This window comes from Pseudomonas sp. FSL R10-0056, assembly GCF_009600105.1.
GTDB classification, from domain to species: domain Bacteria; phylum Pseudomonadota; class Gammaproteobacteria; order Pseudomonadales; family Pseudomonadaceae; genus Aquipseudomonas; species Aquipseudomonas bubulae.
In genome coordinates this window covers 1-53240 of the sequence record NZ_WIWL01000180.1, presented here as the reverse complement: position 1 = coordinate 53240, position 53240 = coordinate 1, and the positions used below count along the sequence as shown (strand labels likewise).

Sequence of the window (53240 nt, the reverse complement as noted above, 5' to 3'; positions counted from 1 at the left end):
GGCCTGACGCAGGGCGTTGCGCAGCTCGGCCATGCGCTCCTGCGTCTCGGCGCCACTTTCGGCCAGGGGCGCGTAGCGTTTGACCTGTGCGGCGGCGTACTGCTCGTTGGCGCTTTCACCTTCCAGCTGCGCCTGCACCTGGGCAATGGACGCGCCGTGCTGCTCAAGCTCGGCTTCGCCCCGGGCAATATCGGCCTCGGCTGCGCGAATGGCCGCTTCGGATTTTTCCCGCGCCGCCTGATAAGTCCGCACATCGAGGCGCACCAGCGGCTGGCCGACGCTGACGGTCTGGTTGTCGCTGACATACACCTCGCTCACCGTACCTGCGATCTTGGCGGCTACGCTCAGGCTGTCGGCCTGCAGGTAGGCGTCGTTGGTGCTTTCGATAAAACGCCCCACATTCCACCAGTGTGCACCCCATATGGCAGCACCCAGCAGCGCGCCCAGGCCGAGAGCCCCCAGCGCCAGGGTTTTACCAGGCTGGCGTTTGGGCCTGATCTTGATCGATGGGTCTAGGGCCTGATGTGCGGTCATGGTGCTCTCAATTGTTATCGGTTGTAACAATTATTACGATCGGTAAAATTATGTCAATCGATATAAATTCAGGCACACTCCCGTCTTCATCGATCAAGGAGAAGCCCATGACCACGATTCACCGGCGCCGACCTGCCAGCGAAGGCGGCTATACGTGTGGGGATGAAACCAGTGCGCGGATTATCGAAGCGGCCCTCAACCTGTTTGGCGAGCGTGGCTACGAGGGCGCTTCGACCCGCGATATCGCCGAATTGGCGGGGGTTAATGCACCGGCGCTCAATTACTACTTCAAGAACAAGGAAGGGGTGTATAGCGCCTGCACCGAGTACATGGTGGAGCGGATCTGGGATTACCTGGCGCCGACCATCGAAGCGGCCCAAGCGCTGCTGGGCACGCGGCCGGACACCGAACAGCTGATCGACACCTTCTGCGCCATCCAGAGCAAGATTGCCGAATTCATGCTGGTGTCCAACCGGACCAACAGCTGGCGCAAGTTCTATGCGCGGGAGCAGGCGGGGCTGGGCCCCAGCGCCGGTGAAGAAATGATCAGCCAGCGTATAGGCCAGCGCATTATCGGCGTGACCAGCGGAATCATTTCGCGGCTGATGGGCCCGGATGCCAGTGATGAAGAATGCATCCTGCGCTCCATGACCCTGACCGGGCAGTTACTGCCGTTTCACCTGACCCGCACCAGCTCGCTGAAGTCACTGGGCTGGGACACACTGACGGCCGAGCGTTACGCCATGCTGATGGGCATTGTGCGCGAGCAGACCGTGACCCTGTTGCGCGGGTTGGTGCGCTAAGACCTGCGACTGTGGGAGCGAGCCTGCTCGCGAACGCCCTTCGCGAGCAGGCTCGCTCCCACTGGGCCGGCTACGGGTTTTCATTTATCCCCGGCCCTTCCAAGGCACCAGTTTGCGCTCCAGCCAGCGCATGCCCAGATCGAACAGCAGGGCCAGCGCTCCGATCACCAGAATGCCCATGATCACCACATCAGTGGCCATGAACTTGGACGCCGTCAGCACCATAAAGCCCAGCCCGGCCGTGGCCGCGACCATTTCGGCGGCCACCAGGGTGGTCCAGCCAAAGCCGATGGCGATGCGCATGCCGGTCAGAATTTCCGGCAGGGCTGCCGGCATGATCACCTGCCTGAGCACTTGCCCGCGGCTGGCGCCCATCGAATAGGCCGCGTGGATCTGCTCAATGGCCACCGACTTGACCCCGGCCCGGGCACTGAGTGCCAGCGGGGCAAACATCGCCAGGTAGATCAGAAGGATTTTTGAGCCTTCACCGATACCCATCCAGATCACCACCAACGGCAGATAGGCCAGCGGCGGCAGCGGGCGGTAAAACTCCACCAGCGGGTCGAACACGCCTCGGGCCACCCGATTGACGCCCATCAAAATACCCACCGGGATTGCCGTCAGCACCGCCAGCGCAAACGCGCCAAACACCCGCAGGGCACTCCAGCCGATATGTGTCCACAAGCTGGCATCGGCAAATCCGTCGCGGCTGACATCCACGATCTGCGTCCATACCGCCTGGGGCGAGGGCAAAAACAGCGGCTTGATCCAACCGCCATTGGTGGCGAAAAACCACAAGGCGAACACGACACAAATCGTGCCCAGGCTCAGCCCCATACTGGAGCCGTTGCCCGGTGCGCCATATTGCTCGCCCGGCTTTGCCGGCGCGGCGCGGCGCAGTTCATGGAGGGTGCGCAGCACGGCATTGCGTTGTTTTTCGTCCAAAAGGCTCATTACGCTGCCTCCTCGTCACCGTGGATGATGCTCAGGATCTGCTCGCGCAGGGCGATGAAATCGGGACTGGATTTTACGGCGCGAGCGTCGCGGCACTTCAGAAAGCGCTGGCCGAAATCCACCGAAAACTCGTGGGTGATACGCCCCGGGCGTGGCGACATGATGATCAGTCGGGTGGCCATAAACAGCGCTTCTTCAACGTCATGGGTGATAAAAAACATCATCTTTTGCGTGCGCTGCCAGATCTCCAGGATCAGTTCCTGCAAGCGTTCGCGGGTCAGGGCGTCCAGTGCGCCGAGGGGCTCGTCGAGCAGCAGCATCTTCGGGTCATTGGTCAGTGCGCGGGCAATCCCGACACGTTGCTGCATGCCGCCCGACAGCTGATAAGTGGCGTGATCGCGAAACTCCGCCAACCCGGTCAACTGCAAAAAATGCAGGGCACGTTCTTCGCGTTCGACCTTGGGGATACCGCGCAACTTGAGACCGAAGGCCACGTTGTCGATCACATTCAGCCACGGCAGCAGCGCATGTTTCTGGAACACCACACCGCGTTCTGCGCCGGGGCCGGTGACCTGGTCACGCAGCTCGGCGCCGTCGATGCGCTCGGGCACCTGGCCGTGATAGTCGCCCAGGGTAATTACCCCGCTGCTGGGCTGGATAAACCCGGCCATCAGGTTGAGCAGTGTGGTCTTGCCGCACCCTGAAGCACCCAGGGCGACGACAAAATCACCGGCGGCAATGTCCAGATTGACCCCGGACAGAGCCCTTACCGGCTGACCCTTTTGCTGCCCGGGGTAGAGCACCGACACATCATGAATTTTTAGGCTGAGGGGCATGGCGTGTTCCTCGTCAATTAACTTGATGCCCTGTGGGAGCGGGTTATTGGGCGTTTTGCACAAACGTCGGGTTGATCGCCGCGCTGTAGTCAGGCAGCAAGGCCGGGATTTTCTTTTGAGCTTTCAAGAACTCGGCGGTGGCGGCCAGTGCCTTGGCAGCGCCACCGCCCAGCCACGTCGGGCCGGCCTGTTCGCTGGCCAGCGGGAACTGGTACAGCGCCAGCACCGGTGGTACTTCTTCAGGTTTGGCCCCGGACTGCTTGGCCACGTTGATGACCTGCGACGAGTCGGCGGTCCAAGATTTTGGCGCCTTGACGTAACCCGCGGTGCTGTCTTGCAGCACCTGGGTGAACGCCTGCATGCCGGGGGCGTTGGCGGCAGCGAATTGTTTATCTACCACCAGGCCGTCGAAGGTGGCCTTGCCCCAGTCGGTCAGTTGGCCCGAAGTCAACAGCACATGGCCGCTTTGCTTGAGACGGCCCAGGGCCGGATCCCAGATAAACGCCGCGTCGATATCACCGCGCTCCCAGGCTGCGGGGATATCCGAAGGTTGCAGGTTGATAACCTTGACCTTGCCGGTCAGGCCGAACTGCTCAAGGGCAAACAACGCGTGAAAGTGGGTGGTGGAGACAAAGGGTACGGCGAGGGTTTTGCTGGCCAGGTCCTGTGGCGCGACGATACCGCTGCCATTGCGTACCACCAGCGCCTCGGCATCGGCAATGTTGTCCAGAATCCAGAACAATTGCGCATCCACACCGCGGCTCACGGCGGCGGCAATCGGGCTGCTGCCGGCGACCCCGATCTGCACATCGCCCGAGGCCATGGCCATCATCACGTCGCCGCCGCTGTCGAAGTTGCGCCACTGGATATCCCAGCCGGTGGCTTGCTCGAACTGCTTTTGCGCGATGGCGTCTTTCCAGGGCGCAAACATGCTTTGCACGCCGATGGTCACGGTCTGAGCGTGGGCAGTGGCTACCAGGCTCAGAGCGGTAAGGGGCAACAAGACGGTGCGACGGATCCATTTGTTCAGGGGCTTGAGCATGGTGAGACTCCGGGCTGGGGGATGTCTGTGTTTTTGTCAGCCCGATCTTAGGCGCTGGCTCGGCGCTTGCTTTAGATCCAGTTGCTGCAAGCTGTGGTGCCAGAGGTCGTTGCAGGCCTTGTGTGGCAAGGGTTGTAGCGCATTGGGTGCGCCATGACGGGGCGCCGGGCCAGGAGCTTGAACCATGTTGGAGCGTTATTTTCGACCCTTCGAAGCTGGCCGGGGCTTACAGGAGCAACTGCGCGAGAGCTTGCTCAGCGCGATTCTGGACGGTGCCATGCCGCCCGGTGAGCCGATGCCGTCATCGCGCAAGCTATGTGAGCTGCTCAACGTGTCGCGTAATACTGTGGTGCTGGTGTATGAGCAGTTGGTGCAGGATGGTTATCTGATCCCATCGGACCGGCGCGGTTTCTTTATCAACGAGAAGTACCTGCGCCAGCAGCTCAATGTCAGCCTCAAACCCGCCACGCAAAAAATCTTCGAGCGCCCCGACCATGCACCGGACTGGGAGGCGCGCCTGCAAAGCAGTTCGTCGCAGTTGCGGGCCATTGTCAAGCCGCGCAACTGGCGTGAGTATCGCTACCCGTTCGTCTATGGTCAGGTCGAGGCGGATGAGCAAACCGCTGCCCGCTGGCGCGACTGTTCGCGCATCGCCAGCACCGGCGCACATATGCGCAGTTGGGTCGATGATCAAGTGATGCTCGACGATCCGTTGTTGGTCGAACAGATCGTCCAGCGTGTGTTGCCCAAACGCGGGATCAGCGTGTCGACGCAGGAAGTGATGATCACCATCGGCACGCAGAATTCGCTGTATATGCTCGCCCGGCTGCTGGGCCGCCCGGGGCTGGTGATGGGGCTGGAGGATCCGGGCTATGTGGACGCGCGCAATATTTTCAGCCTGAGTGGCTGCGCGTTGAAACCGCTGCGCATTGATCGCCAGGGGCTGGTGGTCAATGAGCAACTGGCCGACTGCGAGATGGTGTTTTGCACGCCCAGCCATCAGTCGCCCACTGGCGTGACCATGCCGCTGTACCGACGCCTGGAGCTGATGGCCAGTGCCCGTGAAAATGACTTGTTGATCATTGAGGACGATTACGAAAACGAACAGAATTTTTTGGGCAGCAACCATCCGGCTTTGAAGAGTTTTGATGACAGCGGACGGGTGATCTATCTGGGCAGCTTGACCAAAAGCCTGCTGCCGGGGGTACGGTTGGGATTTATTGCCGCGGATGCCGAGCTGATCCATGAACTGCGGGCGCTGCGCCGTTACATCTACCGGCATCCGCCGTCGAACAACCAGCGTACGTTGGCGCTGTTTTTATCGATGGGCCATTACGATGCCCATGCCCGGCGGTTGCGCGATCGGCTGGCGCGCAAGTGGCGGGTGATCAGCCGGGCCATGGCCGAGCATTTGCCGCAACTCAATGCCAGCGGCATGGCGGGGGGCTCGTCGCTGTGGGTCAGTTGCCCGCCGGATGTGGATGCCTGGGTGTTGCAGCGGCTGGTGGCCAGGCGTGGTGTGTTGATTGAGCCGGGGGATATTCATTATTTGAGCGAGCCGCGCCCGCTCAACTGCTTTCGGCTGGGCTTCGGGGCGATTGCCGAAGATCTGATCGAGCCGGGGATTGCGGCGCTGGGTGAAGCGTGGCGCGAGCTGAAAGCCCCTCACCCCAGCCCTCTCCCAGAGGGAGAGGGCTAGGGTGAGGGACTTGCTTTAGCCTTACAAAATCTCCCGCCCCAACGTCTCTCTCAACACTTCAAACATCGCATCCAAATCCGCCCGCCCAGTCACCAGCGCCGGGGCAAAGATGATCGCATCCCCGGTCGTTTTAACATGCAGCCCGGCGTCATACAGCGCCCTCTGCACCCGCGCACCTTTGGCTCCCGGCGCATCCCCCGGCGTCAGCTGTATTCCGCTGAGCAACCCATAACCGCGCAAGTCGCTGACTTGTGGCAGGCCTTGCAACCCGCTCAGGCACTCCAGAAAATACGGCGCCAGTTGCGCGCCCTTGGCAAACAAATCCTCATCCCGGTAAATATCCAGCGAAGCTAGCGCTGCCGCACAGGCCACCGGGTGCCCGGAGTAGGTATAACCGTGGAACAGTTCCGGGCCGCCACCTTTGCTGGCATTGATCACTGTGTCGTAAACCGCCTCGTCCACCGCCACGGCACCCATCGGGATTGCGCCATTGGTCAGGGCCTTGGCCAGGGTGATGAGGTCCGGCTTCACCTCAAAGCTCTGTGCTGCAAACGCCTGGCCGGTGCGGCCAAAACCTGTGATGACTTCATCGAACACCAGCAAAATCCCATGTTTGTCACAGATGTCGCGCAGGCGCTTGAGGTAGCCCACAGGCGGCACATACACGCCGATGGAACCGGCAATCGGCTCCACAAAGCAGGCAGCAATGCTGTCGCCGCCATGCATGGCGATGATCCGCTCCAGGTCGCTGGCCAAGTCGGCGCCCTGCTGCGGTTCGCCCAACTGAAAGCGCTGGTCCTCTTGCCAGGTGTGACGCATATGGCTGACGTGGGGCAGGCCGCCGGTGGCGAAGGCCTGGCGGTTGCGCATCATCCCCGACAGGGCCACGCCGCCAAAGTTGACGCCGTGATAAGCCCACTCGCGGGACACAAACCGGGTGCGCTGGGCTTCGCCGCGGGCACGGTGATAGGCCAGGGCAATTTTCATCGCGCTGTCCACCGACTCGGAGCCGGAGTTGGTGAAAAACAGTTTGTTCAGGCCAGCAGGCAACAAGTCGCTCAAGCGTTCCGCCAGCTCGAAAGACAACGGCGAAGCCCGTTGAAAGTGCGGGGTGAAATCCAGGTTCAGCAATTGCTTGCACACCGCCTCGGCGATCTCGGTACGGCCATGGCCGGCAGCGCTGCAAAACAACCCGGAGCTGCCATCGAGCAGTTCGCGGCCCTCGGCATTCCAGTAACGAACGCCCTCGGCGCGGACGAACAACTGCGGTGCGCGGTGAAACTCACGGTTGTCGGTAAAAGGCATCCATTGGTGGTTCAGATTCGTCGCCATGCATGTCACTCCTGAGGGTCGGTCCGGTGCGGCCAGTTGCTCGCAGACTAGTCACGGCCGGGGGCAATCCTTAGATCCAGATGGGGTTTTCGATAGGGCCAGTTCTGGCCCCATCGAAAGCCCCGACTGGATCTAAGCCCCGGGGCGCGCGGCTGACTACAGTGGCGCCATTGAGCACCCTGGAGCAGCGTATGAACCCTGAAGCAAGTTGGGCCCTGAGTGCGCTGTGCGTACTGGTGGCGGCTGTGGTGCGCGGGCTCACGGGGTTTGGTTTTGCGGCCATTGCCGTGGTCGGGCTGGCGATGCTCGGGTCGCTGCAACAGGCGGTGCCGCTGGTGCTGTTTTTGGAAGTGGGGTCCAGCGTGATGCTGTTGCGCAGTGCCTGGCGCGAGGCGCATTACCCGCTGCTCAAACGCCTGCTGCTGGCGGCCGCGTGTGGAGTGCCGTGCGGTATCTGGTTGCTGACGGGTATCGACAGCGGTGGGCTGACAGTGGGGGTCTACCTGTTGGTGGGGCTACTGGCGATTCTGGGTCTGGCGCGTATTCGCCTGCCGATGGGCGAGGGTCGCGCCGGTGCCTGGCTGGTGGGGGGCAGCAGCGGGGCGTTGATCGCCGCATTCAGTATTGGCGGGCCGCTGGTAGTGGCGTGGCTCAGCCACTGCGGGTTGCGGGCCCGGGCGTTGCGAGCGACGCTGATCATGTTCTTTTTTGCCGTCGATCTTGCGGCGCTGGCCGGGCTGGCGGTGGCTTTGGCCATCCCCCCCGGCACAGGCCGGCAGGCATTGCTGATGCTGCCTGCGCTGCTGCTGGGGCTGTGGCTGGGGCAACAATTGTTCGCGCGTATCCAGGCCGAACAGGCCGCCCGTTTTACCCAATGGCTATTGCTGGTGCTGGCAGGCGTTGGTCTGCTGGGCCGGTCGTGGTCCTGATCGATCCCAAGGAGCTGTCTATGATGCCGACTGTTTTTATTACCGGTGCCACGTCCGGTTTTGGCGAAGCCTGTGCCCGTCGTTTTGCTGCCGCAGGCTGGTCGCTGGTGCTTACCGGTCGCCGGGCCGAGCGCCTGCATGCACTGGCTGACGAGCTGTGTGCGCAAGCCAGAATCTTGCCGCTGGTGGTGGACGTGCGTGACCGTGTCGCGATGGAGCAGGCCATTGAACATCTGCCTGCGGAATTCAGCAGGTTACGCGGGCTGATCAATAATGCCGGGCTGGCCTTGGGCACCGCGCCAGCCCCCGAGTGCTCGCTGGATGACTGGGAGACCATGGTCGACACCAATATCAAGGGCCTGCTGTACAGCACGCGCTTGCTGCTGCCACGGTTGATCGCTCACGGTGCCGGGGCAGGCATCGTCAATCTGGGGTCTATTGCCGGTAACTGGCCGTACCCTGGCAGTCATGTGTATGGCGCGAGCAAAGCCTTTGTGCGGCAGTTCTCATTGAACCTGCGCTGTGACCTGCAGGGTACCGGCGTGCGCGTCACCAACCTTGAACCTGGCCTGTGCGAGAGCGAGTTTTCGCTGGTGCGCTTTGCCGGGGACAAGGCCAAATATGATTCGGTCTACGCCGGCGCCCAGGCGATTCAGCCAGCGGACATAGCCGAAACGATTTTCTGGATTCTCAACCAGCCGGCGCACATCAATATCAACAGCCTTGAGTTGATGCCTGTGAGCCAGTCGTGGAACAACTTTGCGATTGAGCGGGCTTGAGCCCGGCTTTCCAGGGCGTGAACTCGACGCGATAAAACGCGCTGCTCATGCCCTGGGTGTTGGGCACAAAGCCCGGCATGGCGCTCAAGTCCAGTTGCTTGCAGCGCTGAACCAGTCCTGCAAGTAACCCATCGTCATGCCTGAACTCAGAAGGGCGCATGGCGTGCGGATCAAGGCTGGCGGCACATTCGCGCACCTGGCCGGTGCTGTCAGTCATCATCATCAGCGTGGCGACACCAATGCTGTCGATGGGCATCGGCGCGAGCAGTTGCTTGAACAAAAAGTCGTTTTGCGCCTTGTCCTGCAAGGCCGCATCGCGCCGTGCCCGGGTCTCGGGGGAAAGCCCAACCAATGGATACACCAGAATTGGCGCCACGACCCTTGCCGTCTTGCTCTTGGGGTCGATCAGTGACGAGGGCAGCTCGGGGAACACCGCTGTCCAGCAGATAGACCGCAGGTCCAGGGCCAGCTTGCGATTGTAGGGGTAAACCCTGGCATCCACTTTCTTGTTGGGTTGAGTGCCGCAGCCAATGATGCGGTTCTTGTCATCGAGGGTCAGCATCAGATTGAAACTGCCATCGCGCCCTTGGGTATTAGCCAGGTCGCCCTCACGGGCGAGCACACTGCTGATCAGTTTTTCATACACACCGCGTTGTACCGCCTGCTCCTTTTCCTGGGCTTGGGTGAGCTTGGGCGGGCTATCGGGGTCAATGGTCGCTGACTGGCAACCTGCAAGCAGCACCGCTGTCAGGGCGAGGGGGAAAGAGGGTTTGAACATGACGATCCTTGTGCGAGAGGCTAGCCGGTGGAGTCCTTGCCGTTTTTTAAACGGCGGGCAGTTTATCGCATTCAAGGTGTTTATTGCAGTTGGGTTGTATTCGCGTTAGCGCAGGGGCTGCGCTTTACCACACAGCGCAACAGCCCCCTACTTTACCCTTGCGGATGCCAGCCCAACTGACTTGAAACCTGCTGCGAGGCTTCCATCAGTTGTTTGACGTAGTCCTGTTTCAGTTCCTCACGAAAGCGAAAGCACGGGAAGGATACGCTCATGCCGCCAATCACATGGCCGAAACGGTCGCGGATGGGGGCTGATAAACAACGCATGTTGTCTTCAAATTCTTCATGGTCTTCGCCATAACCCTGCTGGCGTACCACAGCCAGTTCCTGCAGGTATTCGTCGATGCTGGTGAGGGTGTTGGCGGTACGCCGCTCGAAGCTCTCTTCGCGCAAATGTGCCAGCAACTCATCCTCTTTCAGCCAGGCCATCAGCACCTTTCCGATGCCGGTGCAGTACAGCGGCGCCCGACGGCCGATACGCGAATACATGCGCAGGTTGTATTTGGAGTCGATCTTGTGCACGTAGACGATGCTGCCTTCGTCGAGGATGCCCAGGTGCACGGTTTCCCCGGTCAGTTCGTTGATCCGGCGCATCCCCGGCTCGGCTTCGCGCACGATATCCAGATGGGGCAGGGCCTGGGCACCCAGTTCGAACAACCGCACGCTCAGGCGGTAGCGGTCTTCAGCATCCTGAACCACATAACCACGGGCCTTGAGCGACTGCAAAAAGCGATAGACCGTGCTTTTTGACATATCCAGTTTTTGCGCGATTTCGGACACGCCACTCTCTTCCGGGTGCTCGGCCAGCGCTTCAAGCACGGCCATGGTGCGGCCGACTGCAGAGACCAGTTCATTGTTCTGGGTGGTGCTGTTGTCCATGAAGGCTCCAACGCAAATGAAAAAAACAAGGATATACCGTAGGGAAACGAAACGCTGTTTCATTTTTCTTGACGGTGCGGGGATTTTGATTAAACTCGCCCTCAAGTGATGAAATGAAACGCCGTTCCGAAAATAATAATCAGCTCGATGCAAGGACACGACCCGTGCCTGTATCGACGCCAAGCGACCCATAAAAACAAGGCGCGAAGTGATGACGGTAACCCTCGGGCATTGCCCACAGGCCGATTTGCCCCACCCCCGACGAGTCGCTCTGGTGGGCGAGTGCATGATTGAGATGCGCGGTCTGCCAGGAGCGCTTTTCAGCCAGACCTTTGGCGGCGATACGCTCAATGCAGCGGTCTATCTGTCACGTCTGGGGGCTGGCAACGGTATTGTTGCCGACTATGTAACCGCCATCGGCGCAGACGCTTTCAGCGTTGCCATGCGCCAGCTCTGGCGTGATGAGGGTGTCGGCGATCAGCATGTGCGAGTGATCAAGGACGCGCTGCCCGGTTTGTATTTCATCCAGACCGATGACCAGGGTGAGCGCCGCTTTGCCTACTGGCGCGGAGAAGCCGCCGCCCGACGGGTTTTCGACGGACCAGAAGCCGATGACGTACTGCGCGCCCTGGCCGACTACGACTATGTGTACCTGAGCGGCATCAGCCTGGCGATCCTCACCGCCGGCGGCCGCGAGCGCCTGATGCAGGCCCTGGGCCAAGCGCGCCAGAGCGGCACGCGCATTGTCTTTGACAACAACTACCGCCCACACCTGTGGCCAGATGCGTCTTCTGCACGCAAGGCGTACAGCGACATGCTGCGCCTGACCGATCTGGCGCTGATCACCTGGGAAGACGATGCTGCGTTGTTCGGCTATGCCGATCCCGAAGCCCTGTTTGGCGCCTATGCCCGGTTTGGTGTGGGCGAAGTGGCTCTCAAGCGTGGCCCGGCTTCGTGCCTTATCCAGTGCCCGATCGGGCGTTTCGAGGTGCCCGCCGAACAGGTGCGGCAGATCGTCGATACCACGGCGGCAGGTGACTCTTTCAGTGCTGCGTACCTTGCCTGCCGCTTGCAAGGCGGTGAGCCGCAACAGGCTGCGCGCTGGGGGCACACGCTGGCCGCAGAAGTGGTGCAGCATCCCGGCGCGCTGATTCCCGCAGCGGCCATGCCAAGCCTGAACATGCCTGTATTTTCTTCTGTCGCCGAGGCCTGAACCGATGAAAATTGTTGAAGCACGCGTGATTGTCACCTGTCCGGGTCGCAACCTGATCACCCTGAAAATCGTCACTGACGAGGGGGTCTACGGCATTGGCGATGCGACTTTGAACGGCCGCGAAATGGCGGTTGTCGCCTACCTCGAAGAACACGTGCTGCCCGCGTTGATCGGACGTGATGCGCGACGTATCGAAGACATCTGGCAGTACCTTTACCGCGGTGCCTACTGGCGTCGTGGCCCTGTGACCATGACCGCCATTGCCGCCGTTGACGTGGCACTGTGGGACATCAAGGCCAAGGCAGCCAACATGCCCCTGTACCAGCTGCTCGGCGGCAAAAGCCGCGAGCGGGTAATGGTGTACGGGCATGCCACGGGCAAGGACATCGAAGGCTGCCTGGCCGAAGTGGCCCGTCATGTGGAACTGGGCTACAAGGCGGTACGTGTGCAATGCGGCATTCCGGGCATTGCCACCACCTATGGCGTGGCCAAGCGCAGTGGCGAACGCTATGAACCGGCCGACAGCGACCTGCCAGCAGAGCATGTCTGGGACACCGCCAAGTACCTCAATCATGTACCCAAGCTGTTTGCCGCCGTGCGCGAGCGCTTTGGCGATGACCTGCACATCCTGCATGACGTTCACCACCGCCTGACACCGATCGAAGCGGGGCGCCTGGGCAAGGCTGTGGAGCCTTTCAACCTGTTCTGGCTGGAAGACTGCACCCCGGCAGAAAACCAGGAGGCATTTCGACTTATCCGCCAGCACACCACAACCCCGCTGGCGGTGGGTGAAGTGTTCAACTCTATTCACGACTGCCGCGAGCTGATTCAGGAACAACTGATCGACTATATCCGCGCCACCCTGGTTCACGCGGGCGGTATTACCCATGTACGGCGGATCGCCGACTTTGCCGCGTTGTACCAGGTGCGCACCGGCTTTCATGGCGCCACCGACCTGTCGCCGGTGACCATGGGCGCGGCGCTGCATTTCGATACCTGGGTGCCCAACTTCGGCATTCAGGAGCACATGCCCCACGACCCGCTGACTGATGACGTCTTCCCCCATGCCTATCGCTTTGAGGACGGCCATTTCACCCCGGGTGAAACCCCGGGCCATGGCGTCGACATCAACGAAGAACTGGCTGCCAGGTACCCCTACAAGCGCGCCAGCCTGCCGGTCAACCGCCTGGAAGATGGCACGCTCTGGCACTGGTAATACCGCTTAAAGCTGATTGCTCGACTGTTTAATAACTATAAAAAACGGGGCGTCATGTCCTGGCAGGAGTTACCCGATGAAAGCGTTTCAAGTAAGAGCTCCCTTTGAATTCGGCCTGGCCCAGGTCGATGTCCCGCAACTGTCTCGCAGTGAAGTCAGGGTCGACGTCGCCTATGCCGGAATCTGCGGTTCGGACCTGCACATCATTCACGGGCAAAACGCCTTTGTGCGCTTCCCTCGGATTACCGGCCATGAGTTTTCCGGAGTGGTCAGCGAAGTGGGTGCAGACGTTGCGCAGATCAAGGTCGGCGACCGTGTGTGCATCGACCCGGTGATCAGCTGCGGTACCTGCTACCCGTGCCGCATCAATCGGCCCAATGTGTGCACCCAACTGCAAGTGATCGGTGTGCACCGTGACGGTGGTTTCAGTGAGCAAGTCTGCGTGCCTGCGAGCAATGTTTATCGCCTGCCGGACACTATGTCGCTGAGCCATGCCGCGCTGGTGGAACCGTACTCCATTGCCCTTAACGTGCTGGATCGCATGCAGCCGCACCCCGGCGACAGCCTGCTGATCTACGGCGCCGGGGTGATCGGCCTGACCCTGGTGCAAATGGCCCGGGCATTGGGGCTGACCGACATTACCGTGACTGACGTGATTGACGAGCGCCTGCAAACCGCCCGCGCCCTGGGCGCCAGCCGCACCCTCAACGGCAAGGAGGTGGATGTCGAGGCGACGATGCGCGAGTTGACCCATGGCGAAGGCGTGCCACTGATTGTCGATGCTGCCTGCATCCCGGCGCTGATGCCGCAAATGGTGCGTATTGCCTCACCGGCCGGCCGTATCGGCCTGCTGGGTTTCAGCACCACGCCCACCGATCTGGTGCAGCTGGAAATGATCAAGAAAGAACTGACCCTGGTGGGATCGCGGCTCAACAACCGCAAGTTCGCGCGGGTGATTGAACTGATTGCCAGCGGCAAGTTGCAGGTTCAGGAAATGATCAGCCACCGCATCCAGTTCGATGAAATGCCGGAAGCGATTGCCCTGATCGAAAACCACCCCGAGCAGACCCGCAAGGTGCTGGTGCAACTCAACAGCGCCCTGTAGCCGTTCAGAAGCGCAGCCGCGCTGCGCTTCCGGCGGCTACAGGTCAGGCGTTACGGCTTTCGGCGTCAAGGATTCAACCGATACACGTGCCCCCAGCGGGCACCCTCACCGAATACAAAAACAAGCGGGAGGTTCCAATGTTTGGTCAAGGTCGTACCTTAGTCATCATCATGCTGTTCCTGGCAGGCGTTATTAACTACCTGGATCGCTCGGCATTGTCTGTGGCCGCCCCCTTCATCCAGAAAGACTACGGTCTGACCACGGGTGAGATGGGCATGATTTTCAGCAGTTTTTTCGTCGGCTATGCGGCATTCAACTTTATCGGCGGCTGGGCTGCTGACCGCTACGGGGCGAAAACCACACTGCTGCTGGCCATGGTGCTGTGGTCGTTGTTCAGCGGTGTGACGGTATTGACCGTCGGCTTTATGTCGCTGGTGTTTATCCGCATCCTGTTCGGCATGGGTGAAGGCCCGTTGAGCGTGACCACCAGCAAGATGGTCAACAACTGGTACACCCCCAAGCAACGGGCACGGGCGCTGGGTTCCTCCATGTCCGGCACCCCGTTGGGTGGGGCTATTTCCGGACCGGTAGTGGGCTTTATCGCCATCAGCTACGGCTGGAAGGTGTCGTTCATCATCATCATGCTGATTGGCCTGGTGTGGGCGGCGGTCTGGTACAAATTCGTCAAGGACAAGCCCACCGGCAAGGTTGCCGAAGAGATTGCGCAAGGCGAAGGCCAGAGCGAGATGGCGGCGCAGCCGGTGCACCCGCTGCGTTACTACCTCAAGCAGCCGACCGTGCTGTTCACCTCGCTGGCGTTCTTTTCGTACAACTACACACTGTTCTTCTTTCTGACCTGGTTCCCCAGCTACCTGACGATGGCCCACGGCCTCAACGTTAAAGAGATGAGTATCGCCACGGTCATTCCATGGTTGCTGGGCTTCCTCGGTTTGGCACTGGGCGGTTTCATTTCCGACTTCGTGTTCAAGAAAACCGGGCGGATGATGTTTTCACGCAAAGTGGTACTGGTGACCTGTCTGCTGGCCTGTGCCGTGTGCATCGGCCTTGCCGGGCTCGTCACCACCCTGTACCCGGCCGTGATTCTGGTGGCCCTGGCGGTGTTCTTTCTGTACCTCACCGGTGCCATTTACTGGGCAATCATCCAGGACACGGTACCTGCTGCCCGCGTCGGCGGAGTCAGTGGCTTCATGCATTTTCTGGCCAACACCTCGGGCATTATCGGTCCGACCCTGACCGGCTTCCTGGTGCAGTTCACCGGTTCGTTCACCAGCGCCTTCCTGTTGGCCGGTGTGCTGACCATCATCGGTGCAGTATGTGTAGCGCGCTATGTCAAACCACTGCCGGTGATCGATGAAGCCGTACCACCAGCAGGCAGCGTCTTGCCGGCTGCCGCCCTGAGCCATCCTTGAGGAGCCTGTCGATGCCTGTGATTCAACCAGTACCCGCAGTGGCCGCAGCAGCTGAAATCGGGATCGTGCATCTGGGCCTGGGGGCGTTTCATCGTGCTCACCAGGCGGTCTATCTGCAACGCCATCACAACCGTCACGGTGAGGGTCCGTGGGGCTTGTGCAGCGCCAACCTGCGTTCCAACCGGACCCTGGTAGAGCAGTTGCGCGAGCAGCAATGCCGTTACTCGGTGGCCGAGTATCGTGACCGCGAGCAGGTGACGTTGCGCGAGATCACGGTATTGCGTGAGGCCCTGTACGCCGGTGATGGCGGCGCGGAACTGGAGCAGCTGTTGCAGCGCATGGCCGATCCGCAGACACGGATTGTGACCCTGACGGTTACCGAAAAAGGTTATTGCCTGAGCCCGGCCACTGGCCAGTTACGCCTGCAAGACCCGGGTGTTATCCACGATCTTGCCCACCCGCAAGCACCACGTACGGCACCGGGGATTGTGCTGGAGGCCCTGCGCCGCCGGTTCCAGGCGGGTATCCCGGCCTTTACCGTACTGTGCTGCGACAACATGCCGGACAACGGCCAGCGCACCCGTCAGGCGGTCATGGGGTTGGCGGTTAAAGGCAGTGAGCTGGCGCTTTGGATCGGGCAGCACGTGGCATTCCCCGGTTGTATGGTCGACCGCATTGTTCCGGCCATGGATGCGCAAGCGTTCAGCGACCTGCAGCAGCTTGGCTGCCAGGACCCCGCGGCAGTGGTGTGTGAAAGCTTCAGCCAGTGGGTGATCGAGGATCACTTCCCCCAGGGGCGCCCGGACTGGGAGCTGGACGGCGTGCAGATGGTCGCGGATGTACGGCCGTTCGAGACCATGAAGCTGCGCATGCTCAACGGCAGCCATTCGCTGCTGGCCTATATCGGTTTGCTGGCGGGCCACGAGACGGTATTCGAGGCCATCAGCGATCCTGATTTGCTGTTGTTTATCCAGCGCTATATGGCCCAAGAGGCCGCACCGACGCTGGATATGCCGGCGCAGATCGACGTAACGAGTTATGGCCGTGACCTGTGCGCGCGGTTTGCCAATGACAGCCTGCAACACCGGTTGCGCCAGATCGCCATGGATGGTTCGCAAAAACTGCCGCAGCGCTGGCTCCAGGGTGCACAGGCACTGCTTGAAGCGGGGCGCGACGTTGACTGTATCGCGCTGGGGGTTGCAGCCTGGATTCACTACTGCACCCGGCCTTTGCCGGGCCGTGAAGCCCATGTGGTCGATGACCCGCTAAGCGCCACGTTTGCCGATCTGGCGGGCAGCCTTGACGGGGCACAGCGCGTCGATGCCTTTCTCGATCTGGAGCAGGTATTCCCGCTCGCGCTGTCGGCGCGGCCGGCCTTTCGCGATGCGGTGCAGCGCGCTTACAGCGCCATTGAGCAGGCCGGTATGACGGCTCAGCTAAAAACTTTTGCAGCACATAACTAACAAGAAGGGAGATAGACATGGAACAGACTTGGCGCTGGTTTGGCCCCCAGGATCCGATTTCACTGGCAGATGTGCGCCAGACCGGAGCCACCGGGATTGTCACTGCCTTGCACGACATCCCCAATGGCCAGGTATGGCCGGTGGCAGCGATTGCGGCACGCAAGCAGATGATCGAAGACGCTGGCCTGACCTGGTCGGTGGTGGAAAGCATCCCGGTGCACGAAGACATCAAGCGCGGCTGTGGTCGCCGTGACGAGTACATCGCCAACTATCAGCAAAGCGTGCGCAATCTGGCGAGTTGCGGCATCGATATCGTCTGCTACAACTTTATGCCGGTGCTGGACTGGACCCGCACCGACCTGGCCTGGGAGATGGATGACGGTGGCTGGGCCCTGCGTTTTGACCAGACCGCCTTTGCCGCATTTGACCTGTTTATCCTCCAGCGCCCGGAGGCGCAGGCCGAGTACAGTGCCGAGGATATCGCGCAAGCCAGGGCCTACTTTGAAAAGCTGACCCCTGAGCAGAATACCAGCCTGGTCAACACGCTGATTGCCGGTCTGCCTGGCGCAGAAGAGCACTACAGCCTGGAAGATTTCCGCGCCTTGCTGCGCACCTACGCCGAGATCGACGAGGCGAAGTTGCGTGAGCACCTGGGGCATTTCTTGCGTGAAGTGATTCCGGTCGCAGAGGAAGTGGGTGTGCGCATGGCCATCCACCCGGACGATCCGCCGCGGGCGTTGCTGGGCCTGCCGCGTATCCTGTCGACTGCCGCAGATGCGCAATGGTTGCTGGATGCCGCGCCAAGCCCGGCCAATGGCCTGACTTTTTGCACCGGGTCTTATGGCGTGCGTGAAGACAATGATCTGGTGGCGATGGCCAAACAGTTTGCGCCCTTCATCTACTTCACCCACCTGCGCTCGACCCGCCGCGAGGCCGATCCGCGCAGCTTCCACGAAGCCCATCACCTGGGAGGTGATGTGGACATGGTCGGGGTGATCGGTGCGCTGGTGGCCGAGGATCTGCGCCGTGAACGTGAGGGCGGCCCGCGCTTGCCGCTGCGCCCGGATCACGGTCATCAGTTGCTCGATGACCAGCACCGCAAGAGCAACCCGGGTTATTCGCTGATCGGTCGCCTCAAGGGCCTGGCCGAGATTCGCGGGGTGGAAATGGCGATGCGCCAGCAACTGGCGTGACACCGTTTGCCTTGCACAGCTGACCTGTAGCCACTGCCGCTGGCTGCGCGCCCCATCGCAGCCTGTGGCAGCGGCGACAGGGTTGAATCAATAGGCAAACATCTTGCGGTGCTTTTGCACAAAGTCTTCCCAGCGCACCGGCTGGCGCCCGGTGATCTGGCTGAAGTTGTCGAAGGTTTCTTCAACCCCGGGAATTTGCCCGGCGGCCATGCGCGTGAAGTTGTCCTGTACGCAGGTCATATAAGCCATTTCTGCACCTGCCGCGCGCATGTTCTGCACAAATACGTCCGGTGACTGTGCGTCATAACGAAATGGCTGGCCCAGCAGGCGGGTCATGATCGCGGCGATATCGCCATAGGACTGTACGTCGTAGCCCAGTCGATAGGTCTGACCTGCATGCTTTTGCGGGTGCAACAAAGCTTGTGCGGCCACCCGGGCCACATCTTCGCCGTCAACCCAGCTGAACCGCGTATCACCGGTGTACTGCTCGATCACTCCGTTGATGACTGCGCGGGTGCCATCGTAGCTGAGCAGGTTTTGCATAAAGCACTCGGGACGCAAATGGGTAAACGAGAAACCGGACCACTCGATATAACGTTCTACAAACTGGTGCCAGGCCCAGTGGCCGATGGTGGTGTCGTCCCGCCCGCAGGCGCCCAGATGCACCAAATGCTGCACGCCGGATTTTTTCGCCTGGTCGATGAATGCCTTGCTCTGGCGCAGCATGTCCACGGTGTAGCCGGTGACCAGCAGGGCGCGGTCGATACCCTCCAGCGCCGGGGCCAGGGTGTGTTCCTGGTCGAAATCCATGATCACGGTGCGAATGCCCTGTGCAGTAAATGGCTGGGCCTTGGCGTGGGAGCGCACGGCCGCGACCAGGGTAATGGTCTTGTCAGCCAGCAGGTTGCGCAGGGTGTCGCCGCCGATCTGGCCGGTGGCGCCGGTGATTAAAACGGTGGGTTTGTGCGAAGTCATAAATACGCCTGATGCTTGAGTAAGTTCGTGGTGTAAAAGCTTACTGGGGAATTGCTGGCGTATTTAGGATGCCTTTTATCTAATAAGATGAACTGAATTCACTAATGAGGGGCGTGCATGTTTGCTTCCGAGCGCCTGAAAGGTATCGATGTATTTGTCTGTGTCGCCGACTCGGGCAGCTTCAGGGCTGCTGCCGAGCGTTTGAACCTGACGGCCTCGGCGATCAGCAAGGGCATCGCCCGGCTGGAAGGCAGGCTTGGGGTGCGCTTGTTCCAGCGCACCACGCGGCGCTTGGCATTGACCGATGGCGGAGCGGCTTTTTACCGGACCTGTACCGGGGTTCTGGCCGAACTGGAGGAGGCCGAGCTGGCCATGCAGGCCGACAATGCCGAGCCGCAGGGCAGGATCCGCATTGACTTGCCGGCGGCCTTCGGGCGTTTGCAGGCGTTGCCGGTGATTTTGCAGTTTGTGCAAAAACACGCACTGCTGCTGCCGCATATTTCGTTCTCCGACCGCTTTATCGACCCGGTCGAAGAGGGCGTGGATATTGTCGTGCGGGTCGGTGGGGCGGATATCTGGCCAGCGGCGCTGGAGCATCGCTTTCTGGGGCGCGAGCGACATGTGTTCTGTGCTGCGCCGGCTTATCTGAACATTCACGGCACGCCTGTGACCGACCGCGATCTGGCGCATCACCAGTGTGTGGCCTATGGGCGGGCCGACGGCACGGTCAGCCCCTGGAACTTCGCAGGCAGCCGCCCCGGAGAGATAGAGCGCCGGGTGATGCCCGCCAGGTACATCGTAGGAGATGGTGAAGGGCAAGTGATGACGGTGCTGGCGGGATGCGGCATCGCCCAACTGCCTACCTGGCTGATCAAGCAGCATCTGGCTGATGGTTCACTGGTGCAGGTGCTGCCGCATCTGGCGAGCGAGGGGCTGGCGATCAACCTGGTGTGGCCAAAAAGCCGCAAGGCCCTGCCCAAGGTCAGTGCTTTGCTTGATGCCCTGACCGTCGGGCTGATGCCGTTGGCGGATTAATTGGCGGGTTGCACTCGTCCTGTGGGAGCGGGCTTGCTCGCGATTGGATCACTGCGGTTTTACAGTGACAGCGCATCGTCTGCATCGCAGGCAAGCCAGCCCCCACATGTTTTTATGCCGCCTCACAACGGCAGCATCCGGTCCTGAATAACCCGCTTCATTACCAGCGTGGACGTCAGGCGTTGCACGTTGGGCAGTGAGGTCAGGCGCTCATCGTAGAGCTGCTGGAAGGCCGGCAGGTCGGCGGCGACCACATGCAGCAGGTAGTCCGGGTCACCAAACAGCCTTTGTGCGTCGACGATCTGCGAGGTCTCGATCACTGCCGCTTCAAAATCGGCAATCGCCTGACGGGTCACTTCGCGCAGGGTGACAAACACCATGGCGGAAAAGTTAAGTCCCAGCTCACTCGGCGCCAGCAGGGCGCGATAACCAAGGATCACCCCCGAGTCTTCCAGCGCCCGTACGCGCCGATGGCAGGGTGAGAGACTCAAACCCACCCGTTCTGCGAGTTCGGTGAGGGAAAGTCGGCCATCAGCTTGCAGCTGCGCAAGAATATTCCTGTCAATGCGATCCATATGGAAGAACCTTTCCCGTTTATGACTGTTGCTTAGGATAAACGAAAGATAATCCTGGCGGCATTTGCTTATTCTTCTTTTGCCCGCTGAGACCTTCCCTGAGAGCAGCGGCGCGGGTCTTGTGGCCCAACTCTCATCATCAAAGTTCCAGCGTAGAAAGGAAATGTCCCGTGACACTCAGCGTCCTGGCCGCGTTTTGGGCGGTATCGTTCTTGTTTATCATCACCCCCGGCGCAGACTGGGCCTATGCGATTTCCGCGGGCATGCGCGGGCGGCTGGTGACGCCAGCGGTGGCGGGTATGCTCTCGGGGCATTTGCTGGCTACGGTGATTGTGGCGGCAGGCGTGGGCGGGCTGGTGGCGCGCAATCCGATGATCCTCAGCGTGCTGACGGTTGCGGGGGCGCTGTATTTGCTCTGGCTGGGTGTGTGCATGCTCAGGGACCCCGCAACCCCCCAGTCCGGGCAGGGGCAGGCGTCTGATTCATGGTCGCGCTGGGCGTGGAAGGGGTTGTGTGTCAGCGGCCTCAATCCCAAGGTGCTGCTGTTGTTTCTGGCGCTTTTGCCGCAGTTCACCGACCCGCTGTCGAACTGGTCGATACCGACACAGATCATTGCCCTGGGCGGGCTGCATGCAGTCAGCTGCGCGCTGGTGTATCTGGCGGTGGGTTTCAGTGCCCACGCCGTGTTGCGCACCCGGCCAGGTGCTGCAAAGAATGTCAGCCGGGTATCGGGGGCGATAATGATCCTGATTGCGGTGGTGCTGCTGGCGGAGCAGGCCTACAGTTGAGGCTTGGCCAACAACCTGAGGAATAAACTGTGGCAGCGACCGGGAAGGATCAGCAAATAACACCGCAGGCGGTAATCGAGTTCTGGAAACAGGCTGGCCCCAGGCACTGGTTTGCCAAGGATGAAGCCTTCGATACCTTGTTTCGCGACACTTTCTACAGCGCTCATTTCCTGGCGGCCAGTCGCAAGTTGGAGCACTGGCTGGCGCAACCTGAAGGCGCCCTGGCGTTGCTGTTGCTGCTGGACCAGTACCCGCGCAATGCCTTTCGTGGAACCGCACATATGTTTGCCACCGACTCGCTGGCGCGCTTTTATGCCCGGGAGATGATCAATGGCGGTATGGACAAGGCGTTCGAGGCCGACTTGCGAGTGTTCTGTTATTTGCCGTTCGAGCATTCCGAAGACAGTGCCGACCAACAGCTGTCCCTGCAACTGCACCACAGTCTTGGGCCGCAAGCCAGCGTCTGGGCTGAAGAACACGCCGTGATCATCCAGCGTTTTGGGCGTTTCCCCCATCGCAATCATGTCCTGGGGCGCGATACCACCGTGGAGGAACGTACGTTTCTGGATGAAGGCGGGTTTGCCGGGTAAGCCCTGTCTTGACCACCAGCAAGGTGTAACCGCTGGCGGGCAGGCATAATTGCCGCCTGAGCCTGAACACCCTTACCTGATGGAGTGACCGATGAAGTACCCAGCCTTGTTGATCCTTAGCCTTTGTGCCGCGCTGTTGAGTCACGGCGCGATAGCTGCAGGGGATGCCGAAGCGGGGGGCAGGCTGTTCACCAAAACCTGTGGCGGCTGCCACAGCATCGGCGAAAACGCCCGCAATGGTTTTGGTCCGCAACTCAATGGTGTGATCGGACGGCTGGCCGGCACCAGCGAGGGCTACCAGTATTCCGACGCCATGAAAAACTCAGGTGTTGTATGGACGCGGGAAAAACTGGCGGCCTATATAGAAGCACCGAAAAAAGTGGTGAGCGGCACGCGGATGATCTTTTGGGGCATCAGCGATCAAGAGAAGATCGACAATCTGCTGGCCTATATCGAGTCCGTCCAGGGGCAGTGATTACTGCACGTCCTTGAGGTAATCCTTGAGCGTCAGCAGCGCCGGGTGCATTTGCTCCGGGGTCTGCGCATTGCTGAAACCGGCGGCCAGCTTTTGCAGTTCGCGGCCCATGACCGTTTGCGCGCCGCCCAGGGCGTCCAGCGCCAGTGCGACACAGCGCTCGATTTTATCCTGGATGGCGTCGATATCGCCCTTGCGCAGGTCAAAGGCAAAGACATCGCGTTGATAGTCGCTCATGGCCGGGTCGTCGCGCAAAATCGGGCTCGAACCTTCGGACTCGTACGCCAGCTTGAGTGCATAAAGGGCGACTGATTCCAGTGGCAATTCCATCGACAAGATCCTCTACGTTGATGCCGGGCGGCGATCATCGCTTTTCTGCTGGCGAAAAAAAAGGCCAAGGGGCAGCACAAGAGGCTTTCAGCATTTAGGTTGATGCGGTGATACCCTCCGGTTTTTTCAGGGAAGGAAGATGAACATGCGCAAGACAGCGTCAGCCCTGGTAGCTGCAATGGGCTTGCTCGCAGCGGGCGGAGCCGGGGCCTGGACCATGAAGGACGGCGTTATCCAGTTCAGTAACGGCGAAGTGTCTTATTGCGACGGCTGGGCACTTGATGCGGCCTCAATCATGTTGAGTCGACAGGAGGGCAGGCCCGTAGATTATGTCTACGATGCCTACCATGAGCCTTCAGACATCACCAGGAAGATGCGCGTGCTATTTGTGCGCGATGCCCAGGCATACCCGATAGAAGATACAGAAGAAAAAAAATGGGCTGCTGCAGAAAAGTTCAGCAACAAGGTGAAGGGGCAGTGCTTCAAATCCTATATCGAGCGCGTTCCGCAATCTTGAGCGCCATAACCTGTGGGTGATGGGGGTACGGGCTGAGGGCAAGCAGGTCAGCCCGGGCGGGACAAATCGCAGGCACAAAAAAACCGGCGCGGTGGCCGGTTTCTCTGTATATCCAGGGTGCATTGAGCGGCACCTTGAATCTATGTTTGGTGCCCCGAGGGAGAATCGAACTCCCACTTCTTTCGAAAACGGATTTTGAATCCGCCGCGTCTACCAATTCCGCCATCAGGGCTCAATGGTGGCGAAGTATAGAGATGAGGTTTAGGTCGGTCAACAACTTATTGGTCTATTTTTGCCAAGTCCGTTAAACTCCCCGGCCCTGCTAGACGAAACCTATCATGCGCGTTGCTGACTTTACTTTCGAACTCCCTGATTCGCTCATCGCACGCCATCCTTTGGCGGAGCGCCGCAACAGTCGCCTGCTGACCCTGGACGGGGAGAGCGGCGTACTGGCACATCGTCAATTCACTGATTTGCTTGAACATTTGCGTCCGGGCGATTTGATGGTGTTTAACAATACCCGGGTGATTCCGGCCCGTCTGTTTGGCCAGAAGGCCTCGGGCGGCAAGCTGGAAATTCTGGTTGAGCGGGTGCTCGACAGCCACCGCGTGCTGGCCCATGTGCGTTCCAGCAAGTCGCCAAAACCCGGGTCGAAGATCCTGATTGATGGCGGTGGCGAAGCCGAGATGCTGGCGCGTCACGATGCACTGTTCGAGCTGGGCTTTGCCGAAGAGGTATTGCCGCTGCTGGACCGTGTCGGGCATATGCCATTGCCACCCTATATCGACCGCCCGGACGAAGGTTCGGACCGCGAGCGCTATCAAACGGTCTACGCCCAGCGCCTGGGTGCCGTCGCGGCGCCAACGGCAGGGCTGCACTTTGATGAGCCGCTGATGCAGGCCATCGCCGCCAAAGGCGTCGAGACGGCATTCGTGACCTTGCACGTGGGCGCGGGTACATTCCAGCCGGTGCGGGTCGAGCGTCTTGAAGATCACCATATGCACACCGAATGGCTCGAAGTGGGCCAGGATGTGGTCGATGCCGTGGCCGCATGCCGTGCCCGTGGCGGGCGGGTGATCGCCGTGGGTACCACCAGCGTGCGTTCGCTGGAAAGTGCCGCGCGCGATGGCGTGCTCAAGCCGTTCAGTGGCGATACCGATATCTTTATCTTCCCCGGTCGACCCTTTCATGTGGTCGACGCGCTGGTGACCAATTTCCATCTGCCGGAATCCACGCTGCTGATGCTGGTTTCGGCATTCGCCGGTTATCCCGAAACCATGGCGGCCTACAAGGCTGCGGTTGAACATGGGTACCGCTTCTTTAGTTACGGTGATGCAATGTTCATCACCCGCAATCCTGCGCCGACGGCTCCAGCCCCGGCCCCAGAGGATCAAGCATGAGCAACTGTCGTATGTCCTTCGAGCTGCTGGCCACTGATGGCAAGGCTCGTCGCGGTCGTTTGACCTTCCCCCGTGGTGTGGTTGAAACCCCAGCGTTCATGCCGGTCGGTACTTACGGTACGGTCAAGGGCATGCTGCCCCGCGATATCGAAGCGATCGGCGCGCAGATGATTTTGGGCAATACCTTCCACCTGTGGCTGCGCCCAGGCACTGAAGTCATCAAAAAACACGGCGACCTGCACGATTTCATGAAGTGGCAGGGCCCGATCCTGACCGACTCCGGCGGTTTCCAGGTGTTCAGCCTGGGCGCCATGCGCAAGATCAAGGAAGAAGGCGTGACCTTCGCTTCGCCGGTAGATGGTGCCAAGGTGTTCATGGGCCCCGAAGAGTCGATGCAGGTCCAGCGCGATCTGGGCTCTGACGTGGTGATGATTTTCGACGAATGCACCCCGTACCCGGCCGATGAAGACACTGCCCGTGTCTCCATGGAGCTGTCGTTGCGCTGGGCGCAGCGCTCCAAGAATGCCCATGGCGACAACACGGCGGCACTGTTCGGTATCGTTCAGGGCGGCATGCACCAGAACCTGCGCGAGCGCTCGCTCGAAGGCCTGAACAAGATCGGCTTCGACGGCCTGGCCATCGGCGGTTTGTCGGTCGGCGAGCCCAAGCACGAAATGATCAAGGTGCTGGATTACCTGCCGGCGATGATGCCTGCTGACAAACCTCGTTACCTTATGGGGGTTGGCAAGCCGGAAGATCTCGTTGAGGGTGTGCGCCGCGGTGTGGACATGTTCGATTGCGTGATGCCAACCCGCAATGCCCGCAATGGGCATCTGTTTATCGACACGGGTGTCATCAAGATCCGCAACGCGTTCCATCGCCATGATGATTCGCCGCTGGATCCGACCTGCGATTGCTACACCTGCCAGAACTTCTCCCGCGCTTATCTGCATCACCTGGACAAGTGCGGCGAAATGCTGGGTAGCATGCTCAATACCATCCATAATTTGCGCCACTATCAGGTGCTCATGGCTGGTTTGCGCGAGGCTATTCAACAGGGTACATTGGCCACCTTTGTCGACGCCTTCTATGCCAAGCGCGGGCTGCCTGTGCCGCCCTTGGACTGAGTTCCGGACCTTTAAGAAACAACATTGCAACTGGAGTGCTTAATGAGCTTTTTCATCTCTTCCGCTTTCGCGGACGCTGCTGCACCTGCTGCTGCCCCAATGGGTGGCGGTTTTGAATGGATCTTCCTGGTCGGCTTCCTGGTCATCTTCTACCTGATGATCTGGCGTCCACAGGCCAAGCGCGCTAAAGAGCAGAAAGCCCTGTTGGGTAACCTGCAAAAAGGCGACGAAATCGTGACCACTGGCGGTATCGCCGGCAAAATCGTAAAGGTTTCCGATGCTTTTGTTGTCATCGAAGTGTCTGACACTGTCGAGCTGAAAATTCAGAAAGGCTCGGTTGCAGCCACGTTGCCTAAAGGCACGCTGAAAGCGATCTAAGTTTCAACTTTCAACAATCGACGGGGCGCGCAAGGCGCCCCGCGTTTTAAGCGGGCGGCGTGATTGATGCTGAACAAATACCCTCTGTGGAAATACATACTGATCCTGGCAGTGCTGGCGATCGGTTTTATTTATTCCGCTCCCAATCTGTACCCTGATGATCCGGCCATTCAAGTGTCGGGTGCGAGCACGGCCCTGCAGGTCACTCAAGCTGATCTGGATCGCGCAAGCAAGGCGCTGACGGATGCAGGCATTGAAGTCAAGGGTGCTTCCCTGGCCCAGAACGGCAAAGCTGGTTTGCTGCGCCTGGTCAAGAAAGACGACCAGTTGCCAGCCAAGGATGTTGTACGCAAGGCTCTGGGTGACGATTATGTCGTAGCGCTCAACCTGGCACAGACCACGCCACAATGGTTGCGCAGTCTGGGTGCTCACCCGATGAAACTGGGTCTGGACTTGTCGGGCGGTGTGCACTTCCTGCTGGAAGTGGACATGGACAAAGCTGTCGATGCACGCATGAAAGTGTACGAGAGCGATGTCAAAAGCCTGCTGCGTAAAGAAAAAGTGCGTTATCGCAGCCTGCCGCAACTCAACGGTGCCATTCAGTTGGGCTTCACTGATGAAGCTGTCCGTGAGCAAGCGCGTAGCCTGATCCGTAAAAGCTTCAATGATTTCGACATTACCGCTGCAGACCTGAACGGTCAGCCGGTTCTGCGTCTGGCGATGACCCCGGCCAAGCTGGCGGAAATCCGTGAATATTCCATCAAGCAAAACCTGACAACCGTCCGTAACCGGGTCAACGAGTTGGGTGTTGCCGAGCCTCTGGTTCAGCGTCAGGGTGCCAACCGCATCGTGGTTGAGCTGCCGGGCGTGCAAGACACCGCCGAAGCCAAGCGTATCCTGGGCAAGACGGCCAACCTTGAGTTCCGTCTGGCGGCCGAGCCGGGCGCTTCCAAAGCGACGTCCGGAACTTTCGAGTTCCGTGAAGGTAACCGTCCTGGCGCGCAAATCGAGCGTGGTCTGATCATCACCGGTGACCAGGTAACCGATGCTCAGGCAGGCTTTGACGAGCACGGCCGGCCACAAGTGAACATCAAGCTTGATGGTCACGGTGGCGAGCTGATGAGTCGTTCGACGCGCAGCAACGTTGGTCGCAGCATGGCGGTAATCTTCATCGAGCAGAAGCCGGTGACGACTTACACCAAGCAAGTGGTTGACGGTGTCGAGAAGGACGTACCGGTTCAGTCGTTCAAAGAAGAGAAGAAGATCATCAGCCTGGCGACCATCCAGTCGCCGCTGGGCAGTCAGTTCCGGATTACCGGTCTGAATGGCCAGGGTGAGGCTTCCGAGCTGGCGCTGCTGTTGCGTGCCGGTGGTCTGGCTGCGCCAATGTACTTCGCTGAAGAGCGCACCATTGGCCCGAGCCTGGGTGCTGACAACATTACCAAGGGTGTCGATGCATCGCTGTGGGGCATGTTGTTCGTGTCGATCTTCATCATCGCCATCTACCGTTTCTTCGGTGTGATCGCGACGGTGGCACTGGCGGGCAACATGGTCTTGCTGCTGGCGCTGATGTCGGTGCTGGGTGCAACCCTGACCCTGCCGGGCATTGCCGGTATCGTGTTGACGATGGGTATGGCGGTCGATGCCAACGTACTGATCTTCTCGCGTATACGTGAAGAGCTGGCCAATGGCATGACACCGCAGCGGGCGATCAACGAAGGTTTCAACCGTGCCTTTACCGCCATCGTTGACTCCAACCTGACAACCCTGCTGGTCGGCGGGATCCTCTTCGCCATGGGTACCGGGCCGGTTAAAGGCTTCGCGGTGACCATGTCGCTGGGTATCTTTACCTCGATGTTCACGGCCATTATGGTCACCCGCGCACTGGTCAACCTGGTGTATGGCGGTCGGGACTTCAAGAAGTTGTGGATTTAAGGGGCTGCCATGTTACGTACAATCAACTTCATGGGCGTTCGCAACGTAGCGTTCGGCGTCACTGTACTGCTTACCGTGCTGGCCTTGTTCAGCATGTTCCACAAGGGCATGAACTACGGCCTGGACTTCACCGGCGGTACGCTTATCGAGCTGACCTACGAGAAGCCGGCTGATCTGACCAAGGTGCGTAACGAACTGGTTTCGGCCGGCTTCCACGATGCCGTGGTGCAGAGCTTTGGTGCTACCACCGACTTGCTGGTGCGTATGCCCGGCGATGATCCGTTGCTGGGTAACAAGGTAGCGGCTGCGCTGGGTCAGGCAGATACCAGCAACCCGGCGGTGATCAAGCGCGTCGAGTTCGTTGGCCCACAGGTGGGTGAAGAGCTGCGCGACCAGGGCGGCCTCGGCATGCTGATGGCGCTGGGCGGCATCATGCTTTACCTGGCCTTCCGCTTTCAGTGGAAGTTCGCTGTCGGCGCGATCGTGTCCCTGGTTCACGACGTGATCGTGACCATGGGCGTGCTGTCGTGGTTCCAGATCACCTTCGACCTGACGGTATTGGCGGCGGTGCTGGCGATCATCGGTTACTCGCTCAACGACACCATTGTGGTATTTGACCGGGTGCGCGAGAACTTCCGGGTTCTGCGCAAGGCCAGCCTGATCGACAACATCAACATCTCGACCACGCAAACCTTGCTGCGCACCATGGCGACATCGATCTCCACCTTGCTGGCCATTGCCGCATTGCTGATTTTCGGTGGCGACAACCTGTGGGGCTTCTCGATTGCCCTGTTCGTGGGTGTTCTGGCGGGTACTTATTCGTCGATCTACATCGCCAACGTGGTGCTGATCTGGCTGAATCTCAGTGCAGAGGATCTGATCCCGCCTGCGGCGAGTGAGAAGGAAGTCGATGATCGTCCATAACCAATAGTTATCGACGACTGTCACCTAAAAGGCGCGAGTTATTGAACTCGCGCCTTTTTTTGTGCTCCAACTCCAGGATTGGTGTGGGACTGTTCCCACTTAAGATGGTCTGGAGGTTCACGTGAACAAGTCATTGCTGGTGGGTGCTGTACTGGGTGCTGTCGGTGTTACAGCCGGTGGTGCTTTTGCCACTTACAGCTTGGTGAAAGGCCCTGAGTCTGCGCAGGTGCTGGCCGTTGTGCCGGTCAACCAGCAGATCAAAACGCCGCGTGAGGTGTGCAAGGATGTGACTGTGACGCGTCAGGCGCCGGTCAAGGATCAGCATCAGATTGTCGGCAGCGTGATTGGTGCTGTCGCCGGCGGCTTGCTGGGTAATCAGGTGGGCGGCGGTAACGGCAAAAAGATCGCGACGGTTGCCGGTGCGGTGGGTGGCGGTTATGCCGGTAACAAGGTGCAGGAAGGCATGCAGGAGCGTGATACCTACACCACGACCCAGACGCGTTGCAACACGGTCAATGACATCAGCAGCAAGGTCGTCGGCTATGACGTGCGCTATTCGCTCAATGGCAAGGAAGGCAAGGTGCGTATGGATCACGAACCGGGCAATGAAATTGCCGTGGACAAGGAAGGCAAGCTGATCCTGAATTAAATTCTTGTGGGAGCGGGCTTGCTCGCGATGCGGGCGGCTCGGTCTGTCAGGCAAATCGCGGTGATGCTATCGCGGGCAAGCCCGCTCCCACGGGGTGGGGTAATTGCAAGGCCAAAAAAAAGCACCCCGAAGGGTGCTTTTTTTGTCTGCGGTATTCGCTTAGCGTTTCAGCGAGGTTGGCAGGTGAGGCTGGATTGCAGTCAGGACAGCTTTGAAGCACTTGGTGTTACCGGCAACGATATGACCTTTTTCAAGGAAATCGTGGCTACCGGTAAAGTCACTGACCAGGCCGCCTGCTTCTTGAATCAGCAGTGCGCCTGCAGCCATGTCCCACTCGGACAGACCCGACTCCCAGAATGCATCGAAACGACCTGCAGCCACGTAGGCCAGATCCAGGCTGGCAGCGCCTGCGCGACGGATGCCGGCAGTCTGGCCAACCAGGCTGCGGAACATGCCCAGGTAGTTGTCCAGGTTGTCCATCTGGTTGTCACGGAACGGGAACCCGGTACCCAGCAGGGCGCCTTCCAGGCTGGTACGACCGCTAACACGCAGGCGGCGACCGTTCAGTTGGGCGCCACGGCCACGGCTGGCGGTGAATTCTTCCTGGCGAACCGGGTCAAGAACCACTGCGTGCTCAAGGCGGCCGCGGTATTTGCAGGCGATGCTGACGGCGAAGTGTGGAACGCCGCGCAGGAAGTTGGTGGTGCCATCCAGTGGGTCAATGATCCACAGGTAGTCTTCACCTTCACCGCTGCCTGGGTGCATGCCGGTTTCTTCACCGAGGATGCCGTGCGTCGGGTAAGCCTTGCGCAGGGCGTCGATGATTTTCTGTTCAGCAGCACGATCGACTTCAGAGACGTAATCCTTGGCGTCTTTTTCGTCAACCTTGATGGTATCCAGGCGCTCGATGGAGCGGAAAATCAATTCACTGGCGCTGCGGGCGGCGCGCAGCGCGATATTCAGCATGGGCTGCATGGACGTTTCACCTAAGGTTGTTAAAGAAAGCCGAATATTCTATCAGAAAACTTTGGTAGATGAAGGTTTGCGTTAGCTTTCGTAGCTTATGACGTTTTGCTTAGGTAAGATTTGCTCCCTTTTGCTGGTCTGTGAGCGCTTCCTTTGCTGCCTAATATTCGTGTCGTTCTGGTCAATACCAGCCATCCCGGGAACATCGGCGGTGCTGCGCGTGCCATGAAAAACATGGGGTTGTCGCGGCTGGTTCTGGTTGAGCCGAGGGTGTTCCCGCACCATGAGGCCGACGCGCGCGCCTCGGGCGCCGGTGACATTCTGGAAAATGCACAGGTTGTCGCGACCCTTGAAGATGCCCTGGTGGGCTGCAATCTGGTGCTGGGTACCAGTGCCCGCGACCGTCGTATCCCCTGGCCGCTGCTGGATCCGCGCGAGTGCGGGCAGAAAGTGGTTGCAGAGGCGGCCCAGGGTGCGGAAATCGCGCTGGTGTTCGGTCGTGAAGACTCCGGTCTGACCAATGACGAGTTGCAGCGTTGTCACTTCCATGTGCATATCCCCTCTGATCCCGAATTCAGTTCCCTGAACCTCGGCGCGGCCGTGCAGGTGCTCAGCTACGAGATCCGCATGGCCTGGCTGGCGGCCCAGGGGCAGCCGAGCAAGATCGAGAAAGAAGAGGTGGCGTCCACCAAGAGTGGCGAGCTGGCCACCATGGATGAGCTGGAGCGCTTTTATGAGCATCTGGAGCAAACCCTGGTAGCTATCGAATTCATGGATCCGGAAAAGCCGCGCCACCTCATGGCGCGTCTGCGTCGGCTCTACGGTCGCAGTGCTGTCAGTCGTGCCGAGATGAATATTTTGCGTGGCATTCTCACCGAAACCCAAAAAGCAGCCCGTGGCGAGCTGCTCAAGCGCAAGGATTAATGATGTTCGAGCGTCTGCGTGAAGATATCCAAAGTGTGTTTCACCGTGATCCTGCAGCCCGTAATGCTTTTGAAGTGCTGACGTGCTACCCGGGGATGCATGCGATCTGGATTCACCGCTTGTCGGCGCTGTTGTGGCAGGCTGGCTGGAAGTGGCTGGCTCGTCTGGTGTCCAACTTCGGGCGCTGGCTGACCGGGATTGAAATTCACCCGGGGGCCAAGGTCGGGCGTCGTTTCTTTATTGATCACGGGATGGGTATCGTGATTGGTGAAACCGCCGAAATCGGGGATGACGTGACCCTGTATCAGGGTGTGACCCTGGGGGGGACGAGCTGGAACAAGGGCAAGCGCCACCCCACTCTGGAAAATGGTGTCGTGGTAGGGGCGGGCGCCAAGGTATTGGGGCCGTTCACTGTCGGGGCGGGGGCCAAGGTCGGTTCCAATGCGGTTGTGACCAAGGCTGTGCCGCCGGGCGCGACCGTAGTGGGTATTCCGGGGCGCATCATTATCAAGAATGACGATGAAACTGAGGCCAAGCGCAAGGCAATGGCTGAGAAAATCGGTTTTGACGCATACGGTGTCAGTGAAGATATGCCGGATCCGGTGGCGCGGGCCATTGGCCAGTTGCTGGATCATCTGCAGGCGGTCGATGGCAAGCTGGATGGTATGTGTGGCGCGCTCAAGGATTTGGGCAGTCCTTACTGTGCGAAAGAGCTGCCTGAGCTGCGCGAAGAAGACTTCGCCTGCGTCAAGGGCAAGGACGAAAGCACGGCGGTCTAGATTCTGGGTGCTGTGGGAGCGAGCCTGCTCGCGATGCTGGCGCTGCAGTCTTTGAGGCTGGTCGAGCTGCCGCCATCGCGAGCAAACCCGCTGCCACAAGATGTGTGTCATGTGCCATTACGCCGCAGACCCTGCTACAATGCGCGCGCTCTTTTGCGGGTAATCCCGACTAAAGTACTAGGTCTAATAGTTGACTTAAATAGTCGGGAATAGCATACTCGCTTCCATTCCGAATTCCGTGGTACCTGTCCATGAGACTGACTACAAAAGGCCGTTACGCCGTAACTGCAATGCTCGATTTGGCGTTGCACGCACAGCACGGGCCGGTGTCCCTGGCCGATATTTCCGAGCGCCAAGGCATCTCGCTTTCCTACCTTGAGCAACTGTTTGCCAAATTGCGCCGCAGCAGCCTGGTTTCCAGTGTGCGTGGCCCGGGTGGCGGCTATCAGCTGTCACGCGACATGCAGGGCATCCAGGTAGCTCAGGTGATCGATGCCGTGAACGAGTCCGTCGATGCCACGCGTTGCCAGGGCCTTGGCGACTGCCATGCCGGCGACACCTGCCTGACCCACCACCTGTGGTGCGACCTCAGCCTGCAAATACACGATTTTCTCAGCGGTATCAGCTTGGCTGACCTTGTCACTCGCCGTGAGGTACAAGAAGTAGCCCAGCGTCAGGATCAGCGCCGCTGTAATGGCAAAGCGCCGCACCTGGATAAGATCGAAGCGTCCGCCGTCGAGTGATTGCATAAAAACGACGGTGCGCCAGCCAGCCTGATTTAGGAGATAGTCCATGAAGTTGCCAATTTACCTCGATTACTCAGCCACTACCCCGGTTGATCCGCGTGTTGCTCAAAAAATGAGCGACTGCTTGCTGGTTGACGGGAACTTCGGTAACCCGGCTTCGCGCTCTCACGTGTTCGGCTGGAAAGCTGAAGAAGCGGTTGAGAACGGGCGTCGTCAGGTTGCTGACCTGGTTAACGCTGACCCCCGTGAAATTGTCTGGACCTCCGGTGCGACCGAGGCCAACAACCTGGCAATCAAAGGTGCAGCGCACTTCTATGCCACCAAGGGCAAGCACCTGATCACCGACAAGATCGAGCACAAGGCCGTTCTCGACACCATGCGTCAGCTTGAGCGTGAAGGCTTTGAAGTGACCTATATCGAGCCGGGCACCGATGGCCTGGTAACGCCGGCCATGGTTGAAGCCGCGATGCGCGACGACACCATCCTGGTTTCGATCATGCACGTGAACAACGAAATCGGCACCATCAACGATATCGCTGCCATTGGTGAGCTGACTCGCTCGCGCGGCGTGTTGTTCCATGTCGATGCGGCACAGTCCACCGGCAAGGTTGAAATCGACCTGGCCAAGCTGAAGGTCGACATGATGTCGTTCTCGGCGCACAAAACCTACGGCCCTAAAGGCATCGGCGCACTGTACGTAAGCCGCAAGCCTCGGGTGCGTATTGAAGCAGCCATGCACGGCGGCGGTCACGAGCGCGGCATGCGTTCGGGTACCCTGGCCACCCACCAGATCGTGGGCATGGGCGAAGCGTTCCAGATCGCCAAAGAAGAAATGGCTGCAGAGAACATCCGTATCAAGGCGTTGAGCGACCGTTTCTTCAAGCAGGTTGAACACCTTGAAGAACTGTACGTCAACGGCAGCATGGTCCACCGCGTTCCGCACAACCTGAACCTGAGCTTCAACTACGTTGAAGGCGAGTCGCTGATCATGGCGCTCAAGGATCTGGCTGTGTCGTCCGGTTCGGCCTGTACTTCTGCTTCCCTCGAGCCGTCCTACGTATTGCGCGCCCTGGGCCGCAATGACGAGCTGGCTCACAGCTCCATCCGCTTTACCTTCGGCCGTTTCACCACCGAAGAAGAAATCGATTACGCCGCGCAGAAGGTTTGCGAGGCTGTTACCAAGCTGCGCGCCCTGTCGCCGCTGTGGGACATGTACAAAGACGGCATCGACATCTCGAAAATCGAATGGGCGGCGCACTAACAATTTAAGTCGCCGTAAGTAGACGCTGTAAGCGCAGCGAACAGCAGCTTTTACAGCGTCTCAAGAGCGACTCTCTGATGAGTGAGGATTAGTACCATGGCTTACAGCGAAAAGGTCATCGACCACTACGAAAACCCGCGCAACGTCGGCAAGATGAACGCGGAAGACCCGGATGTCGGCACCGGCATGGTCGGCGCCCCTGCGTGCGGCGACGTAATGCGCCTGCAAATCAAGGTCAACGAGCAGGGCATCATTGAAGATGCCAAGTTCAAGACCTATGGTTGCGGTTCGGCAATCGCTTCCAGCTCCCTGGCGACCGAGTGGATGAAAGGCAAGACTCTGGATGAAGCAGAGACCATCAAGAACACTCAGCTGGCTGAAGAACTGGCTTTGCCGCCGGTAAAAATTCACTGCTCGGTACTCGCTGAAGACGCCATCAAGGCTGCTGTTCGCGATTACAAGCAGAAGAAAGGTTTGATCTGATCCGTACTGCTTGCGCCCGCAAGTGGCGCAGGCAAGGTGAAGAAACTGGCAAAAGGTAAGGAGTCACGATGGCTATCAGCATGACAGAAGCGGCTGCGCGACACATTCGCCGCTCCCTTGATGGGCGCGGCAAAGGTGAGGGGATTCGTCTGGGTGTTCGCACCACGGGCTGTTCCGGTCTTGCCTATGTGCTGGAGTTTGTCGATGAAGTAGGTGAAGAAGACCAGGTCTTCGAAACCCATGGCGAAAAAGTGATCATTGATCCGAAAAGCCTGACCTATCTTGACGGCACCGAACTGGATTTCGTCAAGGAAGGCCTCAATGAGGGCTTCAAGTTCAATAACCCTAACGTGCGCGGTGAATGTGGCTGCGGCGAAAGCTTCAATATCTGAGGCTGATCGTGGGTACTCCTTGTCATTTTGCTTTGTTTGAGCTGCAACCGGGTTTCAATCTGGACCTCGATCAGCTGGCTGTGCGCTATCGAGAGCTGGCGCGTGGTGTTCACCCGGATCGGTTTGCCGATGCTTCCGAGCGCGAGCAGCGCCTGGCGCTGGAGCAGTCCGCCAGCCTCAATGAGGCTTACCAGACGCTCAAAAGCCCTGCCAAGCGTGCGCGTTACCTGCTTGCGCTGAAGGGGGGCGAGTTGCCGCTGGAAGTCACGGTGCACGATCCCGAGTTCCTGATGCAGCAGATGCAGTGGCGCGAAGAACTTGAAGATTTGCATGACAGCGCCGATATGGCCGGTATTGCAGCATTCAAGCGTCGACTGAAAGTCGCTCAGGAACACCTGAACGACAGCTTCGCAGCGTGTTGGGATGATGCTGCGCAGCGTGAGCAGGCTGAACGCCTGATGCGCCGCATGCAGTTCCTCGACAAGCTAACTTACGAAGTGCGCCAGCTAGAAGAGCGCCTCGACGATTAACTCCGTGCTTCCCTGATGGCACGCCTGATTACAGATAAGTCCTGATTACGATGGCCCTACTGCAGATCGCCGAACCCGGCCAAAGTCCTCAACCGCACCAGCGACGTCTGGCTGTGGGGATCGACTTGGGCACTACCAATTCGCTGGTCGCTGCTTTACGCAGCGGCCTTTCCGAGCCTCTGGCCGACGCCAATGGCAATGTCATTTTGCCGTCTGCCGTGCGCTATCACGCTGATCGCGTCGAGGTAGGCGAGTCGGCACGTCTGGCAGCCTCCAGCGACCCGTTCAATACCGTGCTGTCGGTCAAACGCTTGATGGGACGTGGTCTGTCCGACGTCAAGCAGTTGGGCGAGCAGTTGCCTTACCGCTTTGTCGGCGGTGAGTCGCACATGCCGTTTATTGACACGGTGCAAGGCCCTAAAAGCCCGGTTGAAGTGTCTGCCGAAATCTTGAAGGTGCTGCGTGAGCGCGCCGAAAAGACCCTGGGTGGTGAATTGGTGGGGGCGGTGATTACGGTCCCGGCCTATTTCGATGACGCTCAGCGCCAGGCCACTAAAGACGCGGCCAAACTGGCTGGTCTGAATGTGCTGCGCCTGCTCAATGAGCCGACAGCGGCCGCCGTGGCCTATGGCCTGGACCAGTCGGCTGAAGGCGTGGTGGCTATCTATGATCTGGGTGGGGGGACGTTCGATATCTCGATCCTGCGCCTGACCGGCGGTGTGTTTGAAGTCTTGGCTACCGGCGGCGACAGCGCGCTGGGTGGCGATGACTTCGATCATGCGATTGCCAGCTGGATGGTCGAGCAGGCCGGATTGTCTGCCGACCTTGATCCAGGCACGCAGCGCACCTTGCTGCAGGCTGCCTGCGCTGCAAAAGAAGCGCTGACCGATGCGTCCTCGGTGACGGTTGCCTTTGGTGGCTGGCAGTCCGAGCTGACCCGTGAAGCCTTCGACGCCATGATCGAGCCAATGGTTGCGCGCAGCCTCAAGGCTTGTCGCCGTGCTGTGCGCGACGCCAATATCGAGATTGAAGACGTCCAGGCCGTCGTCATGGTGGGTGGTTCGACCCGTGTACCTCGTGTGCGTGAAGCGGTCGCTCAGATGTTTGGTCGCGAGCCCCTGACCGATATCGACCCGGATCAAGTGGTTGCCATTGGTGCTGCGATCCAGGCTGATACCCTGGCCGGCAACAAGCGCGATGGCGGCGAGCTGCTTCTGCTTGATGTGATTCCGTTGTCCCTTGGTCTGGAGACCATGGGTGGCTTGATGGAAAAGGTTATTCCGCGCAACACCACGATTCCGGTGGCGCGCGCGCAGGACTTCACCACCTATAAAGATGGTCAGACGGCCATGATGATTCATGTGCTGCAGGGTGAGCGCGAGCTGATCAGCGATTGCCGCTCCCTGGCGCGCTTTGAATTGCGTGGCATCCCGCCGATGGTGGCCGGTGCCGCAAAAATTCGCGTGACCTTCCAGGTCGATGCCGACGGTTTGCTCAGTGTGTCGGCCCGCGAGCTGGGTTCAGGTGTTGAAGCCAATATCCAGGTCAAGCCTTCCTACGGCCTGACCGACGGCGAAATCGCCAAAATGCTCAAGGATTCGTTCCAGTACGCCAGCGACGACAAGGTCGCCCGCGTATTGCGCGAGCAGCAGGTGGATGCCCAGCGTCTGATCGAGGCCGTGCAAGCAGCCCTCGAAGTCGATGGCGAGCGTTTGCTGGATGCCGAAGAGCGCATGGTGATCGAGCTGCAGATGCAGGAACTGTCCGAATTGTTGAAAGGCACCGATGGTTACGCCATCGAGCAGCAGACCAAGCGTCTGTCGCAAGTGACCGATGCCTTTGCAGCCCGTCGCATGGACTTGACCGTCAAGGCCGCTTTGTCGGGTCGCAACCTGAATGAAATCGAGGAATAACTGATGCCGCAGATCATTTTTCTGCCACACGCCGAGCACTGCCCGGACGGTATGGTTGTAGAGGCTGAGACCGGCAAGACCATTCTCGAAGTGGCCCACGACAACCACATTGAAATCGAAAGTGCCTGCGGTGGTGTTTGTGCCTGCACCACTTGTCATTGCGTGATTCGCGAGGGTTTCGACTCGTTGAACGAAGCTGACGAGCTGGAAGAGGACTATCTTGATAGAGCATGGGGTCTGGAAGCGACTTCGCGCCTGAGCTGTCAGGCCCGCGTTGGTACTGAAGACATCACCGTCGAGATTCCGAAATACTCGCTCAACCATGCTGCCGAAGCGCCGCACTGATAAGGAATTGGCATGAGCCTTAAATGGGTTGATGTACAGGAAATCGCGATCCAGCTGGCTGAAGCTCACCCGGATGTCGATCCGCTCTCGGTGAATTTCGTCACGCTGCGCAATCTGGTCATGGCGCTGCCGGAGTTCGACGATATCCCTGATCGCGGCGGAGAGAAGGTGCTCGAAGCCATTCAGGGTTTGTGGATCGAAGAAGCCGACTAAGCTTGCAACGCACGTAATTATGCAATACCCAAGAACCCGCGTATAATTCGCGGGTTTAATTTTTCGCTTAAATCACTGTTTCTGGAGTTACACCATGGCTGTTCAACGTACTTTCTCCATCATCAAGCCTGACGCCGTTGCTAAAAACGTTATCGGCAAGATCGTTACCCGTTTCGAAGACGCTGGCCTGAAGGTTGTAGCTTCCAAACTGAAGCAACTGTCCAAAGCTGAAGCTGAAGGCTTCTACGCTGAGCACAGCGAGCGCGGCTTCTTCGGCGACCTGGTTGCTTTCATGATCTCCGGTCCTGTTGTTGTTCAGGTTCTGGAAGGCGAAAACGCTATCGCTCTGAACCGCGAGCTGATGGGCGCTACCAACCCTAAAGAAGCAGCTGCCGGCACTATCCGTGCTGATTTCGCTGAATCCATCGACGCAAACGCTGTTCACGGTTCCGACTCTGAAGCCGCTGCTGCTCGTGAAATCTCGTACTTTTTCGCAGCTACTGAAGTAACCACTCGCTAAGTATTGGCTTGTGAGTGAGGGTGAAGACATGATTGCAACGACTGGCAAAACCAACCTGTTGGGTTTGACTCAACCGGAAATGGAGAAATTCTTCGACTCAATCGGGGAGAAGCGTTTCCGTGCCGGTCAGGTCATGAAGTGGATTCACCACTTTGGCGTCGATGATTTCGACGCCATGACTAACGTCAGCAAGGCCTTGCGCGACAAGCTCAAGGCCATTGCTGAGGTTCGTGGGCCTGAAGTCGTCAGCGAGGACATCTCCAGCGATGGCACCCGTAAGTGGGTGGTACGCGTAGAGTCCGGCAGCTGCGTCGAGACCGTTTATATTCCCTCGGGCAAACGTGGCACCCTGTGCGTTTCGTCCCAGGCTGGCTGTGCCCTGGACTGCAGTTTCTGCTCCACCGGCAAGCAAGGCTTCAACAGCAACCTCACCGCCGCCGAAGTGATTGGCCAGGTGTGGATTGCCAACAAATCCTTTGGCAGCGTTCCGGCAACCATCGACCGCGCCATCACCAACGTGGTGATGATGGGCATGGGCGAACCGCTGCTGAACTTCGACAATGTCATTTCTGCCATGCACCTGATGATGGATGACCTGGGCTACGGCATCTCCAAGCGCCGTGTCACCCTGTCTACCTCCGGCGTGGTGCCGATGATCGATGAGCTGGCCAAGCACATTGACGTTTCGCTGGCATTGTCGCTGCACGCACCTAACGACGAACTGCGTAGTCAATTGGTGCCGATCAACAAGAAGTACCCGCTGGCCATGCTGCTTGATTCCTGCCGTCGCTATATGGCGACCCTGGGCGAAAAGCGCGTGCTGACCGTTGAGTACACCTTGCTCAAGGATGTGAACGACCATGTCGATCACGCCCGAGAAATGATCGAGCTGCTTAAAGACACACCGTGCAAGATCAACCTGATCCCGTTCAATCCGTTCCCGCATTCTGGCTATGAGCGCCCGAGCAACAATGCCATTCGCCGTTTCCAGGAGCTGTTGCAGCAGGCTGGCTACAACGTGACCGTGCGCACCACCCGTGGTGAAGACATCGATGCGGCGTGCGGGCAGCTGGTAGGTCAGGTCAATGACCGTACCCGCCGCAGTTCGCGCCTGATCGCGGCGCGTGAGCTGAGTGCTGACGCCGATACAGCGCAAAACGCTGCCTCTGCGCCCTGAGAGAGGACATCCATGATCCTGCGCGCTGCGCTCCCGGTCGTTTTGGTCAGCTTTTTGGCTGGCTGCGTGTCATCGGGCGATTCAAGCCCGATGGCTGGCGACAAAGGGCGTAACGAGGCGCGTCAGGCTTATGTTCAGCTGGGTCTGGGCTATTTGCAGCAAGGGATGACCGAACAGGCCAAAGTCCCTTTGCGCAAGGCCCTTGAACTCGACAAGACCGACCCGGACACCAACGCCGCACTGGCCTTGGTGTTTCAGGCCGAAATGGAGTTTGCCCTGGCCGAGCAGGCATTCCGTACCGCGTTGAACGGTCGGCCAGCTGATGCCCGGATCCTCAATAATTACGGCAGTTTCCTGTTTGAGCGTCAGCGCTATCAGGAGGCCAGCGTGCAGTTTCAAAAGGCGGCAGCAGACAACCTTTATCCGGAACGCTCCCGCATCTACGAAAATCTGGGTATAACGTCACTTGAGTTGGGGCAACCTGAAGCGGGGCGCCAGCAGCTTGAAAAAGCACTGCGCCTGAACCCTCGACAACCCCGTGCGTTGCTTGAAATGGCCGAGATGGCTTATCAGGACAAACAATATGTAACGGCGCGTGACTTTTACGATCGTTTTAGCCTGCTTAGCGGGCAAAATGCACGTAGTCTATTGCTCGGTGCGCGACTGGCGAGTGTTTTCGATGACCGCACCCCAACTGCCAACCATGGCCAGCAACTAAAACGACTCTATCCCGGCACGCCGGAATATCAGCAATACCTGTCGGAGCAATGATGAAAGCGGCGCAACCCGAAGTTCTAGCAGCGACTCGTGTCAATCCCGGTGAGACTCTGCGTCAGGCCCGTGAAAACAATGGCTGGACGCTGGCTGAAGTCGCCTTGAAACTCAACCTCACGGCCAGCTCCCTGAGCAACCTTGAAACGGGCGCGTTCGACAAACTGCCTGGGCATACCTTTGCCCGGGGCTATATCCGGGCCTATGCCAAATTGCTGGGTATGGACCAGGCCGCCCTTGTGCGTGAATTTGACCTGTACACCGGCACTGATGCCAACGGCAGCAACGTGCACAGCCTGGGTCGCATAGAAGAGCCGGTGCGCGTGTCGCATACCATTTTGCGTATCGTCAGCCTGTTGCTGTTGATTGCCGTGGTCGGAGGCGGTTTTATCTGGTGGCAAGACCAGACGTCCATGCGCGCCAAGGACCTGATTGGTCTTGCTCCGGAACACGTCGAAGTCGAAGGGGCTGACGGCACAACCCGCATCCACCCGCTGGACGAACCTGAAGATCAGGCAGTAGCCGAGGCCAAGGCCGAAGGCGAAACACCTCTGGCGGCCGAATCGGCGCCGGAGCAGGGCGCGACCACGGCACTGGCATTGCCGGGTGCTCCCGCTGCCGAGCCCCAGGCACCCGTTGCCGTTCCGGTACAGCCAGTACCTGCTGCTGTTGCGCCAGTTGCGCCAGTAGTGGCACCTGTTACGTCCACCGCGCCTGCGCCCGACACTGCCGCCCCGGTTGCCGGTGCTGGCAAAGTGAGCGTGCAATACACCGCTGATTGCTGGACTCAAGTGACCGACGGCACGGGCAAAGTGCTGTTTGGTGGCTTGAAGCGCAAGGGCGAAAATCTAGAAGTGAGCGGCAAGCCACCCCTGAGCTTGCGCCTGGGCTATGCCCGCGGTGCCCAGGTCAGCTATAACGGCCAGCCTGTGGATGTCGCTCCTTTCACCAGTGGCGAGACTGCTCGTCTGAAGTTGGGTCAATAAGTCATGCACGGCGAATCACCAATCAAACGTCGCGAATCGCGCAAAATCTGGGTCGGTAATGTACCTGTAGGTGGCGATGCCCCTATTGCTGTGCAGAGCATGACCAACAGTGACACCAATGACGTCGCTGCAACCGTTGCGCAAATCAACCGCCTGGAAGCCGCGGGTGTCGATATCGTGCGGGTTTCCGTGCCGGATATGGACGCAGCCGAGGCTTTTGGCCGGATCAAGCAACTGGTCAAGGTGCCATTGGTCGCCGACATTCACTTCGATTACCGCATCGCCCTGCGCGTTGCAGAGTTGGGTGTGGACTGCCTGCGCATCAACCCGGGCAACATCGGTCGCGAAGACCGTGTGCGGGCGGTGGTTGATGCAGCCCGCGATCGCGGTATTCCGATCCGAATCGGCGTCAACGCCGGTTCCCTGGAAAAAGACCTGCAAAAAAAATACGGCGAACCGACGCCTGCCGCTCTGGTCGAATCGGCACTGCGCCACGTTGAGCACCTTGAACGCCTGAATTTCAAGGACTTCAAGGTCAGCGTAAAGGCCTCCGACGTGTTTATGGCGGTTGAAGCCTACCGTCTGCTGGCCAAGGAAATCGTCCAGCCGCTGCATCTGGGCATTACCGAAGCCGGTGGTTTGCGTTCAGGCACAGTGAAATCTGCCGTGGGCCTAGGTATGCTGCTCGCCGAAGGAATTGGCGATACCATCCGCATCTCCCTGGCAGCAGACCCGGTTGAGGAAGTAAAAGTCGGTTACGACATCCTCAAGTCCTTGCACCTGCGCTCGCGCGGCATCAACTTTATCGCGTGCCCGAGCTGCTCGCGGCAGAACTTCGACGTGGTGAAAACCATGAACGAACTTGAAGTTCGCCTCGAAGACCTGCTGGTGCCGCTGGATGTTGCCGTGATCGGTTGTGTGGTCAATGGCCCTGGCGAAGCCAAGGAAGCCCATGTGGGGCTCACCGGTGGTACACCCAACCTGATTTACATCGACGGCAAGCCGTCGCAGAAACTGACGAATGACAATCTGGTGGATGAGCTCGAAAGACTGATCCGGCAGAAGGCGGCCGAAAAGGTCGAAGCTGACGCAGCCGTTATCGCGCGCGGCTAACCAGACGAATAAAGGATTTATTGTGAGCAAGTCTTTGCAAGCCATTCGTGGCATGAACGACATCCTGCCGGAGCAGACGCCTCTGTGGCGCTACTTCGAGAGCAAGGTTTCGCGTTTGCTGGATAACTACGGTTACAAGCAGATCCGCATGCCAATCGTCGAATTCACCGAGCTGTTCAAACGCTCGATCGGTGAAGTGACCGATATCGTCGAAAAAGAGATGTACACCTTCGAGGACCGCAACGGCGATTCGCTGACGCTGCGTCCTGAGGGGACTGCGGCGTGCGTGCGTGCGGTGCTTGAGCACGGCATCACCGGCGGTGGCCAGGTGCAAAAACTCTGGTACATCGGCCCGATGTTCCGTCACGAGCGCCCGCAAAAAGGCCGTTATCGCCAGTTCCACCAGATTGGCGTCGAGGTGTTCAACCTCGATGGTCCGGACATCGATGCCGAACTGATCGTGCTGACCTGGCGCCTGTGGGGCGAGCTGGGTATCCGCGATGCGGTCAAGCTCGAACTCAACAGCCTGGGCACCAGCGAAGCCCGTGCGCGCTATCGTGCGGCCCTGGTCGAGTATTTGTCCTCGCGTCTGAGCGAACTTGACGAAGACAGCCAACGTCGCCTCAAGTCCAACCCGCTGCGTGTGCTCGACACCAAGAACGCCGATACCCAGGCGGTTCTGGTGGATGCACCGAAACTGGTGGACTACCTGGACGAAGAGTCCCGCGTGCATTTCGAGGGCCTCAAGGCTCGCCTCGATGCCGCCGGCATCCCGTACACGATAAACCCGAAGCTGGTTCGTGGCCTGGACTACTACAGCAAGACCGTATTTGAATGGGTAACCGACAAACTGGGCGCCCAGGGCACCGTGTGTGCGGGCGGTCGTTATGATGGCCTGGTCGAGCAGATGGGCGGCAAGCCTACTGCCGGTGTCGGTTTTGCCATGGGCATCGAGCGCCTGATCCTACTGCTCGAAACCCTTGAGCAGATCCCCGAAGAAATCGCACGTCAGGTCGATGTTTACCTGTGTGCTTTCGGCGAAGCCGCCGAACTGGCAGCCCTGGCTTTGAGCGAACGCGTTCGTGATCAACTGCCAAACCTGCGCCTGCAGATCAATGCCGGTGCGGGCAGCTTCAAAAGCCAGTTCAAAAAGGCTGACAAGAGCGGTGCACTGTTTGCGCTGATCCTGGGTGACGACGAATTGGCCCAGCAAGTGGTAGGTGTAAAACCCCTGCGTGGCCAGGGCGAACAACAAACGATTGCCTGGGATGCTCTAGCCGAGCACTTGGCCACCTGCATCGTGCAGGGTTGAAGCTGCAAAACAGCCGATTTAGCGAATAAGGAGTGTTGGGGTGTCGAGTAACGAAGATGATCAGCTGGGCGAGTTGAAAGACTGGTGGCAGCGCAACGGCAAACCCCTGCTGACTGGCGGCTTGCTTGCGCTGGTAGTGGTGTCCGGCTGGCAGCTCTGGCACAAATATCAGGCGAATCAGTCGCAAGGTGCGTCGGTTCTCTACCAACAATTGCTTGAAACCACGCTCACCCCTGACGGCAAGCCGGATGTGGCCCGCGTGGCGGATCTGGCCAACAAGCTGAAAAGTGAATACGCAGGCACTGCCTATTCGCAATTTGGCGGCCTGTTTGTGGCCAAGGTGGCGGTGGACAACGGCAAGCTTGATGACGCGGCTACCGAGCTGAAAGTCATTGTCGACAAGCCGGCCAATGCCACTCTGGGCGAAGTGGCGCGTCAGCGTCTGGCTCAGGTACTGGCAGCACAGGGCAAGGTTGACGATGCCCTGAAGCTGCTGGAAGGCGACTCGGACAAGGCATTCCTGGCCAGCCGTGAAGAACTCAAGGGCGACCTGCTGGTGCAGCAGGGCCGTACTGACGATGCGCGTGCAGCCTACGAGAAGGCCAAGGCCGGATTGTCGGATGAAGCAGCAGTAGGCGGCTTGCAAATCAAGCTCGATGACCTGGCCAAAGGGGATGCGTGACGTGATGCGATGGAAACATGCAGCATTGCTGGCTCTGGTCGTTTTGGCCGCGGGTTGCAGCAGCAACAGCAAAAAAGAATTGCCACCGGCGGAGCTGACCGACTTCAAAGAAGAAGTCGTGCTGCAAAAGCAGTGGAGCCGCTCGATCGGTGACGGTCAGGGCAAAACCTACAACATGCTGGTTCCGGCTGTTGAAGGCAATAATATCTACGCTGCTGACGTAACGGGCGTGGTGATGTCTCTGGACCGCATGAACGGCGACGTTGAGTGGAAAAAAGACCTCGATCTGCCTGTTTCCGGCGCAGTTGGCCTGGGCTATGGCCTGGTCATGCTTGGCACCTTGCAAGGTGACGTGATTGCCCTGGATTCCAGCACAGGCGAAGAAAAATGGCGCTCTCGCGTTAACAGCGAAGTGCTTGCACCTCCTGCGACCAACGGTGATGTGGTGGTGGTACAGACTCAGGACGATCGTCTGATCGGTCTGGATGCTGACACCGGCAATCAGCGCTGGACGTATGACAGCACGCCGGGCGTGCTGACCCTGCGTGGTACGGGGGCGCCACTGGTGACCAATCACCTGGCCATCGGCGGTTTGTCGACCGGTAAAGTGGTCGCCCTGGATACGCGCAACGGCGTGCCTGTGTGGGAGCAACGTGTTGCCATCCCGCAGGGTCGCTCCGAGCTTGAACGCATTGTCGATATCGACGGTGGCCTGCTGTTGTCTGGCGGTACACTGTACGTCGCCAGCTACCAGGGCCGCATGGCGGCACTGGACATGGAATCGGGTCGCGTGCTCTGGCAGCGTGATGCTTCCAGCTATGCAGGTGTCGCCCAAGGTTTCGGCAGCGTCTACGTCAGCCTGGCGTCGGGCACTGTAGAAGGCGTTGACGAGCGTTCGACCACCTCGCTGTGGAGCAATGATGCTCTGGCACGCCGCCAATTGTCGGCTCCAGAGGTCTTCTCCAGCTATGTGGCAGTCGGTGACATGGAAGGCTATCTGCACCTGCTCAGCCAGGTCGATGGTCGTTTCGTGGGCCGTACCCGTGTTGACAGTGATGGCCTTCGGGCACGTCCGCTGGTGGTCGGTGACATGATTTACGTGTTTGGTAACAGCGGCAAACTGGAAGCCCTGACCATTCGCTAAGGCGTCTATGCTTGAGGCTCTAGGGCCTCGGGCAGCCTTGCTCTGGCAAGGTTTGCGGCACATTTGTGCTGTTCCGAACTCTGGCCGCTGCCTTGCAGCGGCTTTTGTATTTTCTGAAATAACGAAGTGGAGAGCCGCATGGTTCCCGTAATCGCCCTGGTGGGCCGACCAAACGTCGGCAAGTCCACCTTGTTCAACCGCCTGACCAGGACTCGTGACGCCATCGTCGGCGACTTGTCCGGTCTGACCCGTGATCGCCAATACGGTGAGGCCAAGTGGCAAGGGCGTTCCTACATTCTGGTCGACACCGGCGGTATCTCCGGTGACGAGCACGGTATGGACGAAAAAATGGCCGAGCAGTCGCTGCTGGCCATCGAAGAAGCTGACGTCGTTCTGTTCCTGGTAGATGCAAAGGCGGGTTTCACTGCCGCTGACCAGATGATCGGCGAACACCTTCGCAAACGTAACAAGCGCTCCTACGTGGTGGCCAACAAGGTCGACAACATCGACCCGGACATGGCTCGCGCCGAGTTCGCGCCGCTGGGTATGGGCGATGCAATCCCGATCGCCGGTGCCCATGGCCGTGGTATCACGCAGATGCTGGAAATTGCCCTGAGCAACTTCCCGCGTGACGAAGAAGAGCCGGAAGACGGCGAAGAAGAAGTTGTTCTCGAAGGTGAGGAAGCCAAGCGCATTCCGGGCCCTAGCGAAAAAGACGGCATCAAGATCGCAATCATCGGTCGCCCGAACGTCGGTAAATCGACCCTGGTTAACCGCATGCTTGGTGAAGACCGGGTAATCGTCTATGACCAACCGGGTACCACTCGCGACAGTATCTACATCCCGTTCGAGCGTAACGACGAGAAGTACACGCTGATCGACACCGCCGGTGTGCGCAAGCGCGGCAAGATCCACGAAGAAGTTGAAAAATTCTCCGTGGTCAAAACCCTGCAAGCGATCAAAGACGCCAACGTGGTGATCTTTGTGATGGACGCCCGTGAAGGCGTGGTTGACCACGACCTCAACCTGTTGGGCTTTGCCCTGGAGGCCGGTCGGGCTCTGGTTATCGCGATCAACAAGTGGGACGGCATGACCCCTAGCGAGCGCGAGTTCGTCAAGGTCGAGTTGACCCGTCGCCTGTTCTTCGTCGACTTCGCCGATATCCACTTTATCTCGGCGCTGCACGGCACTGGCGTGGGCAACCTGTACCAGTCGGTGCAAAACTCCTTCAAGTCGGCGGTTACCCGCTGGCCGACCAACCGCCTGACCCAGATTCTGGAAGATGCGGTTAGCGAGCACGCGCCACCGATGGTCAACAGCCGCCGGATCAAGCTGCGTTATGCCCACTTGGGTGGTGCCAACCCGCCGATTATCGTGATTCACGGTAACCAGGTTGAGAAGGTGCCGAAGTCTTACGTCCGTTATCTCGAAAACACCTACCGTCGCGTCTTGAAGCTGGTCGGTACGCCGATCCGCATCGAGTTCAAAGGTGGCGAGAACCCGTACGAAGGCAACAAGAACTCGCTGACCGACCGTCAGGTCAACAAGAAACGTCGCATGATGTCGCACCACAAGAAAGCCGAGAAAAATCGCAAAGACAAGCGCTAACCGCGCAAGCTCAAAGCGTAATGAGAAAGGGTCCGAAAGGACCCTTTTTCGTGTCCGGCGTTTGGGCTATCCTCGGTGGGTCCTGTGCCGCAGTCAGTGCCGGGAACTCAACAGGGAACGGCCATGATCACCAGCAAGTTGCCGAACGTCGGCACCACCATCTTCACGCGCATGTCGCAGCTCGCGGCAGAAACCGGCGCACTCAACCTGTCTCAGGGGTTCCCTGACTTCGATGGCCCGCAGGCGTTGCGTGATGCAGTTGGCCAGCACATTGCCAGTGGCCATAACCAATATTCCCCAATGACCGGCCTGCCTGCGTTGCGTCAGCAAGTGGCGGCCAAGATCGCCCGTAGCTATGGCGCACAGGTGGATGCTGACACTGAAGTGACCATCACCCCCGGCGCTACCCAGGCTATTTTCTGCGCCATTCAGGCCGTGATTCATGCTGGCGATGAAGTCATTGTGTTTGATCCGTGCTACGACAGCTACGAGCCTTCGGTCGAACTGGCGGGTGGCCGTTGTGTGCATGTGCAGTTGGGGCTGGATGACTTTTCGATAGACTGGCAAAAGCTTGAAGATGCGCTGAGCCCGCGCACGCGCATGATCATTCTCAACAGCCCGCACAACCCCAGTGGTGCCTTGATCAGCCGTGCCGAGCTTGACCAGTTGGCCCGCCTGATTGCTGATCGGGATATCTACCTCATCAGCGATGAGGTGTACGAACACCTTGTGTTCGATGGCGTGCCCCATGTCAGTGTTTTGTCCCATCCTGAACTGTACGATCGTGCATTCGTGGTTAGCTCTTTCGGCAAGACGTATCACGTTACGGGCTGGAAAACCGGTTATGTCGTGGCACCGCCGGCTCTGACCGCCGAATTGCGCAAGGTTCACCAGTACGTCAGTTTTTGCGGGGTCACTCCCCTGCAATATGCATTGGCTGACTTTATGAGTGCCCACCCCGAGCACGTTGAAGAGTTGCCCGGGTTTTATCAGGCCAAGCGAGACCTGTTTTGTGATTTGCTGAACCCATCGCGTTTTACTTTCAAACCGGTGGCAGGGACGTATTTCCAGTTGGTGGATTACTCCCGAATTCGTCCGGACCTCAATGATGTCGACATGGCGGTGTGGCTGACCCGTGAGCATGGTGTAGCCACCATTCCGGTGTCGGTGTTCTACCAGGCCCCGCCCGCAGGGCAACGGCTGGTTCGACTGTGTTTTGCCAAACGCGAGGAGACGCTGCGTGAAGCAGCAGAGAAACTATGCGTGATCTAAAGGGATTACCCGATTTAAACGTAGCGCTGGTGCAAACCACGCTGGCCTGGCATGACCGTCAGGCCAACTTCGATCATTTCGACGAGCTGCTCGAGCAGGCTGTTGGCGCTGACCTGGTGGTCTTGCCTGAGATGTTCACCACCGGCTTCAGCATGGAGTCCAGTACCCTTGCTGAGCCCGAAAGCGGCCCGACCACCGAGTGGCTGCGCAAGCAGGCACAAAGGCTCAATGCCGTGGTGACGGGCAGCGTGATTGTGCTCGCGGCGGATGGCAGCCACCGTAACCGCCTGTTGTGGGCGCGTCCGGATGGCGAAGTGCTGCATTATGACAAACGCCACCTGTTCCGAATGGCCGGTGAGCATGAGCATTTCACTCCGGGTGAGCGTCAGGTCCAGTTTGAGGTCAAGGGCTGGCGTGTTCGCCCGCTGATTTGCTATGACCTGCGCTTCCCGGTGTGGAGCTGCGACCCCCATGACACCGACCTGTTGCTGTACACCGCCAACTGGCCGGGTGCGCGGCGGTTGCACTGGAACCGTTTGCTGCCGGCGCGGGCCATCGAAAACCTGTGTTATGTCGCGGCGGTGAACCGGGTGGGCACGGACGGCAAAGGTCTGGTGTATACCGGGGACAGTCATATCCTCGATTTTCAGGGCGAGTCGCTGCTCAGTGCAGGGGAGGCGGATGGCGTATTTACCATGAGCCTGAATGCGGGCGAATTGGGTGCTTACCGCGAGCGCTTCCCGGCCAACCTGGATGCGGACAGTTTTGATCTGCGCTGATTTGTAGAAGCAGTTATCAGATTGTGTGTACGACGTAAACCTGTGGGAGCGTGGCTTGCCCGCGATGGCATCACCGCGGTCTGCCTGCCAAATCGCGCCGCCTGAATCGCGAGCAAGCCCGCTCCCACAGGGGCTGGTGATTGCCGGTCATGATGCAATAAAAAGCCCCCAGGGTTCTCACCTTGGGGGCTTTTGCGTTTCAGGCCAACGTTTACGCGGCTTTCGCCTCGGCTTCGCCCAGGGAACGGTTCAGAGCGCTGAACAATGCCTTGAAGCTTGCCGTGGTGATGTTTTCATCAATGCCCACGCCATGCACGGCTCGGCCGCCATTGACCCGCAACTCTATATAAGCCGCAGCCTTGGCGTTGGTGCCAGCACCAATCGCATGCTCGTTGTAGTCCATTATTTCGGCATTGACCGGCAGGCCGGCTACCAGTGCTTCCAGCGCGCCGTTGCCTTTGCCGCTCCAGCGCAGATTGGTTTCGCCGTCGCCTTTGGCCGAGACTTCGACTTCGACCGCACTGTGACCGTTCTCTTCCTGCAAGCGATGGCTGACCAGCGCGTAAGGAGTGTTGGCCTGCAAGTACTCGGTGCGCAGCAAGCTGTGAATCTGCTGAGCAGTCATTTCCAGGCCCAGACGGTCAGTTTCGCGTTGTACCACCTGGCTGAATTCGATCTGCATCCGGCGCGGCAAGCTGATGCCGTATTCCTGCTCCAGCAGGTAAGCGATCCCGCCTTTGCCAGACTGGCTGTTAACCCGAATCACGGCTTCGTAGCTGCGACCGATATCCGCCGGGTCGATCGGCAAGTACGGCACTTCCCACAGGGCGTCCGGTTTCTGCTGGGCGAAGCCTTTGCGGATGGCGTCCTGGTGCGAACCGGAGAACGCGGTGTGCACCAGGTCGCCCACATACGGGTGACGCGGGTGCACCGGGATCTGGTTGCACTCTTCGACAACCTTGCGCACGCCATCGATATCGGAGAAGTCCAGCTGCGGATCCAGGCCCTGGGTGTACATGTTCAGGGCCACGGTCACCAGGTCGACGTTACCGGTCCGTTCGCCGTTACCGAACAGGCAGCCTTCAACACGATCGGCGCCAGCCATCAGGCCCAGCTCGGTGGCGGCTACACCGGTGCCACGGTCGTTGTGGGTGTGCAGGCTGATCAGCACGCTGTCACGGCGATTGATATTGCGGCCGAACCATTCGATCTGGTCGGCGTAGATATTCGGCGTCGCGCACTCAACGGTGGCAGGCAAGTTGAGGATCATCTTGTGCTCAGGCGTCGGGTTCCACACTTCGATTACCGCGTCACACACTTCCTTGGCGAACTCCAGTTCGGTGGCGCTGAAGGTCTCTGGCGAGTATTCGAACGTCCAGTGGGTTTCGGGCTGCTGAGCGGCGTATTTGACGAACAGCTTCGCCGCGCTGACCGCGATTTCCTTGATGCCGTCCTTGTCCTGGTTGAATACGATGCGGCGGAAAGCAGGGCAAGTGGCGTTGTACAGGTGGACGATAGCCTTTTTCGCGCCGCGCAGCGATTCGAAGGTGCGGGCGATCAAGTCTTCGCGGCCCTGGGTCAGCACCTGGATAGTGGTGTCGTCCGGTATATGGCCGTCTTCGATCAGGGTGCGGACAAAGTCAAAGTCGGTTTGCGATGCCGCCGGGAACGATGCCTCGATTTCTTTAACGCCTACGCTGACCAGGGTTTTCCAGAATCGCAGCTTCTTTACCGCATCCATCGGCTCGATCAGCGACTGGTTACCGTCGCGCAAATCGGAACTGCACCAGATCGGCGCCTGGGTGATGGTTTTTGACGGCCACGTTCGGTCGGGCAAATCAATGACCGGGAAGGCACGGTATTTGGAAGAAGGGTCTTTGAGCATGGTCATCAGGCTATCCTTAATATGCAGGCCTGCGATTCAGACGCGGCGAGCCGGAAAAAAACAAAGCAGAAGGCGAGGCACCGCAACTAGCTTTGCAGTCGTGCACTGACGAGGCAAAGGCTGCGATGTTGGCGAAGCAGAATGAGGACGTGAGGTGTGTTCATAGGCTCAACCCTAACCATTGGCGGGAAAGATGGCAAGCCTATAAAAAATATTGAGATAAATGCTCAATAAGACGAGAGATGCGCGTTTTTATAGCGCGTATTGATAAATGTCTTGCTCGATATTGCGTGATTTAAAGGGAGGGCTTGCCTCGCGTGCCACGAGGCATTTTCCCTTTTTGAGCGCTTCTCAGGGAGTGAAGGCACCAATGAAAATCGCCGGATCAACCCGCGCATCATTGAGGCTGACGTTCCAGTGCATATGCGGGCCCGTGGCCCGACCTGTCGCGCCAACCTTGCCCACCACATCGCCACGGGCCAGTTGCTGGCCCACGCGGGTGTCGATTTTCGACATATGGCAGAACATGCTGATAAAGCCCTGGCCGTGATCCACAAACACCGTATTGCCATTGAAGAAGTAATTGCCGATCAGGATTACCTTGCCCGCTGCCGGGGTTTTGATCGGTGTACCAGCAGGTACGGCGAAGTCGAGCCCGGCGTGAGGGTTGCGCTCTTCGCCATTGAAGAAGCGGCGCACGCCGAACTTGCTCGACAGCGGGCCATTGACCGGTTTGTCCAGCAACAGGTTGCTCGGCGTGTTGGGGCTGAAGGTGCGGTAGGCCTTGATCTGGATCGCCAGCTCGTTGTCGATGCGCTTGATATCGGCCGGGTCGGGATTGACCTGACGCTTGTTTTTCAAGGTGATGTGTTGCTCGGGGTATTTTTTGCTGCCCACCGCAAAGCTCAGGTTGCGCCCGCCGGAGGTGATCTGCTGGCTACCGGGTTTGACCGTTAACGGGATGCCGACAATCGCCCGCCAGGTGTCCTGTTCCTTGATCACCATGACCGGCTTGCCGTCATAGCTGGCCTTGGGCGCCTGGGCGCCGCTGCCCAGTTCAATCACGGCCACCCCTCCGGGCACCGGTTTGTTCAGCAGGCGGGTGATATAGCTGTCAGCCGCCTGAGCATTGAAAGTCAGGCACAGCAACAGCACGGCAGAGAAAAAACGTGGCATTGGTTAATCCAGTAAAGAAAGGGTGACAGGCGTGAGGTGATTGTCCTCAACGCGCACTTGCAGTTCGCCTTCGCCCAGCCTGGCGGTCAAGCGCTGACCGTTTTGCGTTTGCGCGGCCCGGCGAACGGCATTGCCCTTTTCATCGAGCAGGATGCTGTAGCCACGGCCCAGGGTCGCCAGCGGGCTGACCACATGCAGGGTTTGCATCTGGTTTTGCAGCTGCATGCGGCGCGCCTTGAGGCCTTCGCGCATGGCCCGGGGCAAGCGCTCGGCCAGGCTGTCCAGACGCTGGCGCAACATGGCCAGCTGACGCCCCGGATG

Annotated in this window: 56 protein-coding genes and 1 tRNA gene; 42 read left to right on the top strand and 15 right to left on the bottom strand. The window is 59.2% G+C overall.

The window, feature by feature from the left end; all coding sequences use genetic code 11:
- On the bottom strand, positions 1-534 hold a 534-nt coding region (locus tag GHO42_RS13245), incomplete at its 3' end, for an HlyD family secretion protein (RefSeq protein ID WP_153384155.1).
- Between the two features lie 107 nt (positions 535-641).
- Here GHO42_RS13245 and GHO42_RS13240 point away from each other — a divergent pair.
- Positions 642-1337 carry a CerR family C-terminal domain-containing protein gene (locus GHO42_RS13240; RefSeq protein WP_095001503.1) on the top strand — a complete coding sequence of 232 codons (696 nt, stop codon included), beginning with the start codon at positions 642-644 and terminating at the stop codon, positions 1335-1337.
- Between the two features lie 84 nt (positions 1338-1421).
- On the opposite strand, the gene GHO42_RS13235 is transcribed toward GHO42_RS13240, so the two are convergent.
- From GHO42_RS13235 to tauA, 3 genes are read right to left on the bottom strand one after another with little or no spacing between them, the layout of a single operon-like run.
- Entirely contained in the window at positions 1422-2291 is an 870-nt protein-coding gene (locus GHO42_RS13235; RefSeq protein ID WP_095018315.1) for an ABC transporter permease subunit, read from the bottom strand.
- Entirely contained in the window at positions 2291-3127 is an 837-nt protein-coding gene (locus GHO42_RS13230) for a taurine ABC transporter ATP-binding protein (protein WP_095001501.1), read from the bottom strand. The genes GHO42_RS13235 and GHO42_RS13230 overlap by 1 nt, the downstream gene beginning before the upstream one ends.
- A 43-nt stretch (positions 3128-3170) precedes the next feature.
- On the bottom strand, positions 3171-4169 hold the full coding sequence (gene tauA, locus GHO42_RS13225; protein WP_133144800.1) for a taurine ABC transporter substrate-binding protein: 999 nt from the start codon (positions 4167-4169) through the stop codon (positions 3171-3173).
- A gap of 184 nt (positions 4170-4353) precedes the next feature.
- Between tauA and GHO42_RS13220 the strand changes: the two genes are divergently transcribed.
- Positions 4354-5868, top strand: a complete 1515-nt coding sequence (locus tag GHO42_RS13220; protein WP_133144801.1) for a PLP-dependent aminotransferase family protein — start codon at positions 4354-4356, stop codon at positions 5866-5868.
- Positions 5869-5889: 21 nt separating this feature from the next.
- On the opposite strand, the gene GHO42_RS13215 is transcribed toward GHO42_RS13220, so the two are convergent.
- Positions 5890-7200, bottom strand: coding sequence for an aminotransferase class III-fold pyridoxal phosphate-dependent enzyme (locus tag GHO42_RS13215; RefSeq protein ID WP_095020358.1), 1311 nt, complete (start codon positions 7198-7200; stop codon positions 5890-5892).
- A 191-nt stretch (positions 7201-7391) separates the two neighbouring features.
- On the opposite strand from GHO42_RS13215, the gene GHO42_RS13210 reads away from it, so the two are divergent.
- Positions 7392-8129, top strand: a complete 738-nt coding sequence (locus GHO42_RS13210) for a sulfite exporter TauE/SafE family protein (protein ID WP_095018319.1) — start codon at positions 7392-7394, stop codon at positions 8127-8129.
- 20 nt (positions 8130-8149) lie between these two features.
- Complete coding sequence (locus GHO42_RS13205) at positions 8150-8908, top strand: SDR family oxidoreductase (RefSeq protein WP_095024028.1); 759 nt, start codon at positions 8150-8152, stop codon at positions 8906-8908.
- Here the strand turns inward: GHO42_RS13205 and GHO42_RS13200 are convergent.
- Positions 8844-9686: a hypothetical protein gene (locus tag GHO42_RS13200; RefSeq protein WP_153327973.1), complete on the bottom strand. Its 843-nt coding sequence runs from the start codon at positions 9684-9686 to the stop codon at positions 8844-8846. The two genes, GHO42_RS13205 and GHO42_RS13200, sit on opposite strands and share 65 nt — an antisense overlap.
- Before the next feature lie 152 nt (positions 9687-9838).
- Positions 9839-10624 carry a DNA-binding transcriptional regulator KdgR gene (gene kdgR, locus GHO42_RS13195; RefSeq protein WP_095018322.1) on the bottom strand — a complete coding sequence of 262 codons (786 nt, stop codon included), beginning with the start codon at positions 10622-10624 and terminating at the stop codon, positions 9839-9841.
- Positions 10625-10835: 211 nt separating this feature from the next.
- On the opposite strand from kdgR, the gene GHO42_RS13190 reads away from it, so the two are divergent.
- The 6 genes from GHO42_RS13190 (at position 10836) to uxuA (ending at position 18244) form a co-directional block, all read left to right on the top strand.
- Complete coding sequence (locus tag GHO42_RS13190; RefSeq protein WP_133144803.1) at positions 10836-11837, top strand: sugar kinase; 1002 nt, start codon at positions 10836-10838, stop codon at positions 11835-11837.
- Between the two features lie 4 nt (positions 11838-11841).
- Positions 11842-13053 carry a D-mannonate dehydratase ManD gene (gene manD, locus GHO42_RS13185; protein ID WP_095001487.1) on the top strand — a complete coding sequence of 404 codons (1212 nt, stop codon included), beginning with the start codon at positions 11842-11844 and terminating at the stop codon, positions 13051-13053.
- 76 nt (positions 13054-13129) lie between these two features.
- Positions 13130-14158 (top strand): Zn-dependent oxidoreductase, encoded by a 1029-nt coding sequence (locus tag GHO42_RS13180; protein ID WP_095018323.1) that lies wholly within the window; start codon positions 13130-13132, stop codon positions 14156-14158.
- A 137-nt stretch (positions 14159-14295) separates the two neighbouring features.
- Positions 14296-15588 carry an MFS transporter gene (locus tag GHO42_RS13175; protein ID WP_133144805.1) on the top strand — a complete coding sequence of 431 codons (1293 nt, stop codon included), beginning with the start codon at positions 14296-14298 and terminating at the stop codon, positions 15586-15588.
- An 11-nt stretch (positions 15589-15599) separates the two neighbouring features.
- Complete coding sequence (locus GHO42_RS13170) at positions 15600-17051, top strand: mannitol dehydrogenase family protein (RefSeq protein ID WP_133144806.1); 1452 nt, start codon at positions 15600-15602, stop codon at positions 17049-17051.
- Between the two features lie 17 nt (positions 17052-17068).
- Complete coding sequence (uxuA, locus tag GHO42_RS13165; protein ID WP_095018325.1) at positions 17069-18244, top strand: mannonate dehydratase; 1176 nt, start codon at positions 17069-17071, stop codon at positions 18242-18244.
- 87 nt (positions 18245-18331) lie between these two features.
- Here uxuA and GHO42_RS13160 read toward each other — a convergent pair whose 3' ends face one another.
- Positions 18332-19219, bottom strand: coding sequence for an SDR family oxidoreductase (locus tag GHO42_RS13160; protein WP_153327970.1), 888 nt, complete (start codon positions 19217-19219; stop codon positions 18332-18334).
- A 117-nt stretch (positions 19220-19336) separates the two neighbouring features.
- On the opposite strand from GHO42_RS13160, the gene GHO42_RS13155 reads away from it, so the two are divergent.
- Complete coding sequence (locus GHO42_RS13155) at positions 19337-20254, top strand: LysR family transcriptional regulator (RefSeq protein ID WP_133144808.1); 918 nt, start codon at positions 19337-19339, stop codon at positions 20252-20254.
- A gap of 122 nt (positions 20255-20376) precedes the next feature.
- On the opposite strand, the gene GHO42_RS13150 is transcribed toward GHO42_RS13155, so the two are convergent.
- Positions 20377-20829: an Lrp/AsnC family transcriptional regulator gene (locus GHO42_RS13150; RefSeq protein ID WP_133144809.1), complete on the bottom strand. Its 453-nt coding sequence runs from the start codon at positions 20827-20829 to the stop codon at positions 20377-20379.
- A gap of 170 nt (positions 20830-20999) precedes the next feature.
- Here GHO42_RS13150 and GHO42_RS13145 point away from each other — a divergent pair, with 170 nt between their 5' ends.
- The 3 genes from GHO42_RS13145 (at position 21000) to GHO42_RS13135 (ending at position 22682) form a co-directional block, all read left to right on the top strand.
- Positions 21000-21617, top strand: coding sequence for a LysE family translocator (locus tag GHO42_RS13145; protein WP_016779589.1), 618 nt, complete (start codon positions 21000-21002; stop codon positions 21615-21617).
- Positions 21618-21646: 29 nt separating this feature from the next.
- A complete protein-coding gene (locus GHO42_RS13140; protein ID WP_095024018.1) occupies positions 21647-22207 on the top strand; it encodes a DUF924 family protein in 561 nt (186 codons plus the stop codon).
- Positions 22208-22298: 91 nt separating this feature from the next.
- Positions 22299-22682: a cytochrome c family protein gene (locus tag GHO42_RS13135; protein WP_095020368.1), complete on the top strand. Its 384-nt coding sequence runs from the start codon at positions 22299-22301 to the stop codon at positions 22680-22682.
- On the opposite strand, the gene GHO42_RS13130 is transcribed toward GHO42_RS13135, so the two are convergent.
- The gene (locus tag GHO42_RS13130; RefSeq protein WP_095024016.1) at positions 22683-23012 is read right to left on the bottom strand and encodes a hypothetical protein; all 330 of its coding nucleotides are present in this window, start codon (positions 23010-23012) and stop codon (positions 22683-22685) included. It abuts the gene before it with no gap.
- A 139-nt stretch (positions 23013-23151) separates the two neighbouring features.
- Here GHO42_RS13130 and GHO42_RS13125 point away from each other — a divergent pair, with 139 nt between their 5' ends.
- Complete coding sequence (locus GHO42_RS13125) at positions 23152-23529, top strand: hypothetical protein (RefSeq protein WP_133144810.1); 378 nt, start codon at positions 23152-23154, stop codon at positions 23527-23529.
- Positions 23530-23676: 147 nt separating this feature from the next.
- Here the strand turns inward: GHO42_RS13125 and GHO42_RS13120 are convergent.
- A tRNA-Leu gene (locus GHO42_RS13120) sits at positions 23677-23761 on the bottom strand.
- A gap of 106 nt (positions 23762-23867) precedes the next feature.
- Here GHO42_RS13120 and queA point away from each other — a divergent pair.
- From queA to GHO42_RS13090, 6 genes are all read left to right on the top strand, one after another.
- Positions 23868-24929: a tRNA preQ1(34) S-adenosylmethionine ribosyltransferase-isomerase QueA gene (gene queA, locus GHO42_RS13115; RefSeq protein WP_095025428.1), complete on the top strand. Its 1062-nt coding sequence runs from the start codon at positions 23868-23870 to the stop codon at positions 24927-24929.
- A gap of 11 nt (positions 24930-24940) precedes the next feature.
- Complete coding sequence (gene tgt / locus GHO42_RS13110) at positions 24941-26056, top strand: tRNA guanosine(34) transglycosylase Tgt (RefSeq protein WP_083369874.1); 1116 nt, start codon at positions 24941-24943, stop codon at positions 26054-26056.
- Between the two features lie 42 nt (positions 26057-26098).
- Positions 26099-26434 carry a preprotein translocase subunit YajC gene (yajC, locus tag GHO42_RS13105; protein WP_095001475.1) on the top strand — a complete coding sequence of 112 codons (336 nt, stop codon included), beginning with the start codon at positions 26099-26101 and terminating at the stop codon, positions 26432-26434.
- Between the two features lie 66 nt (positions 26435-26500).
- Positions 26501-28369 carry a protein translocase subunit SecD gene (gene secD / locus GHO42_RS13100; protein ID WP_153327966.1) on the top strand — a complete coding sequence of 623 codons (1869 nt, stop codon included), beginning with the start codon at positions 26501-26503 and terminating at the stop codon, positions 28367-28369.
- A 9-nt stretch (positions 28370-28378) separates the two neighbouring features.
- Positions 28379-29293, top strand: coding sequence for a protein translocase subunit SecF (gene secF / locus GHO42_RS13095; RefSeq protein ID WP_095001473.1), 915 nt, complete (start codon positions 28379-28381; stop codon positions 29291-29293).
- A 121-nt stretch (positions 29294-29414) separates the two neighbouring features.
- Positions 29415-29942 carry a glycine zipper 2TM domain-containing protein gene (locus tag GHO42_RS13090; RefSeq protein ID WP_095001472.1) on the top strand — a complete coding sequence of 176 codons (528 nt, stop codon included), beginning with the start codon at positions 29415-29417 and terminating at the stop codon, positions 29940-29942.
- A 159-nt stretch (positions 29943-30101) separates the two neighbouring features.
- Here GHO42_RS13090 and suhB read toward each other — a convergent pair whose 3' ends face one another.
- On the bottom strand, positions 30102-30917 hold the full coding sequence (gene suhB, locus GHO42_RS13085) for an inositol-phosphate phosphatase (protein ID WP_016779599.1): 816 nt from the start codon (positions 30915-30917) through the stop codon (positions 30102-30104).
- 144 nt (positions 30918-31061) lie between these two features.
- Between suhB and trmJ the strand changes: the two genes are divergently transcribed.
- The 21 genes from trmJ (at position 31062) to GHO42_RS12980 (ending at position 49858) form a co-directional block, all read left to right on the top strand.
- Positions 31062-31832, top strand: a complete 771-nt coding sequence (gene trmJ, locus GHO42_RS13080) for a tRNA (cytosine(32)/uridine(32)-2'-O)-methyltransferase TrmJ (protein WP_095018331.1) — start codon at positions 31062-31064, stop codon at positions 31830-31832.
- A 2-nt stretch (positions 31833-31834) separates the two neighbouring features.
- A complete protein-coding gene (cysE, locus tag GHO42_RS13075) occupies positions 31835-32611 on the top strand; it encodes a serine O-acetyltransferase (protein ID WP_095001471.1) in 777 nt (258 codons plus the stop codon).
- 251 nt (positions 32612-32862) lie between these two features.
- Positions 32863-33354, top strand: coding sequence for a Fe-S cluster assembly transcriptional regulator IscR (iscR, locus tag GHO42_RS13070; RefSeq protein WP_003443378.1), 492 nt, complete (start codon positions 32863-32865; stop codon positions 33352-33354).
- 49 nt (positions 33355-33403) lie between these two features.
- Positions 33404-34618 carry an IscS subfamily cysteine desulfurase gene (locus GHO42_RS13065; protein ID WP_019823684.1) on the top strand — a complete coding sequence of 405 codons (1215 nt, stop codon included), beginning with the start codon at positions 33404-33406 and terminating at the stop codon, positions 34616-34618.
- Between the two features lie 96 nt (positions 34619-34714).
- Positions 34715-35101, top strand: coding sequence for a Fe-S cluster assembly scaffold IscU (gene iscU / locus GHO42_RS13060; protein ID WP_007929523.1), 387 nt, complete (start codon positions 34715-34717; stop codon positions 35099-35101).
- A gap of 68 nt (positions 35102-35169) precedes the next feature.
- Positions 35170-35493, top strand: a complete 324-nt coding sequence (gene iscA / locus GHO42_RS13055) for an iron-sulfur cluster assembly protein IscA (protein WP_016779604.1) — start codon at positions 35170-35172, stop codon at positions 35491-35493.
- A gap of 8 nt (positions 35494-35501) precedes the next feature.
- A complete protein-coding gene (gene hscB / locus GHO42_RS13050; protein ID WP_095001470.1) occupies positions 35502-36023 on the top strand; it encodes a co-chaperone HscB in 522 nt (173 codons plus the stop codon).
- 50 nt (positions 36024-36073) lie between these two features.
- Positions 36074-37936, top strand: a complete 1863-nt coding sequence (gene hscA / locus GHO42_RS13045) for a Fe-S protein assembly chaperone HscA (RefSeq protein WP_095018332.1) — start codon at positions 36074-36076, stop codon at positions 37934-37936.
- 3 nt (positions 37937-37939) lie between these two features.
- Complete coding sequence (fdx, locus tag GHO42_RS13040; protein WP_003443365.1) at positions 37940-38281, top strand: ISC system 2Fe-2S type ferredoxin; 342 nt, start codon at positions 37940-37942, stop codon at positions 38279-38281.
- A 12-nt stretch (positions 38282-38293) separates the two neighbouring features.
- The gene (gene iscX / locus GHO42_RS13035; RefSeq protein WP_016779607.1) at positions 38294-38494 is read left to right on the top strand and encodes a Fe-S cluster assembly protein IscX; all 201 of its coding nucleotides are present in this window, start codon (positions 38294-38296) and stop codon (positions 38492-38494) included.
- 94 nt (positions 38495-38588) lie between these two features.
- The gene (ndk, locus tag GHO42_RS13030; RefSeq protein ID WP_016779608.1) at positions 38589-39014 is read left to right on the top strand and encodes a nucleoside-diphosphate kinase; all 426 of its coding nucleotides are present in this window, start codon (positions 38589-38591) and stop codon (positions 39012-39014) included.
- Positions 39015-39042: 28 nt separating this feature from the next.
- Positions 39043-40191 carry a 23S rRNA (adenine(2503)-C(2))-methyltransferase RlmN gene (rlmN, locus tag GHO42_RS13025; RefSeq protein WP_095001468.1) on the top strand — a complete coding sequence of 383 codons (1149 nt, stop codon included), beginning with the start codon at positions 39043-39045 and terminating at the stop codon, positions 40189-40191.
- Positions 40192-40203: 12 nt separating this feature from the next.
- Positions 40204-40962 (top strand): type IV pilus biogenesis/stability protein PilW, encoded by a 759-nt coding sequence (gene pilW, locus GHO42_RS13020; protein WP_095020373.1) that lies wholly within the window; start codon positions 40204-40206, stop codon positions 40960-40962.
- Positions 40962-41948 carry a RodZ family helix-turn-helix domain-containing protein gene (locus GHO42_RS13015; protein WP_095020374.1) on the top strand — a complete coding sequence of 329 codons (987 nt, stop codon included), beginning with the start codon at positions 40962-40964 and terminating at the stop codon, positions 41946-41948. The genes pilW and GHO42_RS13015 overlap by 1 nt, the downstream gene beginning before the upstream one ends.
- A 3-nt stretch (positions 41949-41951) precedes the next feature.
- Positions 41952-43061 carry a flavodoxin-dependent (E)-4-hydroxy-3-methylbut-2-enyl-diphosphate synthase gene (gene ispG, locus GHO42_RS13010; RefSeq protein ID WP_086795918.1) on the top strand — a complete coding sequence of 370 codons (1110 nt, stop codon included), beginning with the start codon at positions 41952-41954 and terminating at the stop codon, positions 43059-43061.
- A 22-nt stretch (positions 43062-43083) separates the two neighbouring features.
- Positions 43084-44373 (top strand): histidine--tRNA ligase, encoded by a 1290-nt coding sequence (gene hisS, locus GHO42_RS13005; protein ID WP_095001465.1) that lies wholly within the window; start codon positions 43084-43086, stop codon positions 44371-44373.
- A 40-nt stretch (positions 44374-44413) separates the two neighbouring features.
- A complete protein-coding gene (locus GHO42_RS13000) occupies positions 44414-45055 on the top strand; it encodes a tetratricopeptide repeat protein (protein ID WP_095001464.1) in 642 nt (213 codons plus the stop codon).
- Positions 45048-46199 carry an outer membrane protein assembly factor BamB gene (gene bamB / locus GHO42_RS12995; protein WP_095018336.1) on the top strand — a complete coding sequence of 384 codons (1152 nt, stop codon included), beginning with the start codon at positions 45048-45050 and terminating at the stop codon, positions 46197-46199. Before GHO42_RS13000 ends, bamB begins: the two co-directional genes overlap by 8 nt.
- Positions 46200-46337: 138 nt before the next feature.
- Positions 46338-47807 (top strand): ribosome biogenesis GTPase Der, encoded by a 1470-nt coding sequence (gene der, locus GHO42_RS12990; protein ID WP_016779615.1) that lies wholly within the window; start codon positions 46338-46340, stop codon positions 47805-47807.
- Between the two features lie 123 nt (positions 47808-47930).
- On the top strand, positions 47931-49079 hold the full coding sequence (locus tag GHO42_RS12985; protein WP_095018337.1) for a pyridoxal phosphate-dependent aminotransferase: 1149 nt from the start codon (positions 47931-47933) through the stop codon (positions 49077-49079).
- Positions 49067-49858 (top strand): amidohydrolase, encoded by a 792-nt coding sequence (locus GHO42_RS12980; RefSeq protein WP_095018338.1) that lies wholly within the window; start codon positions 49067-49069, stop codon positions 49856-49858. Before GHO42_RS12985 ends, GHO42_RS12980 begins: the two co-directional genes overlap by 13 nt.
- Before the next feature lie 211 nt (positions 49859-50069).
- Here the strand turns inward: GHO42_RS12980 and leuA are convergent, their stop codons facing one another.
- From leuA to GHO42_RS12965, 3 genes are all read right to left on the bottom strand, one after another.
- A complete protein-coding gene (leuA, locus tag GHO42_RS12975; protein ID WP_133144812.1) occupies positions 50070-51749 on the bottom strand; it encodes a 2-isopropylmalate synthase in 1680 nt (559 codons plus the stop codon).
- A gap of 345 nt (positions 51750-52094) precedes the next feature.
- Positions 52095-52919, bottom strand: coding sequence for a peptidoglycan DD-metalloendopeptidase family protein (locus GHO42_RS12970; RefSeq protein ID WP_095018339.1), 825 nt, complete (start codon positions 52917-52919; stop codon positions 52095-52097).
- Positions 52920-52922: 3 nt separating this feature from the next.
- The coding region (locus GHO42_RS12965; protein ID WP_306108755.1) for an exodeoxyribonuclease VII large subunit at positions 52923-53240 on the bottom strand (318 nt) is incomplete at its 5' end.

Excerpts from the sequence above, each read along its gene's own strand:
- iscU (WP_007929523.1), top strand. The coding sequence starts at position 34,715 with ATGGCTTACAGCGAAAAGGTCATCGACCACTACGAAAACCCGCGCAAC.
- GHO42_RS12985 (WP_095018337.1), top strand. The coding sequence starts at position 47,931 with ATGATCACCAGCAAGTTGCCGAACGTCGGCACCACCATCTTCACGCGC.
- manD (WP_095001487.1), top strand. The coding sequence starts at position 11,842 with ATGAAAATTGTTGAAGCACGCGTGATTGTCACCTGTCCGGGTCGCAAC.
- GHO42_RS13220 (WP_133144801.1), top strand. The coding sequence starts at position 4,354 with ATGTTGGAGCGTTATTTTCGACCCTTCGAAGCTGGCCGGGGCTTACAG.
- GHO42_RS13180 (WP_095018323.1), top strand. The coding sequence starts at position 13,130 with ATGAAAGCGTTTCAAGTAAGAGCTCCCTTTGAATTCGGCCTGGCCCAG.
- uxuA (WP_095018325.1), top strand. The coding sequence starts at position 17,069 with ATGGAACAGACTTGGCGCTGGTTTGGCCCCCAGGATCCGATTTCACTG.
- fdx (WP_003443365.1), top strand. The coding sequence starts at position 37,940 with ATGCCGCAGATCATTTTTCTGCCACACGCCGAGCACTGCCCGGACGGT.
- ndk (WP_016779608.1), top strand. The coding sequence starts at position 38,589 with ATGGCTGTTCAACGTACTTTCTCCATCATCAAGCCTGACGCCGTTGCT.
- leuA (WP_133144812.1), bottom strand. The coding sequence starts at position 51,749 with ATGACCATGCTCAAAGACCCTTCTTCCAAATACCGTGCCTTCCCGGTC.
- bamB (WP_095018336.1), top strand. The coding sequence starts at position 45,048 with ATGCGTGACGTGATGCGATGGAAACATGCAGCATTGCTGGCTCTGGTC.
- yajC (WP_095001475.1), top strand. The coding sequence starts at position 26,099 with ATGAGCTTTTTCATCTCTTCCGCTTTCGCGGACGCTGCTGCACCTGCT.
- GHO42_RS13150 (WP_133144809.1), bottom strand. The coding sequence starts at position 20,829 with ATGGATCGCATTGACAGGAATATTCTTGCGCAGCTGCAAGCTGATGGC.
- queA (WP_095025428.1), top strand. The coding sequence starts at position 23,868 with ATGCGCGTTGCTGACTTTACTTTCGAACTCCCTGATTCGCTCATCGCA.
- GHO42_RS12970 (WP_095018339.1), bottom strand. The coding sequence starts at position 52,919 with ATGCCACGTTTTTTCTCTGCCGTGCTGTTGCTGTGCCTGACTTTCAAT.
- kdgR (WP_095018322.1), bottom strand. The coding sequence starts at position 10,624 with ATGGACAACAGCACCACCCAGAACAATGAACTGGTCTCTGCAGTCGGC.
- secF (WP_095001473.1), top strand. The coding sequence starts at position 28,379 with ATGTTACGTACAATCAACTTCATGGGCGTTCGCAACGTAGCGTTCGGC.
- GHO42_RS13125 (WP_133144810.1), top strand. The coding sequence starts at position 23,152 with ATGAACATGCGCAAGACAGCGTCAGCCCTGGTAGCTGCAATGGGCTTG.
- GHO42_RS13065 (WP_019823684.1), top strand. The coding sequence starts at position 33,404 with ATGAAGTTGCCAATTTACCTCGATTACTCAGCCACTACCCCGGTTGAT.
- rlmN (WP_095001468.1), top strand. The coding sequence starts at position 39,043 with ATGATTGCAACGACTGGCAAAACCAACCTGTTGGGTTTGACTCAACCG.
- secD (WP_153327966.1), top strand. The coding sequence starts at position 26,501 with ATGCTGAACAAATACCCTCTGTGGAAATACATACTGATCCTGGCAGTG.
- pilW (WP_095020373.1), top strand. The coding sequence starts at position 40,204 with ATGATCCTGCGCGCTGCGCTCCCGGTCGTTTTGGTCAGCTTTTTGGCT.
- GHO42_RS13015 (WP_095020374.1), top strand. The coding sequence starts at position 40,962 with ATGAAAGCGGCGCAACCCGAAGTTCTAGCAGCGACTCGTGTCAATCCC.
- iscA (WP_016779604.1), top strand. The coding sequence starts at position 35,170 with ATGGCTATCAGCATGACAGAAGCGGCTGCGCGACACATTCGCCGCTCC.
- iscR (WP_003443378.1), top strand. The coding sequence starts at position 32,863 with ATGAGACTGACTACAAAAGGCCGTTACGCCGTAACTGCAATGCTCGAT.
- GHO42_RS13135 (WP_095020368.1), top strand. The coding sequence starts at position 22,299 with ATGAAGTACCCAGCCTTGTTGATCCTTAGCCTTTGTGCCGCGCTGTTG.
- GHO42_RS13175 (WP_133144805.1), top strand. The coding sequence starts at position 14,296 with ATGTTTGGTCAAGGTCGTACCTTAGTCATCATCATGCTGTTCCTGGCA.
- GHO42_RS13200 (WP_153327973.1), bottom strand. The coding sequence starts at position 9,686 with ATGTTCAAACCCTCTTTCCCCCTCGCCCTGACAGCGGTGCTGCTTGCA.
- hscA (WP_095018332.1), top strand. The coding sequence starts at position 36,074 with ATGGCCCTACTGCAGATCGCCGAACCCGGCCAAAGTCCTCAACCGCAC.
- GHO42_RS13155 (WP_133144808.1), top strand. The coding sequence starts at position 19,337 with ATGTTTGCTTCCGAGCGCCTGAAAGGTATCGATGTATTTGTCTGTGTC.
- GHO42_RS13190 (WP_133144803.1), top strand. The coding sequence starts at position 10,836 with ATGACGGTAACCCTCGGGCATTGCCCACAGGCCGATTTGCCCCACCCC.
- GHO42_RS13205 (WP_095024028.1), top strand. The coding sequence starts at position 8,150 with ATGATGCCGACTGTTTTTATTACCGGTGCCACGTCCGGTTTTGGCGAA.
- GHO42_RS12980 (WP_095018338.1), top strand. The coding sequence starts at position 49,067 with ATGCGTGATCTAAAGGGATTACCCGATTTAAACGTAGCGCTGGTGCAA.
- GHO42_RS13230 (WP_095001501.1), bottom strand. The coding sequence starts at position 3,127 with ATGCCCCTCAGCCTAAAAATTCATGATGTGTCGGTGCTCTACCCCGGG.
- tgt (WP_083369874.1), top strand. The coding sequence starts at position 24,941 with ATGTCCTTCGAGCTGCTGGCCACTGATGGCAAGGCTCGTCGCGGTCGT.
- GHO42_RS13235 (WP_095018315.1), bottom strand. The coding sequence starts at position 2,291 with ATGAGCCTTTTGGACGAAAAACAACGCAATGCCGTGCTGCGCACCCTC.
- GHO42_RS13160 (WP_153327970.1), bottom strand. The coding sequence starts at position 19,219 with ATGACTTCGCACAAACCCACCGTTTTAATCACCGGCGCCACCGGCCAG.
- GHO42_RS13130 (WP_095024016.1), bottom strand. The coding sequence starts at position 23,012 with ATGGAATTGCCACTGGAATCAGTCGCCCTTTATGCACTCAAGCTGGCG.
- GHO42_RS13170 (WP_133144806.1), top strand. The coding sequence starts at position 15,600 with ATGCCTGTGATTCAACCAGTACCCGCAGTGGCCGCAGCAGCTGAAATC.
- GHO42_RS13215 (WP_095020358.1), bottom strand. The coding sequence starts at position 7,200 with ATGGCGACGAATCTGAACCACCAATGGATGCCTTTTACCGACAACCGT.
- cysE (WP_095001471.1), top strand. The coding sequence starts at position 31,835 with ATGTTCGAGCGTCTGCGTGAAGATATCCAAAGTGTGTTTCACCGTGAT.
- ispG (WP_086795918.1), top strand. The coding sequence starts at position 41,952 with ATGCACGGCGAATCACCAATCAAACGTCGCGAATCGCGCAAAATCTGG.
- GHO42_RS13210 (WP_095018319.1), top strand. The coding sequence starts at position 7,392 with ATGAACCCTGAAGCAAGTTGGGCCCTGAGTGCGCTGTGCGTACTGGTG.
- der (WP_016779615.1), top strand. The coding sequence starts at position 46,338 with ATGGTTCCCGTAATCGCCCTGGTGGGCCGACCAAACGTCGGCAAGTCC.
- iscX (WP_016779607.1), top strand. The coding sequence starts at position 38,294 with ATGAGCCTTAAATGGGTTGATGTACAGGAAATCGCGATCCAGCTGGCT.
- suhB (WP_016779599.1), bottom strand. The coding sequence starts at position 30,917 with ATGCAGCCCATGCTGAATATCGCGCTGCGCGCCGCCCGCAGCGCCAGT.
- tauA (WP_133144800.1), bottom strand. The coding sequence starts at position 4,169 with ATGCTCAAGCCCCTGAACAAATGGATCCGTCGCACCGTCTTGTTGCCC.
- GHO42_RS13240 (WP_095001503.1), top strand. The coding sequence starts at position 642 with ATGACCACGATTCACCGGCGCCGACCTGCCAGCGAAGGCGGCTATACG.